This is a genomic window from Psychrobacter sp. PL15, from assembly GCF_035984995.1.
In the GTDB taxonomy this organism is placed as follows: domain Bacteria; phylum Pseudomonadota; class Gammaproteobacteria; order Pseudomonadales; family Moraxellaceae; genus Psychrobacter.
The window spans coordinates 1-43657 of sequence record NZ_JAXCIB010000016.1; the positions used below are offsets into that span (position 1 = coordinate 1).

Below are 43657 nucleotides of genomic sequence, written 5' to 3' on the forward strand. Positions count from 1 at the left end.
CTCACTTTGGCGGTGGATAGTAACCTTGATGCTAGCGCATCTAGGCCTCTTTTTCACCTGCTGTTTGAAATTGCACTTCACGTGTTAATCTAAGTATCCTATTATTTAGCAGCATTGTGTCCTTGTTAAATTGGATCGATTATAGAATATGTTCTAATATAAAATTGAATTCATAACGTCCATTGCATAACTTATAACATTCATTTAAAATGAATGTTTATGCGAGTATTTTTAAGATAAGTTTTACTAAATATACATTAAGAAGTCTACTATGCAATCGCTCTCTTTACCCAACCAGCCCCCAACCTCACCGCATCCTATTCTTAACCTCAGTTTTCGCATATTTTTTAGTGCAGGGGCACTATTCGCCATTATTATTATGGCGCTGTGGGCGTTGGTATTTACTGGTCATACTAATATTGATGCACAAACCTTAAATCCCTTGTATTGGCACGGCCATGAAATGGTGTATGGTTATGCAATGGCTGTGGTAGCGGGATTTTTACTAACCTCAGTGAAGACTTGGACTGGGGTAATGATGCCGCATGGTTATAAACTATTGGGTATTTTTGTTTGTTGGTTGCTGGCACGTCTAGGATGGTTAGCCTTTGGTTTAGGTGTTAGTTTAGGTTTTGGATTTGAGCAAGCCGCTTGGCTGTATACGGCGGCTATATTTGATATGTTATTTATAGGATCAATGGCGTTCTTTATTTTTCGAGCGGTGCTACAGGTTAAGCAGTATAAGCAAATGGGTATTTTAGCCAAGCTTGCGCTACTGACGGTCGGTAATGGGCTATGCTATTGGGGTATCATTAGCGCAAATATGAACCTGACTAAGATTGGCATGTATCTTGGCTTTTATTTAATTATTGGCTTGATCCTAACCATTGGTAGGCGAGTAGTGCCGTTTTTTATTGAGCGTGGTTTGAGCGTTGGTGGCACAGAAAAAGTGACCTTACGCAATAATAAAGCGCAAGATATTGCCAGCTTACTGTTTTTCTTAGCCTTTTTTATCGTTGATTTGTTTTATCCTAACAAGTATCTGCTGACCATTACTGCACTCGGAGTAGCGGCAGTTAATATCGTACGCTTAATAGGCTGGTACCATCATGGTATTTGGCAAAAGCCGCTACTATGGTCGCTGTATATTGCATTTTTGGGTATGTGTCTGAGCTTCTTATTGTACGCGTTACAACCTTGGCTCGGTTATAACCACAGTATTGCAGTGCATGGGCTAGCGATTGCGGGTGTTGGGATGATGACCCTAGCGATGATGGCGCGGGTGTCGCTTGGCCATACCGGACGCAGTATTCACACGCCGCCTAAAACAGTGACTGTCATGTTTGGTTTGATGGTGCTAACCTTTATTAGCCGCGTGCTATTGCCCATAGTAGATATGGATAACTATCTACTATGGATAATGATTGCGCAAGGGGCGTGGATTGCGTGCTTTACGTTATTTTGCATCAGCTATTTACCCATGCTGGCGCGACCTAGACCTGATGGCTTGTTTGGTTAGCAGGTAATCCCCCTATATTCGCGGTACGGTGTTAATCGAGCTAGGAATACTAATGTATGTCCTGCGCTCGATTTCCTTGCACCACTTCTATATTGGAATGACCTTAAATCAAAATTTTATTTTTAATATAATAGAGAAATAGGAGCGTTATAACATGCGTCTGACCAACTATAGTGATTATGCACTGCGCTCGTTGATTTATTTGGCGGTCAAGCCTGAGCGGGGAGTGCTTGCTAATATCAGCGACATTGCGCGCAGCTACGATATCTCTAAAAGTCATTTAACCAAGATTATTCATCAGCTTGGACAGTTGGGTTATATTCATAGTGTGCGCGGTAAGAATGGCGGTATTCGGCTGGCACGTGATCCTAAAGATATTAATTTGGGCGTATTGATAAAGCAAATTGAGCCAGATTTTGACTTGGTAGAATGCTTTGCCACGACCTTACCCAACACTGATAATTCTATTAATGGCATCACTGGCAGCACTAATCATGATACGACTTATGATAATAGCTATGGTGAGGCTAATACTCCAGGATTGCCTCTGACGCTTATCGATGAAACAGCCGTAAAGGGGCAGAATACCAAAGCGGGCTGCGCTATTAGTCCGGCCTGTCAGTTGAAAGGGGTGTTTTTTGAAGCGTTAACGGCGTTTATTACCGTGCTTGAAGGTTACACGCTGGCAGATATTATCAGTAACGAAGTTGAGCTTGCGAACTTATTATCGTGAAGGAGGGTATCGAGGAAGACTCTGTTTAAAGATAAAAGGCAGGATTCTTCGAGATACTTCATTTATGAAATCATTAAAAAAGGCTACCAAAATGGTGGCCTTTTTTTGATTGCTCTAGCTAGCATGTATCATACATAGCGTTATATCCTACGAGAAAAAATATCTCAAGCTATAGTTAAAATACCTTAAAAACACTAGGGTACTGCTGGTATAAGCTTTTTGCAGCCTCTGTCTGCGTAGGCACAGCAAGCAAGAAAAACTTATGCCAGCAGTATGTTATGTATCGATATTACTTTTTATTGACTGTATTAAGCTTTTTCAAGCTTAGGACGGGCTTTATCAATAGCAGTCAGTAACGCCTTTTCAAAGCCACCGACTTCAAATTTTACCAAACCTGAGTGCGCCGCACAGAAATTATGGGTATCACGCCATTGATGGGCGATTTTGGTTGCCCAGTCGCAATATTGCTCACCGGCATCTGACTCATTTTTGAGTGCTTGTTTGGTGGTTGGATGTAGCATTAATTCGGGTAGTATCGCTTTAAGTATTTTGGAAGGGGGGCTCATAAAAGTATCATCAATATGCACGCTTTGACTGGCAGGATGGCGCACCAATAGCGAGCCTGCATGAACTTTCTCATTCGGCGATATGTAGTAGATACCTTTAGGCAAAGAGAACTCAAGCTCAGGGTAAAGTTGAGCTACCGCGTCGCTTTCAACCAGTTCAGCGGCCCACTGCACTTCGGGTAACTGTTTAGAGTGGCGTTCACTGCCATAAAAGGTAGCCTGCGGAAAGTCTTTAGCCATCTGCGCACAGTGCATGGTATGAAAAGGATGCACGTTGAGTACGGCTTCTACGTCCTGGCCATTATTGGTCAATGCCATAACCTGTCCACGTACATCATCGGTTAGCGTGTAACTGTCCAAGAATATAAAGCGCCCTGACCTTAACTGTACCAAGGAGCATTGAGTACCGATATCGATGATGCCGCCCAAACGAAATGAGCCTTGTATGTTCCAAAAGCCTGCGCCTAAATTATAGATTTTATCTGTCATCTGCATTACTCCTTAATAACTTAATAAATAATGTATTGAATACTGCTGGGATTAAACTGCTTTAATTAAATAGGGGTTAAATGAAATAGGGGTTAAATGAAATAGTATCCGAAATGGTGTGCTAGTTAGATTAATGGCTACCTAAAATGAGCTGTATAACTACTATGTTGTTGTACTTATGGAACTATCGCTAATAACTTTCACTCTCAGTTTATAGATAGTGGCTGGGTTTTAAAGGCTAAATATGTATTAATAAGTAGTAATGAGTATTAATAAGCCATCATTTAATCCTGATAATTTCTACATAACATACGATGAATAGCACTGGCAATTGCCGCATAATATAAGTAGGAGTTCAAGAGGCTGGCAACCTACCATCATGAGCTTGAGATACTAATAATGTCTGAGATACTTATTAGGGTGAGACATCCATTGGTCCAAAACTCAGACACCAATCAAAAATTGCTGCTACTAGTTGGTCACGTATGGCTATTATTCAATTTACTTTTTAAGGTTGCACTATGAAACTCGTCTATAAAATGAGCGCATCAGCTATCACGGCTGCTATGCTACTAACCGGATGCTCAAGTCTTAATACTGATAGCAATATGAACAAGGATGATGTTGTTCAAGCATCTCAAGTGGCCCCTATCGTGCAAACAGATTATCGCTTCAGCGCTGCGGAAAACTTCGATATCGCTAACAAAGACAAGCTTTCTTATCGTATGTTTTATAATGAGCCCAGCAAAGGTGCAGATGCTAAGTGGTTTGATGCGATAAAACACGGCGACCTAGCGACCGTTAAATATATGGCAAACAACGGCCAAGATTTGGAAGCTAAAGATACTGGCAATCTTAATCAGACCGCGCTAGGCTGGGCGGCATTTATCGGCTATGAAGATATCGTAGATTATTTAATTAACCAAGGCGCTAGCTTGCAAGCGACGGATAAAGGCGATGTCTATAATGTCCTAAAATCTTCTGCGCTGGGAAAAAACACTAATGTGGTCAAAAAAGTATACAACTTATTAAATGCTGAAAAGCCAGTAGATTTAAATGATCAGACCCTAGAAGGTGACGGCGAAACCCTGATTATGGTTGCCGCTAGTAATAATCGCTTAGAGACTGTGAAATACTTGCTATCGAAAGGGGCCAATCCAAATCTCGTTGCCACTACCAAAGATAAGAAGATGGGCTCGTATAACCAAGGTGCCTACTCATATGCTTGCACACGCGGTCACGTGAAGATGCAACAGCTGCTGTCAGAAAATGGGGCTATTAATCATCGCACTGGCAAGGCAAGCTGTGAATAAGTGCTTTGCTTGCGTTAATAACTGATGTAAAAGATAAGGCTGCTAATAATCAATAGCAGCCTTATCTTTTTAGGCTCTAAACGCTTATTTACGACACTTTGCTCTCTAAGCAAGTTTGGCAATGTGGTACCATAATGCGCTTACTGTTGTGATTATAAGCTTAGGCTGTCATAACCTCGCCTCTACACTCACGCTCAGATAAACGGCGTCCAACATAGTCAGTATTACCGTGAATGATCATTCCTTAAACAACGCTCAAACAGACAGCGCCACTCAAGTACCCAGTGCGTCTGCACCCTCACTTGCGCCAGATATGCCTGATTCTAATTCACCTTCGTGGGCCCTAAAGCTCACCATCAGTCTTATTGGAATGTTTGCCTTTTTGCAGGTATATTCTATCCAAGCAATACTACCGGTATTGATGGTGGATTTTGATGCTACTGAAGTGCAAGCGGGCATGATTGTCGGAGCGACAGTGATGGCCATTGCGATCATGTCGCCGTTTCTAGGTATGCTATCTGATGCGGTTGGGCGTAAGCCATTTATTGTGGGCGCGTTATTGTTTTTAGCGATACCCACTGCCTTAATTGCTCAGAGTCCCAGTATTGGTTGGCTGGGACTGTGGCGATTTATGCAGGGCCTATCAGTACCTGGTATTACGGTAGTGACCATTGCCTATATTGGGGAAGAGTTTAAAGGGCGAGCCGTCACAGAATTGATGTCATTTTATGTTTCAGGCTCAGTACTCGGCGGCTTTATGGGTCGTTTTTTGCTGGGGCATCTACATGAATTTATTGGCTGGCGCTATGGCTATTATGTGATGGCGGCAATGACCTTGATAGGTGCGCTATGGGTAGGAAAAATGCTGCCAGCGTCGCGCTGCTTTGAAGCCAATCCGAACTTTCGTTCAGCGACCCAAACGCTCGGCGAGCACCTAACCAACCGTTATGTGGTAACGGCCTGCTTGCTTGGCGCCTGTGTGTTGTTCTCCTTAGTAGGTTGCTTTACCTTTATCAATCTACACCTCGCCAAGACCCCTTATGAGCTGAGCACTGGACAGTTGGCTAATATATTTGCTGTGTATTTGATTGGGGTAGTCATCACCCCATTATCTACTAAATTGCTACGTCGTTTTGGGGCAGCGCGCACTGTTCGAGTAGCGGTAGTGGTATCAATGGTTGGTGTGTTATTGACACAAGTCACGCCACTGTGGGGCATTATTGTGGGACTTGCTATCATGTCATCAGGGGTGTTTATTACTCAAGCGGCGACCATCAGTTATATCGCGGTTAATGTTAACAAGGGCCGATCACTAGCCTCTGGTTTGTATTACATGGGCTATTATGCAGGCGGTACAATGGGCGCATGGCTGTGTGGATTAGCGTATGCGCGCGGAGAATGGAAGTTAACAGTGTGGCTATTGTTATTTGTACAAGTGTTGGCATTAGTCGTCGCCAGTTTTGGAATGGTTAAAACCAAAACCCGCGCCACTTCTACTTAATATAATAGTGAGTATAGGTTTTTTCTTACTATCGATAAGTACCTGATCAAAAATATTTGTCTGTACGACAATAATCCGTTAGTCTTGAAACCAATTACAATGACTCAAAAGTTACTTGTCTGTATTTTTATAACGTTACTCTGATAACATTCACAAGGAAGTCCAATCTATGTCAAACGCTTATCCCAGTGCACCATCCGCCTATGAGTTTCCACTACTCATCAAACAACTATTAAATCGTGCCAAAACGGTGTCACTAGATCAAGAAATCATTTATGCCGACAAAAAACGCTTAACGTACGCAGAGTTATTTACTCGTATCAATCGTTTGGCGAATGTCCTAGAAGACTTGAACCTTGACGCTGGCGATGTGGTTGCAGTCATGGATTGGGACAGTCATCGTTATTTAGAATCGTATTTTGCCGTGCCGATGTCGCAATATATTTTACAAACCGTTAATGTTCGCCTGTCACCAGAAAAAGTGCTTTACACCATCAATCATGCCAAGCCTAAAGTTCTAATGCTTAACTCTGAGTTTGCTGAGCTAGTGAAGAATTACCAGTTTGAAAACTCTAGTATTCAGCACATTATTTGGCTAGATGATAATGATATGAGCGTTGAAGGGGTGTTTGGTGACAATCAAGGCCGCGTAGTCGGTGAGTATGAAGCGTTATTAGACAGTGCTGACAGTGATTTTGACTTTCCTGATTTCGACGAAAATACGATTGCCACTACCTTTTATACCTCAGGTACCACCGGCGACCCTAAGGGTGTATTCTTTAGCCATCGTCAATTGGTATTGCACAGTTTGGCAGAAGCGGCGTCATTTGGTATGTTGCCGAACAAGCAGGGCGTTAGCTATGGCGATGTCTATATGCCCATGACGCCGATGTTTCATGTACACGCATGGGGCTTTCCTTTTACCGCAACCATGATTGGGCTAAAGCAAGTGTATCCGGGTCGCTACGCGCCAGACACCTTACTAGATCTAATCATCAATGAGAAGGTAAGTATTACTCACTGTGTACCGACAATTTTGCAGATGGTGCTCAAAGAAGCGCAAGACCGTGATACCAGCTTTAATGGGCTAAAAATGATTATTGGTGGCTCAAGATTAACTGAAGGTTTAGCGAAAGCGGCACTGGCGCAAGGTATCGAGGTTTACACGGGTTATGGTATGTCTGAGACCGCACCGTTGATCAGCTTAACGGATTTCAGTATTAATGAGCCTAAGATGAGCGAAGAAGAAGATATCGCTCGTCGCTGTATGACCGGTAAGCCAATATTGATGGTTGATGCCCAAGTTTGGGGTGAGAACAATCAGTCGGTTGCTACTGGTAAAGAGCATACCGGCGAGTTGGTGCTACGCGCGCCTTGGCTGACCCAAAGTTATCTCAAAAATGATGATGCGGGCGTTGAGCTGTGGCAACAGGGCTATATGCATACTCAAGATATTGCCTACATACGTCCTGATGGTTATATTAAGATTACTGATCGTCTCAAAGACGTGATTAAATCTGGTGGTGAATGGATTTCGTCTCTAGAAATTGAGACTATTCTGTCCTTGCATCCGTCAGTAGCTGACGTGTCAGTGATTGGTATTCGGGACCCACAATGGGGTGAGCGTCCGTTAGCATTAGTAGTGCTTAAGCCGGACTGCCAGGAGACCAGTAGTGACGATATTAAGGCTATTGCCGATCAGGCTGTTAGTAAGGGCATTATTCCTAAATATGGCGTACCTAGCGAGTTTAAGTTCGTTGATGAACTGCCCAAAACCTCTGTTGGCAAGCATGATAAAAAGTTGATGCGAGAGATGTATGGTAATCAAACGGGAGTGTAGTTAGTTTCCCACTAATAAAATGAACCAGTGTCAGCTGCGTTTATCGAGCTAGTTATGCCAGGTAAGAGAAGTCCACACTCGTATCGTTATTCGTACGACTGTAGATTGATTGTTATGAAGGCATTTAGCATTTTATAGGCTTAGCAGTTGACCTTTATTACTGGCTCTGCTACATTTTAAACCGATACATAACGTATCGGTTTTTTACTTTCGGCAAGGAAGACCAGAGTTTCATTATAATAATGCTACGCTGTCATTTAACAAGATTGCATTACACTATACTCATTATTTTATTTCGTTATATTTCGTTGTATTTCGTTTACGCTAAGGATAGCCATTATGAGCGAGCACGCCTCTAATAAAATCAGCAATCAAGTCTCTAATCAAAACTCTGAAAATCCAGTAACTACTGAGCAAGCACCTACCTTTTCTGAGTTATATCACTCCTCTATCAATGACCGTCAGCAGTTTTGGGCGGAACAAGCCAAGCGCATTTATTGGCACAAAGAGCCAGAGCAAATCCTTGATGACAGTAATTTGCCCTTTGCCAAGTGGTTCGTCGGCGGAGAGACCAACCTATGCTATAACTGCGTTGATCGCCATTTACCTGAGCGCGCTGAACAAGACGCTTTTATTTGGCTGTCCTCAGAAGTTAATCAAGAGTTGATAGAGACTTATCCAGCGATTGTTGATGCTTTTAGCGACTTAGGCAACAGCGTTGAGTTTTATACTGACTATACTAAGCGCCGTCTGACTTATAACGAGCTTTACAAAGAAGTCAATTATTTTGCAGATGTATTACAGCGTCATGGTATTGGTGAGGGTGATCGGGTCATCATCTATATGCCGATGATTTTAGAAGCCGCTTATGCCATGTTAGCTTGTGCGCGTATTGGCGCTATTCATTCGGTGGTATTTGGTGGTTTTGCTGCGCATAACTTGGCCATTCGTATGGACGATGCCGAGGCAAAAGTGGTCGTCACTGTTGATGCCGGCTTACGCGGTGGTAAGGTCATTAATTATAAAAGCCTGGTCAATCAAGGCGTCGAGCAAGCGACTATCAAGCCTGAACATGTGATAGTCGTTGATCGCGGTATTTTACCCTTTAAACCACAGGCGTTAGATATTGACTATGCAACTGAGCGCCGTGTCAGCTGCGAAGCCAATGCTGTTGTTGAGCCAGTCTGGTTAGAGTCTAATACGCCCTCATATTTGCTTTATACCTCTGGTACCACAGGTACGCCAAAAGGGGTGCAGCGTGACACCGGTGGTCATGCCGTGGCGCTAACTACCTCGATGGACTATATCTATGACGGTAAGGCTGGCGAGACCTTTTGGGCGATATCAGATATTGGCTGGGCAGTTGGTCATTCTTATACTATTTATGCGCCGTTACTTGCTGGCATGACCAGCGTCATGTATGAAGGGTTACCACATCGCCCAAATCCAGGTATCTGGTGGCGTATCGTGGAAGCCAATAAGGTGAACATTTTGTTTACTGCACCTACGGGTGTGCGGATGCTCAAAAAACAAGATGAAACTTGGATGACTCGCTATGATGTTTCTAGTCTCAAGTCGTTCTTCTTAGCGGGTGAGCCTCTTGATGAATCAACGGCCAATTGGCTTGCTAAGCATTTGGGCGTGCCAATTTTAGATCATTACTGGCAAACCGAGTCGGGCTGGCCCATTTTGAGTAACACCCCAAAATTTGATCATAAACCGCACAAGCAGGGATCGCCTGGTTATCCTATGTATGGCTATGACGCCCATGTTATTAATGAGGAAACCGGCGAACGTTGCGCTGCAGGTGAAAAAGGGTTACTGGCGATTAGTGCACCATTACCACCGGGCTGCTTGACGACTGTCTGGCGCAATGATGAGCGCTTTATTGATAGCTACTTTAGCTTGTTTGATGGCAATGAGTATTCTACCTCAGATTATGCAGTCACTGATGAGGACGGCTATTTCCATATTCTTGGTCGCACAGATGATGTCATCAATGTCGCTGGACACCGACTGGGCACCCAAGAAATCGAAGAGGCCATCAGTACTCATCCAGAAATGGCGGAATGTGCGGTAGTTGGCATTCATGATGAGTTAAAGGGCGAGTTACCTATCGCGTTTTGTGTGTTAAGAGATCACGAGCAAGTTGCAACCACTGAAAATCGCTTTCGTCTTGAGCAACAAATTATTGGTGCCGTTGTTAAGTCCCTTGGCGGTATTGCCCGTCCAGCGGCTGTGTATTTCCCGCAGGCGCTACCCAAGACCCGCTCGGGTAAAATATTACGCCGCGCTATTCGGGCCTTAGCAGAAGATAAACCAACCGGCGATATGTCAACCCTTGATAATCCAACCGCAATTGATGCGGTGAAGCAGGCTATGAAAGATTATTAACAGCGAATAGCTATTCTAATGGTCAATAACAAATATTTAAGCTCATGGATTTCTAACTCAGTATAGATAATCCATGAGCTTTTTTATTGGCTTACAATACTTTATCTCGCAAGCACTTCAATGAGTTCGTCTGACAGTTGAAAGGACGTTTATATCGTTCATATCTAGAGAAGGACCGACTGACCCAGCAAGAAAATAGACTTTCGGTAACTACTGTAATGACAACAAAACTTTTATTCGGGTAGGCAGTCTTTATCAAAACTTTAATAAAGCGCTTGACCCTAAAATTGTTTTATTGTTATAGTCAATAACGATACGTATTAAATCATTTTATATATAGTTGATAACAAGAAAATTAATTATCAATAAATGACGTTTTACTCACCCTTTAATGAATAAAGACGCTGCCCTATGAGTAAAGTAGCTTAGTAGTAGCGCAAACAAGATAAGGATATCTTATGCATCACGTCCAACAACTTATCAACGGCCAGTTTACCAAATCAGCTACTAGCGAGTGGCTTGATATCACTGATCCCGCAACTCAAGAAGTCATTGCCAAGGTTCCGCAAACCACAGATGACGAAATCAATCAAGCTGTTGCCGCCGCGAAGACCGCTTTTCAAACCTGGCGTAAAACCCCCATTACCACTCGTGCCCGTATTTTTTTAAGATACCAAGCCCTAATCCGTGAGCATATGGAAGAACTGGCAGAAATCCTGACCGCTGAGCAAGGCAAAACAATCGCCGATGCCCGTGGTGATGTGTTTCGTGGCTTAGAAGTGGTTGAGCATGCGGCTGGCATCGCCAATTTACAAATTGGCGACTACGTCGAAAACGTCGCTTCTGGCGTTGATACCTATAGTGTTTGGCAGCCATTAGGCGTCTGTGCAGGTATCACTCCGTTCAACTTCCCAGCGATGATTCCGTTATGGATGTTCCCAATGGCTATTGCTACTGGCAACACCTTTATCCTCAAACCTTCTGAACAAGATCCAATGGTTACTATGCGCTTAGTAGAGCTAGCCATAGAAGCTGGCGTTCCTGAAGGCGTGTTAAACGTGGTTCATGGCGGCAAAGCAACGGTCGATGCTATCTGTGATCATCCGGATATCAAAGCGGTATCTTTTGTGGGTTCTACTGCAGTGGGCAAACATGTCTATGAGCGTGCCAGTCAATCAGGTAAGCGCGCGCAATGTATGATGGGCGCAAAAAACCACGCAGTTATCTTGCCGGATGCTAACAAAGAACAAACCATGAACCAACTGGCAGGAGCCGCCTTTGGGGCTGCTGGTCAGCGTTGTATGGCGTTATCAGTAGTGGTGTTGGTCGGCGCAGCAGGCGAATGGGTTGATGACATCAAGGCCAAAGCAGAAGGCTTAGTACTCTCAGCGGGTAAACATGATAAAGACTTAGGCCCACTGATATCGCCTGCTGCCAAAGTGCGCGTAGAGCATCTGATTGCGACTGGTGTGGAGGAGGGCGCAAGCTTAGTGCTTGATGGTCGTGGTGTCACGGTTGAAGGTTATGAGAAGGGTAACTTCGTTGGGCCAACTATCTTTGATAATGTCACCAATGACATGCAAATTTATCAGCAAGAAATATTTGGCCCCGTACTATGCATCATGCGTGCTGATAGCCTAGATGAGGCTATAGAGCTGCTCAATGCCAACCCACATGGTAACGGTACTGCTATCTTTACCCAATCAGGGGCGGCGGCGCATAAATTCCAACAAGATATTGAAGTTGGACAAATCGGCATTAACTTACCAATTCCTGTGCCTCTACCGATGTTTTCTTTCTCAGGCTCACGTGCCAGTAAGCTTGGTGACCTCGGTCCTTATGGCAAGCAAGCGGTACAGTTTTATACCCAAACGAAGACCGTGACTGCACGTTGGTTTGATGATGAGGCCAGCCGTGGTAAAGTTAATACGACTATTTCGATGTAAGCGTTAGTTCATTACATTAACTAGCAGTCTTTAAATATGCCATTGAGTGCTATATATAAAGACTGCTACAGTCAATCCAATTTAAAAACGACACAGTGCTGCTGTTATGAATTTTTCGTAGACTCTGTCACGCGTGCGAACAGCAAGCAAGAAGAATTTATACTAGTAGCACGCTGACACAAAAGTATCTGTTCTACTTTGAACTGGCTATAGCTGATTTTTAATAAATAGTAGTTGATTAATAGTGGCTGGGAAAATTTATGCTACTTCTGGAACAATCTACCGCAAGCAAATAATTCTTTACAAGCAACTCTTTATAAAGCAATAAAGCAATAAAGCAATAAAGTAATAAAGTATTCAACATAGCCCTATATTTATATACCGTGCTTATAGAAAAGGATAACCTCATGGATTTTTCATTAACCGACGATCAAGTTGCTTTTAGGCAGACCGCCAGACAGTTTGCACTCAAAGAGCTTAAGCCCCATGCTGCTGAGTGGGATCGTAATTCTCATTTTCCAATCGATGTGATTAAAAAAACTGGGGATCTTGGTTTTTTAGGGCTTTATACCAATCCAGATTATGGTGGCTTAGGGTTACCGCGCTTAGATTCTGCTATTATTTTTGAAGAACTGGCATGGGGTGACACGTCGGTCGCGTCTTACATGAGTATCCATAATATGGTGGCATGGATGATCGGTGAGTATGGTAGTGCGGCGTTATGTGAGCAATATATTCCTAAGATGGTTAGCGGCGAGTGGCTAGGCAGCTATTGTCTAACCGAAGCTGGCGCCGGTTCTGATGCGGCGTCTTTGCGTACCAAAGCGGACAAGCAAGGCGACTATTATGTGCTAAATGGTGAAAAAGCCTTTATTTCAGGCGCAGGCGAGACCGATGTATTGGTAGTCATGGCACGCACCGGCGGTAGTGGACCAAAAGGGGTTTCAGCATTCGTGGTTGATGCCCATAGTGACGGTATTGAGTACGGCAAAAATGAGCAAAAAATGGGCTGGAAAGCACAGCCAACCCGTACTATTAGCTTTAAAGATGTCAAGGTACCAGCAGCGAACTTAATAGGCGAAGAAGGACAAGGCTTTCGTATTGCTATGAAAGGTCTCGATGGCGGACGTATTAATATTGGCATTTGTGCGGTAGGTACAGCGCAAGCAGCGCTTGAAACTGCGACCAACTATGTCAAAGAACGTAGCCAGTTTGGCAGCCCGATTGCCGAGCTACAGTCGGTACAGTTTAAGCTTGCCGATATGCTCACTCAAACGATTACCGCACGGCAAATGCTATATCTAGCGTCCAGCAAAGTTGATGAGAATGATCCGCAAGCCTCAGCTTATTGTGCTATGGCTAAGCGCTTATCAACCGATCTCAGCTTTGATGTGGCAAATGAAGCCTTACAACTGCACGGCGGTTATGGCTATCTGAATGAATACCCACTTGAACGTCATGTTCGTGATTTACGTGTCCATCAAATATTAGAAGGTACCAACGAAATCATGCGGGTGATTATCTCACGTCAGCTATTACAAGACGATGGCCTCAGCAATTTGCGCTAGTAACTGACGTAATGCATTTACGGCTAATACTATAAAACCAGTACTACTAAAACAGTATAGTTAAAACACCTTAAAAACGTGACGGTACTGCTGGTATACGCTTTTGCAGCCTCTGTCTTCGTAGGCACAGCAAGCAAGAAAAACGTATGCCAGCAGTAGGTTATGTATCGATATTATTTTTCACTGACTATGCTAAAGAATAAAAAGGATTATTTATGACGGACTATACCAATCTTAACCTGTCGATTGATGGCCACGTTGCCACTTTAACATTGAATAATCCACCGGCGCATACCTGGACAATGGACAGTCTGCAGGCACTCAAGCAGTTGATGACTGACCTCAATGCCAATGATGAGGTGTATGCATTAATCATTCATGGTGATGGCGAAAAGTTCTTTTCAGCCGGTGCGGATCTCAATAATTTTTCTGATGGCGATAAAGGACGTGCAGTCAGTATGGCGATTGCTTTTGGTGAGGCCTTTGAGGCCTTGTCGGCTTATCGCGGGGTCAGCATTGCAGTCATTAACGGCTATGCAATGGGCGGCGGACTTGAATGTGCGCTAGCTTGTGATATCCGTATCGCTGAAGACCATGCACAGATGGCGTTACCAGAGAACGGCGTGGGCTTATTACCGTGCGCAGGTGGCACTCAAAACTTAGCGTGGCTGGTCGGTGAAGGTTGGGCCAAGCGCATGATCTTGTGCGGTGAGCGGGTGGATGCCGCAACCGCGCTACGTATTGGTCTAGTCGAAGAAGTGGTTGAAAAAGGTACAGGGCTACAAGCGGCACAAGCCTTAGCTTTAAAAGCTGCTAAGCAATCACCAGTTGCCGTCAGTCATTCTAAGACTCTGATTCAAGCCGCTCGTCATACGCCGCCTGCACAGAATCTAATCTGTGAGCGTGAAGCGTTTGTGAAGTTATTTGATACCATGGATCAACGTGAAGGGGTTCAGGCATTCTTAGAAAAACGCGCCCCCAATTGGCAAAATAAATAGCCTTTACTACAGTAGCTTTTTTACCTTTTTTATTATTTATAGGTCACCTTTATGACAGCAGCGGATAATACCAATCAGCCCACGCTAGAGCCAGCATTAGAAGCGCCTGTACTCTTTAAGACAGAAACAACGGATTGTGGTCATCTCATCGGAATCATGACCTTAAACACCCCCAAGTCTCTAAACGCGTTGAGTGTTGAGATGTGTCAGCTGTTATCACATCAGCTTGATCAGTGGCAAGACGATGAGCAAGTGGTAGCGATACTATTAAAAGGGGCAGGCGATAAGGCGTTTTGTGCTGGCGGTGACATCCGTAAGCTCTATGACAGCATGTCCGAAACCGCGCCATTACCGAACCCTTATGCGACTGAGTTCTTTAGTCATGAGTATCGTTTGTATCGTCAGATGCACTTCTACACCAAGCCATTAATATTATGGGGTGATGGCATTATTATGGGCGGCGGCATGGGATTGATGGCGGGTTGTAGCCATCGTCTGGTGACTGAGCGCACGCGTTTTGCGATGCCTGAAGTGACTATTGGACTGTTTCCTGATGCCTCCGGCAGTTGGTTTTTACAACGTATGCCGGCCAAAATAGGTCTGTTTTTAGGACTGACTGGCGCCCAGTGTAATGGTAATGATGCGCTCCTGGCCAATCTCGCTGAATATGCGGTAGAAAGTAGCGACTACGACGCCATCATACAACGCTTAATTCGAAGCGATTGGCAGGCGGCTGTTGATGTCAATCAATCTGCCACTGCTCATAGCATTACCAACCACGCGCTGGCATCACAACCAAGAGCGGATCTTCCTGCTAGTAAGTTAGCGCACCATTGGCAAGCCATTCAGAAGTTGATGACCAGTGGCGGTTTGGCAGATATTGATGCGCTCATGCGTGATGAAGCGGCACTTATGCAGCTTGATGCCAATTTTGCTCAAGACAGCTGGGCGCAGCGAGCAATGTCTACTTATCGTCATGGCTGTCCGGTAACTGTGGCATTAACTTATGCGTTATTTCATAAAGTGGCTGAGCTCTCAATAGAGCAGGTTCTATATTTAGAGACCAACGTTGCCGTACATTGCGCTGCGAACCCTGACTTTAAAGAAGGCGTTCGTGCCCTGCTGATTGATAAAGATAGAAATCCGCAGTGGTCGCGTTCATTAGCAGGCTGTTTGAGCGTAGAGGGACGGGATTATATTGAGCAGCATTTTACTAACCCTTATGCGGAAGGAGAACACCCACTCTCGGACTGGCTAGGTGCTGAGTCACTCGCTGTCCAGTTCGTAAAGTAAACATAAGTATGTACGTTAGATGTCAATCATAGCGTCATGAATTTAATAAAATAATATATTACCGATTATTACTTAGAGACTTTTTAATCTAGCAACTTAATTATCCAGTAATTTTTACTATTTAGTACTTATCAATCGTACTGACCACATAATCATCAAGGAGTGATGAAATGAGCGCAACAGAAACCACAAAACAAAACCAAAACAACAATACTCAAAATAACAATGCTCAAAATAACAAAGCCGCTAAGCCTAAGATTGCTTTTATTGGGCTAGGCAACATGGGGACACCGATGGCAGAGAACTTGCTCAAGGCAGGTTATTCGCTATGTGTCTATGATCTATCAGCACCAGCGATTGCGCATTTACAGCAATCAGGAGCAACAGTCGCTGATAGTCCCAAGGCAGCAGCTGCTGATGCTCAAGTCGTCATCAGTATGCTGCCCGCTGGCGAGCATGTGCACTCCGTTTATCTGGGTGATAACGGTCTATTATCAGACTTGCCTAAAGGCACATTAGTTATTGATTGTAGTACCATTGCGGCAGCCGATGCTCGTGCCGTAGCGGATGCTGCAATTGAGTTAGGCATTGAGTTCTTAGATGCTCCAGTGTCAGGTGGCACAGGTGGCGCTATTGCTGGTAGTTTAACTTTTATCGTTGGTGGTAGTGCTGAGGCTTTTGCTAGAGCTGAACCAATACTAGCCACGATGGGCAAAAATATATTTCATGCAGGCGAGCATGGTGCCGGACAAGTGGCCAAGATCTGCAACAATATGTTGCTGGGTATTTTGATGGCAGGGACCGCAGAGGCGATCAATTTAGGAGTCAAAAACGGCCTAGATCCTAAAGTGTTGTCAGACATTATGCTCCAAAGCTCGGGACGTAACTGGACTTTAGAGGTTTATAACCCTTATCCGCAAGTGATGGATAGTGTGCCTTCGAGCAATCGTTACCAAGGCGGCTTTATGACTAAATTGATGCGAAAAGATCTTAACCTGGCGATGCAAACCGCCGAAAAAACTAAAGTGGATACCCCAATGGGTGCCAAAGCGGCTGAGCTATACGAAGCGCACACTCTTGAGTATGGTGATAAAGATTTTTCTAGCATCATGGCATTTCACGACAGTTCAGTATTGTCTAGCTAATAATGGGTTAGATGGTAGTGAGCTAAATAGTAATTATGCTGTTTTTGATTGATCTAGGTTGCAATTGGTACCAGTTTTAATTTGCACTATAAGTAATAGAATTTATTCGATAATATACTTATAGTGATCTCAAACAGCCACGAACTTTAAGCATTCTATAGTCAATAAAAAGTAATGTCGATACAGTAACTTACTGCTGGCATAAGTTTTTCTTGCTTGCTGTGCCTACGCAGACAGAGGCTACAAAAAGCTTATACCAGCAGTACCGTCGCGTTTTTAAGGTATTTTAACTATATTTAATACGTGCTTTCATATCAGTCTTGCAACTCATAGATCAATGTTTGAATATCTTGTGCTGCTGTACGTAAGCGTGGCACATGAGTCAGTAGATCATCTAAAGACACCCGTATGGTCGGCGCATGCAAGTACAGCGAGGCTAGATAGCGTGATTTCTTATCTAATATCGGTACTGCCACTGCTACCATTTCAGAGATAAACTCTTCATTATCGATACCGATGCCAGTCTTGGCAATATGATCAAGTTCGATATTTAAGGCATCAATATCGATGATCGTATTTTTAGTGAACTTACTTAGCGGCAAGCTTTGTAGTATCTTATTGCGGCTTGAGGTTGGGAGTTGGCTTAGATATAGCTTGCCCGTTGCGGTACACCACATCGGCGACTTTGCGCCCACTGGTAGATAGATCTGTAAGGGTAAGGTGGTTTGTGCGCGGTTGGTATAGATCATATCCATATTATAAGGAATACCAATACCGCAGGTTTCTTCAATTTCATCTACCAACTTTTTCAAAATCATCTGTCGTTCATTAAAGAACTGACGCTGCTGCCAAAGCTCAACGCTCAGATTGCGCACCCGCTTGCCAGGTATTATACCGCCCCCTAGGTCAACCGCCACAAACCCTTCATCGACTAGGTTTTGAATCAATCGATGGATGGTTGGTTTTGGAATATCAAGCGTTTGCGACAGTTCAAGCGGTGAGATAGGTTTGGCCGCATAGGACACCGCTTCGATGATCTCTAATACACGGGTAATTGACGATACTTTAGGCATATACACAGCTCAATAATAATAAAAAAGGCAGCGGCAAACAGTGTCAAGTAACCAGTAATGAACCAATTACTATTAAGAGTGAGTGCTGGAAAATAATAAGTATTTGACAGTTATTATTGGAAACAAATTTTAATAATAAGTTTAGCATACTGCTTGCTGCAACAGCAGGTTCAGGATAGCCAACATCGATATATATTAGGGCTCTGTAGCAGTTCTACATTGGCCGAGTACAACAATAACGTCATTAGACTCAGCACAACTCACTCTTACGAGTAACTAAGGCTACATCAACTCACAAACTACAACAAACAGTAGGGTCTGTTGAACATTCATAATTTCAGCCAGATATAAGCGCAAGCTAGCGCCACCGTATTCTCATAACTTTGCTTAAGTTTATCGTATCTGGTGGCTACTGCTCTGAACCGTTTTAAGTGTGCAAACGCATTCTCAACTAAATGGCGTATCTTATACAAGTCCCAGTCCATATGATGGTTATCAGATTTTGTATTCTTCTTTCTAGGAATATTATCGAAGCAACCGGCCTGCTTAATATGTGCTCGTAGCGTTTCAGAATCATAGCCTTTATCGGCACATAGAATGTCTGTATCGCTTAAATCTATCTTATCAACTAAATCTGGCGCGACTTTAACATCGTGAGTGGTGCCATCTGATAATATAAAGCTAATCGGGTTACCATGAGCATCGACTGCTAAGTGAATCTTGGTAGCACGACCTGCCACACTTTTACTGATGGCCTGATCCGCTTCATTACCACCACTACTGTGTTGATGCGCTTTGATATGAGTCCCATCTATAAACACCCATTCAAGGTCTGAATCTTTGATTAATAAAGCAAACAGTTGAATTAACTTATTGCTGCGAAACCAACGCTGATAGGCTTTGTAGACCGTATTAGGCTTACCAAAGTAAGCGGGCAAATCACGCCAAGGACAACCAACACGCATCCGGTACAGCACGCCTTCAACCGTTTGTCTAAGATTTCCTTTGTCATAGATGTTAAGTTCTAGTAATATAGGTCTTAGTCTTGTCCAGTGTTCATCTTTGAGCATTGTACGAGGCATAGCGAACGGTATCTTTTTTGTGTGAGAACTTAAAGATTAACCGTTTGCTATTTTTTTTGCCATCATTTTATTCCCAATGTTCAACAGACCCTAGTAATAAGTTATAGAAATCTCTACTGAATTACCTCAACAACTACGACATGATAGCCACATGATTTGCAGGGCTGTGATGTTGCTACTAATTTTGATCGCAGTAATCTATATTTAGTAGCGTACATATTATTTTTGTTACACATCATTTAGTTACTGTAAGAGTATCCTGTAACAAAAAGCTAGGTTTTCTAGGATTTAGAGGGTAATTATTACAATATCTATGCAATCTTTACATAATAGTATACAAAAAGTACATTTATAGTGGTTACTTATTGAGCCAAAATTGTTTTAATCAGCCCAACAAGATGAGCATCTAAAATAAAGGCTAGATGACCATTTTTACGGGCTAGTTATTTTATACTTTAGGAGAGTACGCATGAAACTTATCAAACTAACTGCATTATCTGCCGCTGTATTGGCATCAACTGCTGCTCTAGCTGCTGATCCTATCATTATTGTTGATAACAACAATAATGCAGTCGTTTATCAAGCTGAACCAGTCGCTTATACCACTGCTCCTGCTTATCAGTATAACAACGATGCTGGTGTTATCCGTAACACTACTGGCGCAGTAGTTGGCGGCACTAAGACTGCCTTCAGTAAAGTAGTCAATCCTGCGTCTGTTAGTGCTGAAATTGGTTCTCTAGGTTATGGTGCTAATATTGCTTGGTCACTTAATGAAAACACTGAATTACAAGCCGGTTGGGCAGGTGGTGATGCTGCTGAGTTATTTGGTGGTGACTTCGATGTTAAAGATGTAAACTATGATTTTGATACTGACTTTAGTAACCCGTACTTAGGCGTACAATTACGTCCTGCTGGTAACTGGTTCACAGTAGGTGCTGGTATTATTGTTCCTGATAATGAGATTACTGCTAAGGCTAATGCTGAAGGTGCAGGTGTCGGTTCTTATTATCGCGTAGATGGTAATAAGTACTTTGTAAACGATCCAAGAAGTGATGTTAGTATTGATCTCAAAAATGCTGATGAAATCAACGTTGGTAGTGTAACAGCAGACTTAGAGCACCGTAATAAGTTAGCCCCATACTTAACTGTTGGTTTCCGTCCAAATATTACCAATAACTTTGGTTTGTTTGGCGAAATTGGTGCCGCCTATATGGGCAAAACTACAGCTACTGTAACTGCTAGTGGTTTTAACGGAGATGCTGCTATAGGAAAAATCAAAGAAGAGCTAGAAAATGAAAACTGGTTAGAATGGTTACCAATCGTTAAACTAGGCGCAACTTACCGTTTCTAATTTATAGTAAGCCATTGATACTATAGAGTAAGCAGTAAGCTAAAAAAGAACGGCCCGAGAGGGTCGTTTTTTTATGTGCAAAATAAAGTATTGGTTAACAATAAAAATACTAGGCTAACAAACGGCTTTTAAAAAATAACAACCGTTTGTTGGTAAGGCAAAACCGCAATTTGGTAATTAGTTTTATTGTCGTTAATGATGACTGATGAACGTTCATCTTGAGCCGTGATACTGCTTAGCGCAGGAATAAGAGCGGCGTAATCTATACCTAAGCCCTGTGCTAATTTATATTGATATATCTTAATAAAACTCTCTTTTAGTTGCCATAACAATCTACAAACGCGGTCTCGCTTACTACTCGCTAATTCAGCTAAAATAGCCAGCTCGTTGGCATGATAAAAACGCTGTGCAACGCGCCAAGCCACCTCCTGTACTTCGATATCGATACCCACTGCGCAGCGGGTACTGACAACGACCGCCACTTTATTTAAGTGCTTATCTCCTGAATGGCTAAAGCACACATAATACCTACTATTCATCAGCCGATACGGGAATTCGGATTGGTCTAAGGTATCGATAATGCCGATTTTGCTTAGTAGGTTTTGTAGCAGTAAGCGCACACCATTACGCTGTTGCTGCCGTGCGTTATAGGCAATTTCGCGAGTGGATAGCGCGCTGTTTGGATGATAAACTTGCCAATATAAAGTATAGAAATCAAAAGTATAGAAATCAAAAGTTCGCAAATTAAAAGTTCGAAAATCAAACGTTTGCAAATCAGAAGCACGGGAATTAATACAAGGAATAGGGGTCTTAGACAATACCAAAGCGCTTGACGAGCTCGGCTTCAATAATAATGAGATTGATGGATTAATTTGCGCGGTTGCGCACCATGACTCGGGATCAAGTTGGGTATAGCAGTGGTGGCGTAGCGTTGTAATTGGCATAAGGGATCAAAGCAGCGTTTGTAGTCAGGAGTATTGCCTACCCAATAGCAGTCTAAGGCGAGCGTTGAAGGGTGCAGTAAACTATAGAGCTTATGAACAGATTATAAAAAAGCCCAACAATATGGATATTGCTGGGCTTTTATAATAAGCATAAACCGTTATAAAATAATTAGTAAGACAGCTCAGCACGGCGATTTTGTGCATAGGCATCTTCACTGGTATCCGCAGCAGCAGGACGCTCTTCACCATAGCTAATCACCCGAATATTGCTAGTAGATACACCTTGAGCAGCAAGATAGTTACTAGCAGATTGTGCGCGGCGCTCGCCCAATGCCATATTATATTCACGGCTACCGCGCTCGTCAGTGTTACCGGCGATAAGGACGCTAGCATTTGGATTTGAGCTCAATAAACTGGCGTGCTGATTTAGAATGCCTGCTGATTGTGAGGTAATCTCGCTGCTATCAAAAGCGAAGTAAACCACCGCTTGTAGATTATCAGCGGCACCAATAATGGCGTTTGAGTTATCCACAACGACAGCGCCAGTATACCCCATTTGACCACCTGGGATACCAAGGGGGGCAACGACCACTTCAGAGGTCGCACGCTTAGTAGCACAACCGGTGGTTAGTGCTACAGCACTTGATAGCAGCGCAAGCGCAGCGATTTTAGCAAAACGATTTTTTGCTCCGGTGTTAGATAAAGTACAATCAACTGACATGATTAGCTCCTAAATTTTTAATTAAACTTGTTATTTTTAAATTGCTCATAATAAAATCTAGGCAATTGCTACTCATACTATAATCAATGTTACGTTATGTAAGTATCATTACTGTAAGTAATATCAGATCTTACTGATCCATGATCATATTTATTCAGTCATTCATATTATTTTCAGGCAAACATACTAAAATTAAGTATTATGATTTCTAGTAATGTCGATAAATAGCTAATTAACTTATATAACTACTATGTACTACCAGCGACGTTTGTCCCAGTTTTCAGGGTTAGCCCAATAGTCGGCATTGAGCCAATTTGGCAGCTGTTTGTAATCATATAAGTTAAATTGCCAAAGCGTTGCTGATGGTGTTGTCTCTAATGATGTCAGAGGCTCAATAGTATCTAAAAGCGCCGTCTGCTCGCTCAAAATATCAAACGGAGTAAAACCATAAGCCCGTAAATCTATGGTACTGTCTAGTGCGACAAGTAGGTGCGTGGCATAGAGATCACGGTAACGCATGAGTAGTGGAATATACTGCTGTAGCAATTCTGCTGATAGCGTGGGTAGCCAAAAACAGGCCAGCTCATACCGTTCAAGTATGGGTTGCTGAACCAGTACTGACAGGGTCGATAAGTGTGAGTTGCTAGGCTGCCTATTATTGCCACCATTGCCATCATTGACCCCATTAACTTCAGCTAGCTTATGGTTCAGCTGTGGGTCCAGTACTAACATTGCAGTGTTATCCTGTGCCACCCATAACAGTTCCGTAGCTTGATCATCAGCGTTATCATTTTTATTGCCATCAGTGACTGTTTGGGTTGCAGAATTTGCCTGTAGCACGGGTAGCAGTGCTTCGATGTAAGCAATCAATAACGGTAGTGTGATATTTTGGCAGTGAGTATTGTGGTTCATCATAAGAACAAGCCATTCATTCAGGGTGGGTAACCAATAGCCCCATTAAATCATTTTAAGCGCTATAATCCAATTAATAACACGCTCTAATATTATTGTCATCGTTTACAGTTATTTTGTCCGTACTGTTTATCACTATATTGCCAAGACATATCGCTAAAACATAGCGCTAAAAATAGCTACCGTATTAATTGTAAACCAATCGTTTTATAGTGGCTGTAGCTGATAAATTAGATTTTATTGCTGCGTGCTCTTGAAATTTAACCATTTACGGCAATGTAACTCTAATAATAACTATAGCAGCAATTATAATCACACTTATCAAGTGCTGAGCCCAGTCCATATAATTTTAATATTGGATAACCGATCCAGACAGTCAGTCCAAATAGTTAACCCAAAATAATATCGATACCAGAGAACCGAGTAGATCCTAACTATTTTTAGGGTTAGCAAGGTTGCTGCCGTAGCGATTTTATAATGGGCAAATTATAGTATTACCCTTTACTATTACCCAATAAAGTACACAATAATAGGAATAACCATGTCTATCGCTGAAAACGACGCCCAAATTATCAATCCTGAAATGCCTGATGTGCCATTACATGCGCCTAGTGACATTAACAACAAAATTAATCTACACGATTATAAGCAGCCAAGCTTTGATGTGGAGACGGTTGATTTAGATATTAGACTGTTCGATGATCATACGCAGGTAGACAGTACACTAAAAATGGTACGGCAGACGGCAGGTGATTTGGTGCTGTATGGTGAAGATCTGGAGCTGCTGGCGATTATGCTAGATGGAGCGACACTTGCCCCTGAGCGTTATAACCAAGCAGCAGGCAAGCTGACGATTACCGATGCTCCCGCTACTTTAACCTTGCAACTGCAAGTGCGGATTTGCCCACAAACCAATACTGCGCTTGAAGGGTTGTATATGGCAGGTAGTGGTAGCGACACCATGTTTGTCAGTCAATGTGAGCCTGAAGGCTTTCGCAAAATTACCTTTTATCCAGACCGTCCTGATGTATTGGCGATATTTACCACCCGTCTTGAGGCAGATAAGCGCTATCCGACTCTACTAAGTAATGGTAACTTGGTTGAACAAGGTGAGGTGGCAAACGCACCAGACCGTCATTATGCGATTTGGCATGATCCCACGAATAAGCCCAGCTATTTGTTTGCGTGCGTGGTTGCCGACTTAGATGTACTCACTGATCACCACACCACCAGCGAAGGTCGTGAGGTAACTCTTGAGCTGTACGCTAAGTCGAGTGATATCGATAAGTGTCATGTTGGCATGCAAGCTCTCAAAGATTCAATGGTGTGGGACGAAGTCAACTATGGCCGCGCATATGATTTAGATCGCTATATGATTGTGGCAGTCAGTCAATTTAATATGGGGGCGATGGAAAATAAAGGGCTCAATATTTTTAACACCGCTTGTGTGTTATCAAGTCCTGAAACCACCACTGACGCGCGCAGCTTTAATGTCAAGGCGGTCATTGCTCATGAGTACTTCCATAACTGGACTGGTAACCGTATTACTTGCCGCGACTGGTTTCAACTGTGTTTAAAAGAAGGCTTTACCGTCTTTCGTGACCAGTCATTTTCAGCAGATCAGCAGTCCAGTGCCGTACAGCGCATCGATGATGTCGCGACCCTACGTGCGCATCAATTTGCAGAAGATGCAGGACCGCTAGCCCATCCAGTACGCCCCGAAAGCTTTGTGGAAATTAATAATTTTTATACCACCACCGTTTATGAAAAAGGCGCAGAAATCGTACGTATGCTGGCCAATACCTTAGGGCTAGAGAAGTTCCGTCAAGGTACAGACGAGTACTTCCGTCGTTATGATGGGCAAGCAGTAACGGTTGAGGACTTTTTATCAGCGCTGAGTGTCACTGATATCAAGGTTGAAAATTTCATCGACTGGTATCGTCAGCCAGGAACGCCAGTGCTGTCTGGTCATCAGCAGTATGATAGTGAGAGTCAGACGTTGACAATTAAGCTGAGTCAACAGACCCGCCACGTTGCAGGTTTTGATGTGCCAAAGCCGTTACCAATTCCAGTAGCAACGGCCTTATTTGATAAAGACACGGGCCAAATTATTACTGAGCGCTTGTTACTACTCGATCAAGCCGCGCAAACCTTTAGCTTTGACAACATTACCAGCGAGCCGATAGTCTCATTGCTACGTGATTTTAGTGCGCCAGTACAGCTCAATTATGACTATCAAGATGAAGATTTAGCCTTTTTATTGACTCATGAGACCAATGGTTTTAACCGCTGGCAAGTAACGCAAATGCTGGTCAATCGTATTCTGTTACAAGGCCATGGCTCTAAAAGCAGCCCTGAAGTCTATCTAAAAGCCTTGGCTGAGACTCTGCCAACCTTGGCGGTTGACGATGCCATGCTCGCTGCACGCTTGCTTGATATGCCATCGCCCCAAGAATTGGCATCGGCCATTCATAAGGATTATGATCCGGTAGCCATTAAGCAGCAGCGCCAAGATTTATATCAACAAGTTGCTGTTTCGCTGAAAGATCATTGGACTGGATTATACGAGCAGCTGCCGTTACAGTCTTATGAAGACAGCTCTGAGGCTCGTGGCAAGCGCGCACTGCGCAATGTAGTGCTGGATATGGCATTGACTGCAAAAGTCAGTGACGCTACTAAATGGGCGCAGCAGCAGTATGACGATGCCAGCTGTATGACTGAACGTTTTGGTGCCTTAAAATCAATGGTCAATCATCAAGTTGTTGGTGCTGATAGTTATTTAGCCGATTTTTATAACCGCTTTCAGGCAGATGATCTGGTTATCGATTTATGGTTCAGTGTGCAAGCCTCCGCAGACCAGGTCAGTACGGATACCATTGAAGCACTGCTCGCGCATGCTGATTTTGATTGGAATACGCCCAACCGCGTACGTTCAGTGATTAGTGCCTTTACCTCTCAGCCGACCGTACTCTGGACGCCAGAAGGTTTGGATATTTATACTAGCGTGATCAAAAAATTGGATGAAGAGAATCCAGTTGTGGCCTCGCGTTTATTACAAGTGCTGGCCCGCTGGTATACCTTGGTTGAGCCACGCCGCCAAATGGCGCATGATCATTTGATAGAACTACAGAAGCACGTCTCTTCTAAGAACGTACTGGAAAGTATGGACACAGTGCTAGGCGCAGCAGGCGTCTAGTCAGTTTCTTATAAAACTATCAACAGAAGTGGTCCAGTAAAGGTAAGCGCGTAACTCCGAGAGTTTGTGACTAATAGAGTTAAGCGCCCTTTATTAAGTCGTTATGAGATATATAGTTAATGAAAAGTAATATCGATACATAACCTACTGCTGGCATACGTTTTTCTTGCTCGCTGTGCCTACGCAGACAGAGGCTGCAAAAAGCTTATACCAGCAGTACCGTCGCGTTTTTAAGGTATTTTAACTATAGTAGCTCGCTTTATTTTTGTTGATATGATGTTAGTCATAAGCCACAAAAAAGCCCATCTATGAATCCATAGATGGGCTTTTTTTATAAAATATTTTTGATATAAAATGTTCTAGAATACTAACACTAGCAATATTACCAATAGCTGTTAGCGATTAGGCAAGACGTCTTTTACCATATCGCGTAAACTATGTAGCGCGGTCACTGTACTATTCCGGTCTAGGCAATCATCAATGATAGATATGTCGTATTCTAATGCCTCTAAATCAGCGGTCAGTTTTTGATTACTGCCTTCTAGATGGCTTTCTACCATCATGCCGACACGCCTTAATATCTGGTAAATACCGTTAACAGTATGACGAGCGTTATAGTGTTATTTGGCAATGTCGTTAGTGGCTTTGCCCATGCCTTATTGATATAGAATGAGTAAACATTGACGAGCTCTGGGATTGCTCTTGGTCTTCGAGAGTCTGCCAAAGCCATAACTTTTTAGGGTGTATATTTGTATAGTCATGTTTAAATTATACTATATATTTTAGGTTTGGCATTATTTTGAATCTCCTATACTATAAATGGTTCATAACAAATAAGAGTCGTATATAGCAAGGTGATATGGGTATAAGTTTTTCTGGCGTGCTGCGAGACAGAGGCTGCAAAAAATTCGTTCCAGCAACACTGTATTCTTTTCAAATTGAATCGACTATACGCGCTGTATAGTAGGTCACGTGACACGACCGCAGTGAATACAGTAGTGATATTTTTTAGTAGCGATATCTTTGAATGAATCATCCTAAATTGGGAATAGAGCGCATGAGAATAAAAAGTCAAGAAATTGACAGTTCAGCGGTTGTATTGCGGCTTTTGCTATTTTCAATTATTTGGTGGGTGCTCTCCGGCGGTGAGGCCGGTTCATGGGTGATTGGTGCGCCTGCAGTTGTCTGTGCAGTGGCGGTCAGCATTGCTTTGTCGCCACCAGTGAAGGTTGTGTGGTGGCGATTGGTAGCATTTATGCCTTTCTTTGTTTGGCAGTCGTTAAAAGGCGGTATAGAAGTTGCGCAACTGGCGTTTCAACCGAGCATGTCTTTAGCGCCGGAGCTTATTGAATATCCGTTGCGACTGTCCTCAGGTTTGGCGCAAGTGGCTATGATCAATGTAACAAGCTTGCTACCTGGCACGCTGAGCTCTGAGATCGAGGGAAATGTATTAAAAATACATATACTTGATAGTCAAAGCAATTATTTAGCCGAGTTGCAACGCTTGGAGCAACGTTTGGGGCAGATATTTCCAAGCTTGTCTGAGCAAACTGGACGGGAGGATTCTTGACTATACAGAACTTATGCCTAGCACTAGCCTTGTTCCTGCTGCTGAATTTGGGCGCTGGAATGTGGCGAGTGTTGCGCGGACCTACCGCCGCTGATCGCATGTTGGCAGCGCAACTATTTGGTACTACCGCTGTGGCCATTTTATTGTTACTTGCTGAGGCTTCAAGCAGCGCAGCACTGCGCGATGTGGCATTGGTATTTGCGCTGCTGGCAACGGTCACAGCGGTCGCTTTTGTACGCCGTGCTTGGGTGTTTTTGGAGAATGATAATGACAGTAAGTGACTATTTTTCTGCATTCATGCTGCTCATTGGCGGCGTGTTCTTTTTAGCGGGCACGCTAGGTCTATTGCGTTTCCCAGATGTTTTTACCCGGCTTCATGCCCTTACTAAGGCCGATAATTTAGGGTTGGGCTTTATAGTGATAGGGTTGGCAGTACAAGCAGAATCTTGGCCTGTAGTGGCAAAATTAGTACTGATTTGGCTACTAGTGCTGCTTGCTGGCGCAAGCGTATCTTATTTAGTGGCACACGGAGCGTTGCAACGGGGTATTCGACCATGGAGACGCTGATTGGTTCTACTATTGACATCGTGATTGGACTGATAGCGCTAGGCTTGGCTTGGGGGGCACTTAGCAGTGCTAAACTGTTTAAGGCTATTGTGTTGTTCATTGCCTTCGGACTGATGATGGCGTTAGCTTGGGTCCGCTTAAATGCGCCTGATGTGGCTTTGGCTGAAGCGGCTATTGGCGCTGGTTTAACTGGAGCATTATTACTAACGGCTTACAAGAATTTGCGTGCCAGCACATCAGTTACCAATGTAGAAAAACTAGAGCTTGGCAACCGTTTTAGCAGTGGCCTTACGGTTGCTAGCCTATTGATTGCGGTGCTTGTCGCGACAGGACTGGGATATGCTGTTTGGATGTTACCGCCGGAGGCTGCCGGACTCAGTATCAGGGTTGCTGCTGATTTAGGTAATAGTGGGGTCACTAATCCGGTGACAGCCGTACTACTAAATTTTCGGGGTTATGACACTTTACTGGAGTTATTTGTATTGTTGCTAGCGCTACTTGGCGTGTGGTCATTAGGTTTACCACTACCACAACAAGAAACCGCACCGGGATTGGTTCTGGATACGCTATCACGACTGCTAGTGCCCTTATTAATTATGGTCGCGGCATATTTACTGTGGGTGGGCGCTTATGGTCCTGGTGGCGCTTTTCAAGCCGGCGCTGTGCTGGCAGCTGCAGGGGTGCTGATGCTGTTGTCAGGCGCGCGGCTACCTAATGCATGGGTCGGTTGGCCGCTACGTCTGATGCTGGTATTAGGACCGGCGACGTTTTTGCTACTGGGTATTATCACTGGGCTCCTAGAAGGTCGATTTTTACAGTTGCCAATCGAGTGGGCCGGAGTGCTTATATTAGTCATCGAAACGGCGGCTACACTCTCGATTGCAGCCGCGCTTATTGCATTGTTTATGGGCACGCGCCCGAGTAAGGAGAAATGGTGATGAGCGCGGCGTTAATATATGGGCTGGTAGGTGTGGGGCTTTTTGCAATTGGTTTACATGGATTATTACGCTATCGTCATCTGCTGCGTAAAATTCTAGCGCTGAACATAATGGGTAGTGGGGTGTTTTTGTTGCTAGCAGCATTAGCCACACGCACAGGCACTGCCATACCAGATCCGGTGCCCCATGCCATGATCATCACTGGTATTGTAGTGGCAGTTGCGGCCACCGCGATGGCGCTGGTACTTATGCTGAAACTGACAGCAATTACTGGTCAGCCAGTGCTACCAAACAAGGAAGTAAACTCAGAATGACCGATATTTTGTTGGGTATTCCATGGGCGATTATGCTAATCATTCTGCCGCTTATCACAGCGATGATGGTTTTTGTGTGGCCACGTACAGCGCAGACACTGGTATTAATCTATAGCTTAGTGATGGTAATCGCAGTGGCTGGTCTAGGCTTACAGATTTGGCAGCAGGGTGTGTTTCAGCATTCGTTGGGCGGCTGGGATGCGCCCCTAGGTATTGAGTTGTACGCCGATGGCTTAAGCTTAGTGATGCTGATGGCGACTGCTTTGGTTGGAGCCGGCTGTAGTATCTACGCTTCGGCGTATTTCAATGCCGAGCAAGCGCATCGGTTCTGGCCTATTTGGTTATTGTTGCTAGCGGCGTTGAATGCTTTATTTCTTTCGGCGGATTTATTCAATCTGTATGTCACGTTAGAATTAATGGGATTGGCAGCGGTGGCCTTAACAGCATTGTCTGGCAGCCGTAACGCCCTTGCTGGTGCCATGCGTTATCTGCTATCAACGCTGGCTGGGTCTATTGCCTATCTGTTGGGTGTTGTATTGCTGTATCAGACCTTTGGCAGCGTAGATATCTTTATTCTAGCAGAACGCATAACACCAGAGCCAGCAGCATGGGCTGCCTTGGTTCTGATGATAGTTGGCTTGGCACTAAAAACCGCGTTATTTCCGTTACACTTTTGGTTGCCACCTGCTCACGCCAGTGCCCCATCCCCTGTAAGTGCGGTGCTCTCAGCGCTGGTGGTGAAGGCCTCATTCTACATTTTGATACGTTTATGGATATCGCTGTTCGGGCCTATCTCTGGCGACATCGTGGCAGTACTTCTTGGTATAATGGGTTCGGTGGCTATTTTATGGGGTTCTGTTCAGGCCTTGCGTCAGACTCGCTTAAAGCTGTTGGTAGCCTACTCCACGGTGGCACAGATAGGCTATTTATTCTTAGTGTTTCCGCTAGCAGCTGCAGCGGGCGCGTGGCATGCGGCTGCAATACTAGCACTTTCTCATGCTCTGGCCAAAGCGGCTATGTTTTTGGCAGCGGGTAACCTTTTGCACTTTGGCAGGCATGATCGCATCAAAGATCTTGATCGTGTGGTACAGCGCCTACCACTAAGCGCTTTTGCGTTCGCTTTAGCTGGGGTTAGTATTATGGGTTTGCCGCCCAGCGGTGGATTTATTGGTAAGTGGTTAATGCTAGAGGCTGCGTTGGTGCAGGGGCGTTGGGATTTGGTGGCAGTAATGCTCATTGGTGGGCTGCTTGCCGCACTTTATATATTCAAGGTATTAGGGCGCTGCTTTACTGAGGCTGAAGTGACCCACGAACCGTCAAGGGTACCTGCACGTATGGAGTGGGCCGCATTATTATTGGCGCTCGGTGCTATTACGCTGGGCTTTTTGGCAGTACCCTTTTTGTCACTATTGCAGATTGGCGCACCTTTTAGTGGGAGTGGGTCATGAACTTAAGCGCTCTTTTGCCATGTTTGGTAGTGTTGGGCTCACTGTTACCAGCAATTATTATTTTTAAGCTACCTGAAAAAAGCGTGCGTATTCGTACCGTGCTTAACTTGGCCGGTGCTATCTCAAAGCTGGTACTCGTCGGTTGGATGTTATGGGGGGTTACCCAAGGCTATAGCTATGAAGCGCGTTGGGTGCTACTACCAGGTATCGAGCTGGTGTTACGAGCTGATCCACTGGCACTGTTTTTTGTCACCTTATCCGCTTGCCTGTGGCTGCTTACAACAATTTACGCCATAGGCTATCTAGAAAATGAGCCTCATCGCAGTCGCTTCTTTGGCTTTTTCAGTCTATGCGTTACCGCCGCAATTGGCGTGGCCATGGCTGGTAATCTGTTAACATTTTTGATTTTCTATGAGCTACTGACCCTAACGACCTATCCATTGGTGGTACATCGCGGTACCGAGGCGGCGCGCAAAGCGGGGCAAACTTATCTGATCTATACCCTCAGCGGTGGTAGTTTGATGTTGCTGGGAACGGTATGGCTCTATACCCTGACCGGCAATTTAGAATTTACCGAAGGTGGTTTTTTGAGTGGCTTAGGCGCGGAGCATCATACCTCGCTGATTATTATTTTTATTCTACTAATGATTGGACTGGGCGTAAAAGCGGCCTTGGTGCCACTGCACGGCTGGCTACCAAAAGCCATGGTGGCCCCTGCACCCGTTAGTGCTTTGCTGCATGCCGTAGCAGTAGTAAAAGCCGGTGCCTTTGGTATCGTGCGCGTGGTCTATGAGGTATTCGGAATAGAATTCGCGCAGCAACTAAAGCTATTGCTGCCACTGGCTATCTGGGCCGCTGTAACCATTATATGGGGCAGTCTGCGAGCGCTGTTTCAAAGCGAGCTAAAAAAACGGCTGGCCTATTCTACTATCAGTCAGGTCTCCTACATCGCACTAGGTACTGCCTTGTTCGGTCCTGTTGGAACCATTGGTGGACTGGTGCATTTAGTACATCAAGGTGTTATGAAAATAACGCTATTTTTTAGTGCGGGTAATTACGCTGAAACGCTTGGTGTTTATAAAATTCGTGATATGAATGGAGCTGGCCGGCGCATGCCGCTCACGAGCATATCTTTTAGTATTGCCGCTTTGGGGATGATGGGTGCGCCCTTGACAGCAGGTGCTGTCACCAAATACTGGTTAAAAAACGGTGCTATAGCCGCGCAAATGGACTGGGTGGTTTGGGTACTATGGACTTCAACGGCGCTAAATGCCCTATACTTCCTACCTATCTTATGGCGCCTTTGGTTGCTACCAGCACCGGCTCAGTGGCCGAGCAAAGTTACCGCCAAGAATCCTTGGCCAGTAACGCCTTGGCAATTACTGCTACCACCAGCACTAACTGCCTTTGCAGTGGTCGCCTTTGGTATATTAGCAATGTACGACATTGGGCCAATTGTTTGGGCGCAGTTTATTACTGATCGTGAGTATTTCAACACTGAGCCGTGATGATTTTGACTTAAATCTCTGGGTATAAGTGCATTTAAAGCGCTTGGGGTTCTAATGATCGGTGTACCTATTGTTAGCATCATTTTTTGAACATAATTGTTTTATCACTAAAATGAATCCACTAAAATGAATCATTAATCACATGTATAGAAAAATAATAAAGTTGATATTTCAGCCTATGCGATGCTGACGCTGGTGTGCTATGCCATTATTTAGCGTGGCACCTGGTGTGTTAATCTAAGAAAGAAAAAATATCTAATGAACTCGCCTTAACTCATGCGCACAGAAAAAGCCCATCTATGCACAGATGGGCTTTGGGTTTTCATAAATCTTAAAATTAGCGCTGAGGCAAGACGTCTTTTACCATATCACGCAAATTATGTAGCGCGGTCACTGTGCTGTCCCAGTCTAAGCAACCATCAGTGATAGACACGCCATATTCTAGCGCACTTAAATCAGCAGTTAATTTTTGGTTCCCACCTTTTAGATGGCTTTCTATCATCATACCGATGATAGATTTATTACCATTTTGGATTTGCTCAGCGACGTTATTAATAACCATCGGCTGTAAGTAGGGGTCTTTTCCTGAGTTGGCATGGCTTGAGTCAATCATAATCTTGCTGCTAGTTTTGCCTGCAGCTAGAGCATTTTCAACTTCCTCAACGGCGGTTTCATCATAGTTGGGTTTGCCATTACCGCCACGCAATACGACGTGCGCATAAGGGTTGCCTTTAGACTTGATGATACATACTTTACCATCTGAAGATAGACCTAAAAAGCTATGACCGGCTTTGACCGCTTGCATGGCGTTGACCGCCACTGTCATGCCACCATCGGTACCATTTTTAAAACCAACTGGACATGACAGGCCTGAGCTCATCTCGCGATGGGTCTGGCTTTCAGTAGTACGGGCGCCAATGGCCGACCAGCTGATTAAGTCTTGCATGTACTGCGGAGTATTGGGGTCCAATGCTTCTGTTGCACAGGGCAGACCCTTTTCATTCAAGTCAATCAGCAGTTTACGGGCAGTGCGTAGACCTTTTTCGATATCAAAACTGTCATCCATATCAGGGTCATTGATCATGCCTTTCCAGCCAACTGTGGTACGCGGCTTTTCAAAATAAACGCGCATGACCACAAAGATGGTATCTTCAAGTTCTTTTGCGAGTATTGCTAAGCGGTCGGCGTATTCATGGGCTGCTTTAATATCATGAATAGAGCAAGGGCCAATCACCACAAACAAACGTTTGTCTTTACCATCTAAGATATCTTGGATAGTATGGCGACCTTTTAAGACCGTTTTATAGGCTGGATCTGTTAGTGGTAGCTCAGTTTTTAGCTCAGCGGGAGTGATCAAAGGGATGAATTGTTCAATATTCACGTCATCAATATCTGCGTTATGAGTAGCTGGTGTAGTCATGATTATACATCGTCTAGCTAATTTATAGGAATATTCATTATGCGGTGAAAAGGGTCGGTTGACAAGGGTAGTCGGTCAGTTAATTAATTGATGATTGCAATGAGTAAACCAAATTTTCTTCACGTTTGCCTGTTATTTGGACATCGAGGAAGTTTTCTGACTGTTATTTTATACTTAAGCATTTGTCTACTAAGATACCTTTTAAGCAATCATTTAGCAGTTTTTGAGCCATGATTGGTCGTGCTATAACGCTGTAATTTGGCTATTTGCACCGCCGTCACGTATGATGGCCACATAAGGAGTACGACGTTAGCATAAAAAGTAAGGCTTACGATTGTACTTATCCGCTCAGCGCTTAAAAACTAGCTGCTTGTGCTCTATTTTACCCTGTCCATTATGCTTTGATATTATTGAGATCTTGTCATGACAAATTCTGCTATATCTCACAAACCAACTGATCCGACTGACTCAACCGATGACTCTCATGACCTGCATCAGACAATGGTTGCGCCGTTAGTCATTGGTATCGTCGCAGGTGAGGTGTCAGGCGATAGTTTGGGTGCAGACTTTATGCAACAAATGAATAATCTGCGTGATGACATCGTTTGGGTGGGGGTGGGTGGCACAAAAATGCAAGCACAGGGCTTACAAAGCATTTTCCCCTTATCACGCTTAGCCGTAATGGGTTTAGTTGAAGTGTTATCACAATTACCTGATTTGCTTAAAGCCCGCCGTGAATTATTAGCCGCCTTCAAGACTGCCAATATTGATTGGTTTGTCGGTATTGATGCGCCCGATTTTAATCTACGAGTCGCCAAAAAGCTTAAGCCCAAAGGCGTGTTCTGTGTGCAGTATGTCAGTCCATCAATTTGGGCCTGGCGCGAGTCCCGTATCCACGGCATCAAGGCAGCGACTAACCTAGTGCTCTGCCTATTTCCATTTGAGCTAGCAGTATATGAGCGTTATGACCATCCGGCAATATGTGTCGGTCATTCGCTACTACGAACCATTAATCAAGCGTTAATAGACACCCCAACCAATCAGCTGCGTAGTGAGCTGGTCTGGTGCAATGATGGACTGCAGCAGTTTTTTATTGAGCGCTTTGACGAGGTTAGTCAGCTCATTTGTGTGATGCCAGGATCACGGCGCGGTGAAATTATGGCTATCTTACCCTTGATGCTTGACGGTATTCAAAAGCTGATATTACTTGACCCTAAGCTATGTTTTATCATTCCAACCGTGGATCAAAACCACCAATATATCGTACAAGATGTGATTGATAAGCGCTCAGAAAAACTGCGTGCTGCTATTGTCGTGGTCTATGATGACAGTCAGCCGGCCTTCAGCCAACAAGCGATGGCAGCCTCAGATATGGTTATGCTCGCATCAGGTACCGCCACGCTTGAGGCTATGCTGCTTGAGCGCCCAATGGTAGTGATTTATCAGTTAAATCAGCTGACCTATCAAATTGCTAAACGCTTGGTAAAAGTACCCTATGTGGCGTTACCCAATATCTTAGCGGGCAAGGCAATTGTCCCTGAATTGATCCAAGAGCAGGCGAATGGCGAGAATATTTGCCGGACGGTCATGCAACTATTGCAGCCGCGTGCTTACATGGCGCAATTAAAAACCCTCGCGAGCACCAAACAAACGCTACAACAGCAAAGCAATCATAACCCTGCTAACAGCGTGATTGAGCAATGGTTTATTCAGGATAGTCAGCCATCGTCATAGGTTAAGCACTATTAACTACAGGCTTATAAACACCTCTCATCGTTACTCCAATTAATAAAAAAGAAGCACTAGCGTTATGAGTATTGAGACCTCTTCACAAGATTATATTATCTACATTAACAGCAGTATTGAGCATATTGATAGTAAAGGGCAGTATATGAATTTAGCATCGCCTATTCATATAGCGGGACAGTTAAACCTCTCTAAACTGTTGTCTCAACACGAAATAAATACAAATAACAGCACAGATGAACACCCGCTACAGATCGGCGTTGATGAAGCAGGGCGTGGACCCTTGCTAGGTAGTGTCAACGTGGCTGCAGCAATATTACCAAGCGCATGGTCAGGATTGATTGAGGCCCAGCCACTAAAAAATACGCCGCTCGCTATTTTGACTGATTCTAAAAAGCTCAGTGAAAAAAAGCGCGATTTACTTTATCCGCTAGTGCAGTGGCACGCGATAGGATATGTGGTGGCTGACATTCCAGCGGCAGTGATTGATCAGGTCAATATTCTACAAGCGACTATGCTTGGTATGCGGATATGTACAGAAGCGCTATTAGAGTTATTAGCCAGTCAGTTGGCTCCCGTTATGGGAGATATAGGCGATATTAATGGAGCGGCAGCAAAGTCTACCTACTTACAAGCACAAGTGCTATACGATGGTAATCGCTGTCCGGAGCTAGATTATGCAAGGCTTGCGACATTGGGTATAGAAAAGTCCGCTATTGATTGCCAAGCTTGGGTAAAAGGGGATGCTCGCCATACCAGTATCGCCGCGGCCAGTATCTTAGCAAAAGTCAGCCGTGATCAAACCATGTATGAGCTTGACTCCCAATATCCACAATATGGTATTGCCAAGCATAAAGGTTACCCAACCCGCGCGCACATGCACGCTATCGAAGAACATGGGGTTCTGGCAGCACATCGACGCAGCTTTGCGCCAGTGAGGCGAGCACTAGAGAGTAAATAAGTCGTGTTGAACACCTAGTAGAAAATAAATTTAGTAGCACCTATAATAATCACTATAAATAGCCTAAGCATACTCTTGAATAGTAGGTTAAATGACTGATTCCATGCTTAGAGAATTATTCAGAATGAAGAGTTTGGCTGTTGCAAAAATGCGACTTCCTCGGCGGTCGAGGTACGACCAAGGGCCAAGTTACGATGGGGATAACGGCCAAATTGCTTGATGATAGCCTGATGGCCATATGCAAAATCCAGCGTAACTGGATCGTCTAACTGCTCAAATAGCGGTAAATAGCGTTTATGAATCACCGCTGATTCTGAATGCATAAATGGCATAATCATAAACTGGCGCCATTGCCACGGCAGATCATCAAAGCCAGACTGATGCACCGCTTCTTGTGCGAGAACTAATGCCATACCATCTTGGGTAAAGGCGGATGCTTGGCCACGACATAGATTGCGTGAAAACTGGTCTAAGACAATAATCTCGGCTAGACGTCCGGCTAAATCAGCGGTTAAATTATTAATACCAGGTTGCCCTTCAGTACGTCGCCAACACGAATATTCACCCTGTATTGCTGTCTGCCATACTTCACCAAACTGATCCGCAATTTGTTGATCAAAGCTATCATCTTCTAAAAACCAATAAGGCTCGTGGTTCTTATCGAACCAGAAGTTCAAGACTGCGTGAACATCAGCGTAAAGATGCGGTAGATCAAACGGGGTTAAATCAGGTCGATTTAGGGAAGTAGAATAATCGGTTGAGAGAGACATAAGCTATTCTAATTAGGTGAGGTTTGTACTACTATAGCGCAATTACCTAGAAGATTTACAACGCTGGCAGGCATTATTTACAATCTGTAAATTTTCACTTCTAGCTATCATCTTTGCTGTAACAGTTATCATTGTTATACCTTTTATTAGTATCAATATCAAAAGCCATTAGGTTGTCTATTATGAATGAGTTATCCGCTGTAAAACCAATTACTGTGCCAACCCCTTATTATTTGCTTGACGAAGCCGCAATCGTGGCCAATATGAAAATTATTGCCCGTTTATGTGAGCTATCCGGCGCAAAGGCGCTATTGGCATTAAAGTGCTTTGCCACCTGGGGGACGTTTGAAGTGATGCAACCTTATCTACATGGCACCACATCGTCGTCGCTGAATGAAGTACGCTTAGGCCGTGAGACTTTTGGCAATGCAGATGAAAAAGAAACGCATGCTTATAGTGTGGCTTATAGCGCCGATGAAATTCCTGAAGTACTAAGCTATGCTGATAAGATTATTTTTAACTCAATTTCGCAATTAAACGCTTTTAAAGATCAGGCCAATGGGCAAAACATTCCAGTCGGCTTACGCCTTAATCCCAAGACCAGTAATTCATCGTTTATCATTGCTGATCCTGCACGTCCGTTCAGTCGACTTGGCGAACACGACAAAGCCAGTATTAATGCCATTCTAAAAGACATTAGCGGCGTCATGATTCATAACAATTGCGAGAACGAGAGCTTTGCAGCCTTTAGTGACAGCTTGGCGGATATCGAAGTTAAGTTTGGTGATATTTTACAGCAACTTGATTGGGTCAGTTTGGGCGGTGGTATTCATTTTATCGCCCCTGGCTATCCGCTTGAGCAGCTTGCTGAACGTCTAAAAGACTTTAGTGAAAAGTATGGTGTGCAAGTTTATCTGGAGCCAGGCGAGGCTAGTATCCATAGCGCTGGCACCTTGGTGACCACTGTTTTAGATGTCCTGCACAATGAAAAAAATCTTGCAGTAGTGGATTCTTCTATTGAAGCGCATATGCTTGACCTGCTAATTTATCAAGAGTCCGCGTCAATAGCGGCTATTAATGGTCAGCCGATCGATATCGCGCCCATTAATATTGACCATAATAATGCACCAACAACTGAGCATACTGAATCAGCTGATAGTACAATTATTTGTGGTCGTTCTTGTTTGGCAGGTGATATCTTTGGTGAATATGCGCTACCGTCTACCTTAAAGATAGGAGATACTGTCACCTTTGGTAATGCAGCTGGTTATACCATGGTCAAGAAAAACTGGTTTAATGGGGTCAATATGCCAGCGATCGTGATTCGTCGCCTTGATGGTAGTATTAAAGTGCAGCGAGAATTTGATTATCAGGATTACAAAGCGAGCTTGTCATAAAGCTGTCTAACTCATAGAAAATTTAGAGAGTAATCGTATTATTGATTGACTAATTATTGCCGAAAGGGTGGCAAAAATTGTTATAATCGTCATGGACAAAAACAGCAGTCATTGTCCATCGGGTGCGTGGGTTTTCCTCGGTCTTCCTTTTTAATTCACGCATATCATTCACTCGTTTCTGTTTTGAATAGCCAATACCATGGCAGTGACAGGGGCACAAAGGAGGATTGTTGCATTGAAATCAACTCAACATACCAAGAATACCAAGCAAGCTAAAAAAGACGTGCTGATCATCGGTGCTGGCGGTGTCGCACAAGTAGTCGCGCATAAATGTGCAATGCATAACGATGTGCTTGGCGTGATTCATATCGCCTCACGTACTAAAGATAAATGTGATGCGATCGCTCAAAGCGTACAGGAAAAGGCCAGTTTTAAGCAGCCAGCCACCTTGTATACGCACCAAATCGATGCCATGAATATCCCAGCGCTAATACAGCTCATTGGCGACACTGGTATTCAAATCGTTATTAATGTTGGCTCACCTTTTCTCAATATGAGCGTACTAGAAGCCTGTATCGAGACTGGCGTCGCCTATATTGATACCGCTATTCATGAAGATCCGCGCAAGATTTGTGAGACCCCGCCATGGTATGACAACTATGAATGGCAGCGTAAACAACGCTGTGCAGATAACAATATCACTGCCATTTTAGGGGCAGGTTTTGATCCCGGTATGGTTAATGCTTATGCTCGACTTGGCTACGACATGATGGATGCAGGCTCAGTCACAGATATCGACATCATTGATATTAATGCTGGCGACCATGGTAAGTACTTTGCGACTAACTTTGACCCTGAGATTAACTTTCGTGAATTCACTGGCACCGTTTACTCTTGGCAGAATAGTAAGTGGCAGTCCAATAAAATGTTTGAAGTTAAGCGTACGGATGATTTCCCCGTCGTTGGTGTACAAAATAGCTATCTAAGTGGCCATGACGAAATTCATTCATTATCTACTAACTTAGACGTACCAAATATTCGTTTTTGGATGGGCTTTGGTGAGCATTACATCAACGTCTTTACCGTGCTACAAAGCTTAGGTTTATTGTCTGAGCAGCCGGTAATGACTGCTGAAGGCCTTGAAGTTATCCCGCTAAAAGTGGTCAAAGCGGTACTACCAGACCCAAGCTCGCTAGCACCGAATTATACGGGCAAGACTTGTATTGGTGACAAAGTCAAAGGTAAAAAAGACGGCGTGGATACTGAGGTGTTTATCTATAATATCTCCGACCATAAAGACGCTTATGAAGCCATGGGTAGCCAAGGTATCTCGTATACCGCTGGCGTGCCACCGGTTGCCGCCGCCATGCTAGTCGCTACGGGCGAGTGGGATGCAGGAAAAATGGTCAACGTCGAAGAGCTTGATGCCAAGCCATTTATTAATCTGCTCAATGGGATTGGTCTGCCAACTCGTATTCAAGATGCGGATGGCGATAGAGTTTTAGAGTTTGATATCTAAAGCCCTGTTAAAGCCCTGTTAAAGCCCTGTTAAAGCACTGAGCCATTTGTTTATTGCTCGTCAAATAAAAAAAGCACCCTATTGAGCCTTTACTCGATAGGGTGCTTTTTTAATGACAGGTCTTAATTTCTAAAAACATTGTAAGGAAGAATAACTTCGTCTTTAGATAACGGTCTGTTCATAAGTAAATATTTGGTCTACGGCAGCCCACTGCTCTTATGCTTCTCAAACACCAGTAGTAAGAATGTAGCTTTAGTACTATTTAGAGCATTTGAGGCAGGTAGTCTGCCATTTATGGGTACCTTTAATCAGTGCAATGTCCTATTTATGAGACGATTATTATACTTTCTGGTTTGCTTTTAAGTTTAAACTAATACTGTATGGAGATGCTTGAATGTAAGTAACCAGAGGGCTTAATAAAAAACTGTTTAGTATTGATTAATATACTATGTAATTAAAATATCTAGTTGAAAGATGACTAGAGTGTCTTCTAAATTAAGCGAATATAGTTGACTGTTTCTGCTATAGTTAATTGGTAAGTAAGTTGATTCACCTAAGCCAGGTATCACTATTGAGGATATTGGCCGCGTGTTATTGAACGGATACTATTCGCAAGCAAGGAGCTATTTATTTATGGAATTTGACTATATTATCGTTGGCGGTGGATCTGCAGGCTGTGTTTTGGCAGCGCGCTTGTCAGAAGACCCTGAAATCAAGGTTTGTTTATTAGAGTTTGGTGGCGACGGCAAAGATCTTGCGGTGCGAGTACCTGCTGGCCTCGTCTTGATGGTTCCAGGCAAACCACTGAAACTAAATAACTGGTGCTTCGATACCGTACCGCAAACCCATCTCAACAATCGCATTGGCTTCCAGCCTCGTGGACAATGTCTTGGCGGCTCATCCGCTATTAATGCGATGGTCTACACCCGTGGTAGTCCAAAAGACTATGACCGCTGGGCTGATCTAGGTTGTGAGGGCTGGGGATATGATCAGTTATTACCTTATTTTAAGAAATCAGAGAATAACAGCCGTGGCGGTGATGACCATCACGGTGATAGTGGACCTTTAAATGTCACCGAGCTGCTTAGCCCTCGTCCTATCTCCAACACCTTTATTGATGCGTGCGCTGCTAATGGTATAGACCGTAACGATGATTTTAATGCGACCAAGCAAGACGGCGCAGGTCTGTATCAAGTCACCCACTTTCATGGTGAAAAGAAGGGACAACGCTGTTCAGCCGCTGCCGCCTATGTACATCCTATTGAGGACGACCGCCCCAATCTTACGATTATCACCGGTGCAATGGCCTCACGTGTCTTGATAGAAGATCAGCGCGCAGTAGGCATGGTCTACAATAAAAGTGGTGAAGAATATACCATTCAAGCACGTTCAGAAGTTATTTTGTGTTCAGGGACCTTTGGCTCACCTAAGATACTAATGTTGTCAGGTATTGGCCCTAAAGAGCAGTTGCAAGAACACGGTATTGAAGTGGTCTATGACTCACCAAATGTGGGTGAAAACCTACAAGACCATTTAGACGTCGTTTTTGATTATGAGGTGAATACCAAAGACGTGTTTGGGATTACTTTGGGTGCAGCTGGTAAAATAATCAAAGGCTTGAGCCGTTGGAAAAAAGATGGCACCGGCCTGTTGTCAACCAACTTTGCTGAAGCAGGTGCCTTTTTTAGTGCTAAAGAAAACGACCCAAAAGATTGGCCAGACATCCAGCTACATTTTTTGATTTCTCGAGTGGTAGAGCATGGTCGCAAAATTAAGTTGGGTCACGCCGTCTCCGTCCACACTTGTTACTTGCGTCCTGAAAGCCGCGGTACGGTTAAGTTGGCATCTAATGATCCAAGCGAAGCACCGCTAATTGATCCCAACTATTTGTCTCATCCAAAAGACGTCGAACATATGGTGGCAGGCGCAGAGCGTACGCGTGCCATTATGCAAGAAGAGGCCATGGCAAAGTTCATCACCAAGGACTACGCGGGCCCTGATATTGAAAAGGATGGTTTACTAGGCTATATACGAAACAAGGCGGATACGATTTATCATCCAGTAGGTACGTGTCGTATGGGTTCAGACAGTCTATCAGTCGTGGACGTAGATCTTAAAGTCAGAGGTGTCGATGGACTGCGTGTAGTCGATGCTTCGATTATGCCGACACTAATCAGTGCCAATACTAATGGTCCAACCATCGCTATTGCCGAAAAAATTGCTGATCAGATTAAGGCTGAACGTGCTGCCACTGCCGACCCTATGAAGGCTGAAAATATTAACCCGATCAAGGTTAAAGAGCCAGCTTATGCATAGTGTTGCATAGCACTATTCCATGAGAACGGCTTGATGGTTAAGGCCTAGATTCAGAAAAAGCTTTCCAGCATCTCTTTAGAGAACTGGAAGGCTTTTTTGTTTTAGATGCTCTATGGTTGTGGTTGATTTGAAGTTCAGAACTTGGTCCGATACTGCATATGTTAGGGACATATTAGGTAATATCTAATTCAGGACAATTTAGGCTAATTTGGATTTTTAGACTTCTCATCAAGAAACGTCTTTTGAATCTTGAAGTCATTTGCTAGAAGGTCTTTTTACTGGCTATTAAATATTATGGCGAGAATGGTATAAACTACTGGTAATGAATCTAAGATAACTGTATCGATGGCGAGCTTATTGCGCTGGGCTCTGCAAGATATTTGCTTAGTAATATTCGTACAGGCTTTGATGTTATGCAGCCGAAATGATTTATCAAGGTTACGGATTTTTGAACGCAAGGCTTATAATTTAACACCTCGGCGCAGAATTCCCCTACTTCTAAAATAGTGGGATGAATGCGTATTTTTGGGTTACTATTTGGTGTATATGTTATATTAATTAATAATTATACCGCCAATGACAAACAACTTCTATATGAG

At 43.9% G+C, this 43657-nt stretch carries 34 protein-coding genes; 25 read left to right on the forward strand and 9 right to left on the reverse strand.

Annotated features, from left to right (window positions below):
- Nucleotides 1–271: 271 nt before the first annotated feature.
- The gene (locus RCH20_RS11135) at nucleotides 272–1519 is read left to right on the forward strand and encodes an NnrS family protein (RefSeq protein ID WP_327193626.1); all 1248 of its coding nucleotides are present in this window, start codon (nucleotides 272–274) and stop codon (nucleotides 1517–1519) included.
- Between the two features lie 154 nt (nucleotides 1520–1673).
- Nucleotides 1674–2252 carry an Rrf2 family transcriptional regulator gene (locus RCH20_RS11140; protein ID WP_327193627.1) on the forward strand — a complete coding sequence of 193 codons (579 nt, stop codon included), beginning with the start codon at nucleotides 1674–1676 and terminating at the stop codon, nucleotides 2250–2252.
- Between the two features lie 308 nt (nucleotides 2253–2560).
- Here RCH20_RS11140 and RCH20_RS11145 read toward each other — a convergent pair whose 3' ends face one another.
- Entirely contained in the window at nucleotides 2561–3307 is a 747-nt protein-coding gene (locus RCH20_RS11145; protein ID WP_209957050.1) for a hypothetical protein, read from the reverse strand.
- A gap of 521 nt (nucleotides 3308–3828) precedes the next feature.
- On the opposite strand from RCH20_RS11145, the gene RCH20_RS11150 reads away from it, so the two are divergent.
- From RCH20_RS11150 to mmsB, 9 genes are all read left to right on the forward strand, one after another.
- A complete protein-coding gene (locus RCH20_RS11150) occupies nucleotides 3829–4620 on the forward strand; it encodes an ankyrin repeat domain-containing protein (protein ID WP_327193628.1) in 792 nt (263 codons plus the stop codon).
- A 313-nt stretch (nucleotides 4621–4933) separates the two neighbouring features.
- Complete coding sequence (locus tag RCH20_RS11155; RefSeq protein WP_327193652.1) at nucleotides 4934–6121, forward strand: MFS transporter; 1188 nt, start codon at nucleotides 4934–4936, stop codon at nucleotides 6119–6121.
- Nucleotides 6122–6290: 169 nt separating this feature from the next.
- Complete coding sequence (locus tag RCH20_RS11160) at nucleotides 6291–7961, forward strand: fatty acid--CoA ligase (RefSeq protein ID WP_327193629.1); 1671 nt, start codon at nucleotides 6291–6293, stop codon at nucleotides 7959–7961.
- 339 nt (nucleotides 7962–8300) lie between these two features.
- Nucleotides 8301–10355, forward strand: a complete 2055-nt coding sequence (locus tag RCH20_RS11165; protein ID WP_209957055.1) for a propionate--CoA ligase — start codon at nucleotides 8301–8303, stop codon at nucleotides 10353–10355.
- A gap of 458 nt (nucleotides 10356–10813) precedes the next feature.
- A complete protein-coding gene (locus tag RCH20_RS11170) occupies nucleotides 10814–12301 on the forward strand; it encodes a CoA-acylating methylmalonate-semialdehyde dehydrogenase (RefSeq protein WP_209957057.1) in 1488 nt (495 codons plus the stop codon).
- A 407-nt stretch (nucleotides 12302–12708) separates the two neighbouring features.
- The gene (locus tag RCH20_RS11175) at nucleotides 12709–13869 is read left to right on the forward strand and encodes an acyl-CoA dehydrogenase family protein (protein ID WP_327193630.1); all 1161 of its coding nucleotides are present in this window, start codon (nucleotides 12709–12711) and stop codon (nucleotides 13867–13869) included.
- Between the two features lie 215 nt (nucleotides 13870–14084).
- Complete coding sequence (locus RCH20_RS11180) at nucleotides 14085–14867, forward strand: enoyl-CoA hydratase (protein ID WP_327193631.1); 783 nt, start codon at nucleotides 14085–14087, stop codon at nucleotides 14865–14867.
- 51 nt (nucleotides 14868–14918) lie between these two features.
- Complete coding sequence (locus RCH20_RS11185) at nucleotides 14919–16160, forward strand: enoyl-CoA hydratase/isomerase family protein (protein ID WP_327193632.1); 1242 nt, start codon at nucleotides 14919–14921, stop codon at nucleotides 16158–16160.
- Between the two features lie 170 nt (nucleotides 16161–16330).
- Nucleotides 16331–17305: a 3-hydroxyisobutyrate dehydrogenase gene (gene mmsB, locus RCH20_RS11190; RefSeq protein ID WP_327193633.1), complete on the forward strand. Its 975-nt coding sequence runs from the start codon at nucleotides 16331–16333 to the stop codon at nucleotides 17303–17305.
- A gap of 314 nt (nucleotides 17306–17619) precedes the next feature.
- Here mmsB and RCH20_RS11195 read toward each other — a convergent pair whose 3' ends face one another.
- Both RCH20_RS11195 and RCH20_RS11200 read right to left on the reverse strand, forming a co-directional pair.
- The gene (locus tag RCH20_RS11195) at nucleotides 17620–18378 is read right to left on the reverse strand and encodes an IclR family transcriptional regulator (protein WP_327193634.1); all 759 of its coding nucleotides are present in this window, start codon (nucleotides 18376–18378) and stop codon (nucleotides 17620–17622) included.
- A 329-nt stretch (nucleotides 18379–18707) separates the two neighbouring features.
- Complete coding sequence (locus RCH20_RS11200) at nucleotides 18708–19460, reverse strand: IS5 family transposase (RefSeq protein ID WP_327193635.1); 753 nt, start codon at nucleotides 19458–19460, stop codon at nucleotides 18708–18710.
- A gap of 469 nt (nucleotides 19461–19929) precedes the next feature.
- On the opposite strand from RCH20_RS11200, the gene RCH20_RS11205 reads away from it, so the two are divergent.
- Entirely contained in the window at nucleotides 19930–20811 is an 882-nt protein-coding gene (locus RCH20_RS11205) for a hypothetical protein (protein WP_327193637.1), read from the forward strand.
- A gap of 128 nt (nucleotides 20812–20939) precedes the next feature.
- On the opposite strand, the gene RCH20_RS11210 is transcribed toward RCH20_RS11205, so the two are convergent.
- The 3 genes from RCH20_RS11210 to RCH20_RS11220 form a co-directional block, all read right to left on the reverse strand.
- Nucleotides 20940–21755, reverse strand: a complete 816-nt coding sequence (locus RCH20_RS11210; protein ID WP_327193638.1) for a 4'-phosphopantetheinyl transferase family protein — start codon at nucleotides 21753–21755, stop codon at nucleotides 20940–20942.
- 169 nt (nucleotides 21756–21924) lie between these two features.
- Nucleotides 21925–22476: a peptidoglycan-associated lipoprotein Pal gene (gene pal, locus RCH20_RS11215; protein ID WP_327193639.1), complete on the reverse strand. Its 552-nt coding sequence runs from the start codon at nucleotides 22474–22476 to the stop codon at nucleotides 21925–21927.
- A 255-nt stretch (nucleotides 22477–22731) separates the two neighbouring features.
- Complete coding sequence (locus RCH20_RS11220) at nucleotides 22732–23391, reverse strand: DUF6231 family protein (protein WP_209957079.1); 660 nt, start codon at nucleotides 23389–23391, stop codon at nucleotides 22732–22734.
- 538 nt (nucleotides 23392–23929) lie between these two features.
- Here RCH20_RS11220 and pepN point away from each other — a divergent pair.
- On the forward strand, nucleotides 23930–26584 hold the full coding sequence (gene pepN / locus RCH20_RS11225) for an aminopeptidase N (RefSeq protein ID WP_327193640.1): 2655 nt from the start codon (nucleotides 23930–23932) through the stop codon (nucleotides 26582–26584).
- 395 nt (nucleotides 26585–26979) lie between these two features.
- Here pepN and RCH20_RS11230 read toward each other — a convergent pair whose 3' ends face one another.
- A complete protein-coding gene (locus RCH20_RS11230; RefSeq protein ID WP_327193641.1) occupies nucleotides 26980–27147 on the reverse strand; it encodes a hypothetical protein in 168 nt (55 codons plus the stop codon).
- 545 nt (nucleotides 27148–27692) lie between these two features.
- Here RCH20_RS11230 and RCH20_RS11235 point away from each other — a divergent pair.
- Genes RCH20_RS11235 through RCH20_RS11265 form a run of 7 tightly spaced genes read left to right on the forward strand, consistent with a single transcriptional unit; the run spans nucleotide 27693 to nucleotide 32929 of the window.
- Nucleotides 27693–28154, forward strand: coding sequence for a Na+/H+ antiporter subunit E (locus tag RCH20_RS11235; protein ID WP_327193642.1), 462 nt, complete (start codon nucleotides 27693–27695; stop codon nucleotides 28152–28154).
- On the forward strand, nucleotides 28151–28435 hold the full coding sequence (locus RCH20_RS11240) for a monovalent cation/H+ antiporter complex subunit F (protein ID WP_327193643.1): 285 nt from the start codon (nucleotides 28151–28153) through the stop codon (nucleotides 28433–28435). The genes RCH20_RS11235 and RCH20_RS11240 overlap by 4 nt, the downstream gene beginning before the upstream one ends.
- Nucleotides 28422–28721 (forward strand): monovalent cation/H(+) antiporter subunit G, encoded by a 300-nt coding sequence (gene mnhG / locus RCH20_RS11245; protein ID WP_327193644.1) that lies wholly within the window; start codon nucleotides 28422–28424, stop codon nucleotides 28719–28721. Before RCH20_RS11240 ends, mnhG begins: the two co-directional genes overlap by 14 nt.
- Nucleotides 28709–29659 (forward strand): hydrogenase subunit MbhD domain-containing protein, encoded by a 951-nt coding sequence (locus RCH20_RS11250; protein WP_327193645.1) that lies wholly within the window; start codon nucleotides 28709–28711, stop codon nucleotides 29657–29659. Before mnhG ends, RCH20_RS11250 begins: the two co-directional genes overlap by 13 nt.
- On the forward strand, nucleotides 29659–29973 hold the full coding sequence (locus RCH20_RS11255) for an NADH-quinone oxidoreductase subunit K (RefSeq protein ID WP_209957089.1): 315 nt from the start codon (nucleotides 29659–29661) through the stop codon (nucleotides 29971–29973). The genes RCH20_RS11250 and RCH20_RS11255 overlap by 1 nt, the downstream gene beginning before the upstream one ends.
- The gene (locus tag RCH20_RS11260; protein ID WP_327193646.1) at nucleotides 29970–31421 is read left to right on the forward strand and encodes a complex I subunit 5 family protein; all 1452 of its coding nucleotides are present in this window, start codon (nucleotides 29970–29972) and stop codon (nucleotides 31419–31421) included. Before RCH20_RS11255 ends, RCH20_RS11260 begins: the two co-directional genes overlap by 4 nt.
- Entirely contained in the window at nucleotides 31418–32929 is a 1512-nt protein-coding gene (locus RCH20_RS11265) for a complex I subunit 5 family protein (RefSeq protein WP_327193647.1), read from the forward strand. The genes RCH20_RS11260 and RCH20_RS11265 overlap by 4 nt, the downstream gene beginning before the upstream one ends.
- A 337-nt stretch (nucleotides 32930–33266) precedes the next feature.
- Here RCH20_RS11265 and RCH20_RS11270 read toward each other — a convergent pair whose 3' ends face one another.
- Entirely contained in the window at nucleotides 33267–34349 is a 1083-nt protein-coding gene (locus tag RCH20_RS11270) for a 3-deoxy-7-phosphoheptulonate synthase (RefSeq protein WP_209957096.1), read from the reverse strand.
- A 501-nt stretch (nucleotides 34350–34850) separates the two neighbouring features.
- Between RCH20_RS11270 and lpxB the strand changes: the two genes are divergently transcribed.
- The gene (gene lpxB / locus RCH20_RS11275; protein WP_327193653.1) at nucleotides 34851–36083 is read left to right on the forward strand and encodes a lipid-A-disaccharide synthase; all 1233 of its coding nucleotides are present in this window, start codon (nucleotides 34851–34853) and stop codon (nucleotides 36081–36083) included.
- Between the two features lie 76 nt (nucleotides 36084–36159).
- Complete coding sequence (locus RCH20_RS11280) at nucleotides 36160–37056, forward strand: ribonuclease HII (RefSeq protein WP_209957098.1); 897 nt, start codon at nucleotides 36160–36162, stop codon at nucleotides 37054–37056.
- A gap of 119 nt (nucleotides 37057–37175) precedes the next feature.
- Here RCH20_RS11280 and RCH20_RS11285 read toward each other — a convergent pair whose 3' ends face one another.
- Nucleotides 37176–37826: a DUF924 family protein gene (locus RCH20_RS11285; RefSeq protein ID WP_209957101.1), complete on the reverse strand. Its 651-nt coding sequence runs from the start codon at nucleotides 37824–37826 to the stop codon at nucleotides 37176–37178.
- A gap of 182 nt (nucleotides 37827–38008) precedes the next feature.
- On the opposite strand from RCH20_RS11285, the gene nspC reads away from it, so the two are divergent.
- The 3 genes from nspC to RCH20_RS11300 all read left to right on the forward strand — a co-directional run bounded on the left by nspC (nucleotide 38009) and on the right by RCH20_RS11300 (nucleotide 43058).
- Complete coding sequence (gene nspC / locus RCH20_RS11290) at nucleotides 38009–39223, forward strand: carboxynorspermidine decarboxylase (protein ID WP_327193649.1); 1215 nt, start codon at nucleotides 38009–38011, stop codon at nucleotides 39221–39223.
- A gap of 235 nt (nucleotides 39224–39458) precedes the next feature.
- Entirely contained in the window at nucleotides 39459–40742 is a 1284-nt protein-coding gene (locus RCH20_RS11295) for a saccharopine dehydrogenase family protein (protein ID WP_327193650.1), read from the forward strand.
- A 633-nt stretch (nucleotides 40743–41375) separates the two neighbouring features.
- A complete protein-coding gene (locus RCH20_RS11300) occupies nucleotides 41376–43058 on the forward strand; it encodes a GMC family oxidoreductase (protein WP_327193651.1) in 1683 nt (560 codons plus the stop codon).
- Nucleotides 43059–43657: the final 599 nt, after the last annotated feature.

Bases quoted from the DNA above. Each gene is read 5' to 3' on its own strand.
- RCH20_RS11135 (WP_327193626.1), top strand. From the start codon at position 272: ATGCAATCGCTCTCTTTACCCAACCAGCCCCCAACCTCACCGCATCCT.
- RCH20_RS11140 (WP_327193627.1), top strand. From the start codon at position 1,674: ATGCGTCTGACCAACTATAGTGATTATGCACTGCGCTCGTTGATTTAT.
- RCH20_RS11145 (WP_209957050.1), bottom strand. From the start codon at position 3,307: ATGACAGATAAAATCTATAATTTAGGCGCAGGCTTTTGGAACATACAA.
- RCH20_RS11150 (WP_327193628.1), top strand. From the start codon at position 3,829: ATGAAACTCGTCTATAAAATGAGCGCATCAGCTATCACGGCTGCTATG.
- RCH20_RS11155 (WP_327193652.1), top strand. From the start codon at position 4,934: ATGCCTGATTCTAATTCACCTTCGTGGGCCCTAAAGCTCACCATCAGT.
- RCH20_RS11160 (WP_327193629.1), top strand. From the start codon at position 6,291: ATGTCAAACGCTTATCCCAGTGCACCATCCGCCTATGAGTTTCCACTA.
- RCH20_RS11165 (WP_209957055.1), top strand. From the start codon at position 8,301: ATGAGCGAGCACGCCTCTAATAAAATCAGCAATCAAGTCTCTAATCAA.
- RCH20_RS11170 (WP_209957057.1), top strand. From the start codon at position 10,814: ATGCATCACGTCCAACAACTTATCAACGGCCAGTTTACCAAATCAGCT.
- RCH20_RS11175 (WP_327193630.1), top strand. From the start codon at position 12,709: ATGGATTTTTCATTAACCGACGATCAAGTTGCTTTTAGGCAGACCGCC.
- RCH20_RS11180 (WP_327193631.1), top strand. From the start codon at position 14,085: ATGACGGACTATACCAATCTTAACCTGTCGATTGATGGCCACGTTGCC.
- RCH20_RS11185 (WP_327193632.1), top strand. From the start codon at position 14,919: ATGACAGCAGCGGATAATACCAATCAGCCCACGCTAGAGCCAGCATTA.
- mmsB (WP_327193633.1), top strand. From the start codon at position 16,331: ATGAGCGCAACAGAAACCACAAAACAAAACCAAAACAACAATACTCAA.
- RCH20_RS11195 (WP_327193634.1), bottom strand. From the start codon at position 18,378: ATGCCTAAAGTATCGTCAATTACCCGTGTATTAGAGATCATCGAAGCG.
- RCH20_RS11200 (WP_327193635.1), bottom strand. From the start codon at position 19,460: ATGCCTCGTACAATGCTCAAAGATGAACACTGGACAAGACTAAGACCT.
- RCH20_RS11205 (WP_327193637.1), top strand. From the start codon at position 19,930: ATGAAACTTATCAAACTAACTGCATTATCTGCCGCTGTATTGGCATCA.
- RCH20_RS11210 (WP_327193638.1), bottom strand. From the start codon at position 21,755: ATGCCAATTACAACGCTACGCCACCACTGCTATACCCAACTTGATCCC.
- pal (WP_327193639.1), bottom strand. From the start codon at position 22,476: ATGTCAGTTGATTGTACTTTATCTAACACCGGAGCAAAAAATCGTTTT.
- RCH20_RS11220 (WP_209957079.1), bottom strand. From the start codon at position 23,391: ATGATGAACCACAATACTCACTGCCAAAATATCACACTACCGTTATTG.
- pepN (WP_327193640.1), top strand. From the start codon at position 23,930: ATGTCTATCGCTGAAAACGACGCCCAAATTATCAATCCTGAAATGCCT.
- RCH20_RS11230 (WP_327193641.1), bottom strand. From the start codon at position 27,147: ATGATGGTAGAAAGCCATCTAGAAGGCAGTAATCAAAAACTGACCGCT.
- mnhG (WP_327193644.1), top strand. From the start codon at position 28,422: ATGACAGTAAGTGACTATTTTTCTGCATTCATGCTGCTCATTGGCGGC.
- RCH20_RS11250 (WP_327193645.1), top strand. From the start codon at position 28,709: ATGGAGACGCTGATTGGTTCTACTATTGACATCGTGATTGGACTGATA.
- RCH20_RS11255 (WP_209957089.1), top strand. From the start codon at position 29,659: ATGAGCGCGGCGTTAATATATGGGCTGGTAGGTGTGGGGCTTTTTGCA.
- RCH20_RS11260 (WP_327193646.1), top strand. From the start codon at position 29,970: ATGACCGATATTTTGTTGGGTATTCCATGGGCGATTATGCTAATCATT.
- RCH20_RS11265 (WP_327193647.1), top strand. From the start codon at position 31,418: ATGAACTTAAGCGCTCTTTTGCCATGTTTGGTAGTGTTGGGCTCACTG.
- RCH20_RS11270 (WP_209957096.1), bottom strand. From the start codon at position 34,349: ATGACTACACCAGCTACTCATAACGCAGATATTGATGACGTGAATATT.
- lpxB (WP_327193653.1), top strand. From the start codon at position 34,851: ATGGTTGCGCCGTTAGTCATTGGTATCGTCGCAGGTGAGGTGTCAGGC.
- RCH20_RS11280 (WP_209957098.1), top strand. From the start codon at position 36,160: ATGAGTATTGAGACCTCTTCACAAGATTATATTATCTACATTAACAGC.
- RCH20_RS11285 (WP_209957101.1), bottom strand. From the start codon at position 37,826: ATGTCTCTCTCAACCGATTATTCTACTTCCCTAAATCGACCTGATTTA.
- nspC (WP_327193649.1), top strand. From the start codon at position 38,009: ATGAATGAGTTATCCGCTGTAAAACCAATTACTGTGCCAACCCCTTAT.
- RCH20_RS11300 (WP_327193651.1), top strand. From the start codon at position 41,376: ATGGAATTTGACTATATTATCGTTGGCGGTGGATCTGCAGGCTGTGTT.